Here is a 50239-nt window from a genome sequence, read left to right on the forward strand (position 1 = left end):
AAAGAGTTCTGCTGTCTGATACAAGAGGATAAATTGAATTGATAGAACTCACCATTAGAAATTGATTTTATGAACAGAATGAAAAAAATGGCGGGTAGGAAGGCGCTGCTGACAGTTGTGACGCTCTGCGCATTCGGTTTTACGCGGGCGCAGGAAATGCAGGTAGTGAAGGATACCCTGACCTTGACTCTGGACAAAGCCTTGGAAATTGCGTTGGATGAGAATCCTACGATAAAGGTGGCGGAAGAGGAAATTGCCTTAAAAAAAGTAGCCGGAAAAGAGGCTTGGCAGAGTTTGTTGCCGGAAGCAAGCATTACCGGATCGTTGGACCATACGATTAGGGCCGCTGAAATGAAATTGAACGACATGTCGTTCAAAATGGGGCAGGATGGAACCAATACCGCCAATGGCGGGTTGAGTATAAACTTGCCTTTGTTTGCGCCGGCCGTCTATCGGACCATGTCAATGACAAAGACAGATATCGAACTGGCAGTGGAAAAGTCGCGCGGTTCCAGACTGGACCTGGTGAATCAGGTCAGTAAAGCTTATTATCAATTGATGCTTGCGCAGGATAGTTATGAGGTACTGTTGGGGAGTTATAAGCTGGCTGAGGATAATTTCAACATAGTCAATGCCAAGTACCAGCAAGGGTCGGTGAGCGAGTATGATAAAATTAGCGCTGAGGTGCAGATGCGCAGCATTAAGCCGAATGTGATTTCAGCGGCCAATGCAGTGACGTTGGCAAAATTACAGTTGAAAGTGTTGATGGGGATTACTGCCGATGTGGAACTTAAAACAGATGACAATCTGACGAATTATGAAGCGGATTTATTCGCCGACCAATTGAAAGATGAAGGAGTCGGGTTGGAGAATAACACTACCATGAAACAGTTGGACTTGAACATGAAAATCTTGGAGAAGAACCTGAAAATAGCAAAAACAGGTTTTATTCCTACTTTATCGGTCAGTTTCTCGTATAACTACCAGTCTTTGTATAATCCCAATATCAATTTTTTCGAATATAACTGGAGTAACAGCTCCAGCCTGATGTTTAACCTGAGTATTCCTTTGTATAAAGCGAGTAATTTTACGAAAATGAAATCCGCCCGTATCCAAATGCGGCAGCTTGACTGGAACCGTGTTGATACGGAAAGGAAATTGAATATGCAGATAGTGAGCTATCGCAATAATATGGCGGCCAGTACGGAACAGGTAGTCAGTAATAAGGAAAATGTGAGACAGGCGGAGAAAGCGGTATTGATTGCCGGCAAACGTTATGATGTAGGAAAAGGAACCGTGCTTGAGTTGAATAGCTCGCAAGTATCGCTGACACAGGCACAGCTCACTTACAATCAATCTATTTATGATTACCTGGTTGCCAAGGCAGACCTCGATCAGATTTTGGGAAAAGAATAAAAGAGTAGACAACTAAAATTATAACTAAAGGAATATGAAGAAAAGTATCCGATTTATAGCCCTGCTGTTGGCTGTGCTTGTGGGGGCATGTACGGGTGGAAAAGAGAAAACCGCCGCGAAAGAAGAGACTGAAAAGCCAAGAGTGAAAGTAGCCGGTGTGTCAGCCCGCCCCGTAGAGCAGATTCAGGAATATACGGCAACGGTGGAGGCGGACGTGAAAAACAACATCGCTCCTTCTTCTCCGGTACGTATTGACCGGATTTTCGTAGAAGTGGGCGACCCCGTGTCCAAAGGCCAGAAATTGGTACAGATGGATGCGGCTAATCTGAAACAGACGAAGCTTCAACTGGACAATCAGGAAATAGAATTCAAACGTATTGATGAATTATATAAGGTAGGTGGTGCGTCCAAATCGGAATGGGATGCTTCGAAGATGCAGTTGGACGTGAAGGAAACAGCTTATAAGAATTTGTTGGAAAACACCGCCTTGTTAAGCCCGATTAATGGAGTCGTCACTGCGCGTAACTATGATAATGGGGATATGTATAGCGGCGGCAATCCGGTGCTGGTCGTAGAACAGATTACTCCGGTCAAGCTGATGATTAATGTGTCTGAAACTTATTTCACACAAGTAAAGAAAGGGGCGCCGGTAGATATCAGGTTGGATGTGTATGGAGATGAACTGTTCAAAGGAACTATCAGCCTGGTCTATCCCACGATAGATGCCACAACCCGTACATTCCCTGTAGAAATCAAGCTGGAGAACAAAGACCAGCGTGTGCGTCCGGGAATGTTTGCCCGTGCTACGCTGAACTTTGGCACGGTAGATAATGTCGTAGTGCCCGACCTTGCCATAGTGAAGCAGGCAGGTTCCGGTGACCGTTATGTATATGTCTACAAAGACGGCAAGGTAACCTATAATAAAGTGGAGCTGGGCAGGCGCATGGGAACGGAGTACGAACTCAAATCCGGCGTACCGGACAATTCGCAGGTCGTAGTCGCCGGCCAGTCACGTCTGATGGACGGTATAGAGGTAGAGTTGGAGAAACAATAATTCTCCGTTTTCCATTAATTAATATCCATTAAAGAAATGAGTTTATACGAAGGTGCGGTTAAAAAACCGATTATGACCTCCCTCTGCTTTCTTGCAGTGGTGATATTTGGTCTTTTCTCCTTGTCGAAGTTGCCTATTGATTTGTATCCGGACATTGATACGAATACAATCATGGTCATGACCGCTTATCCGGGAGCGAGTGCCTCGGATATAGAAAACAACGTAACTCGCCCGTTGGAGAACACTCTGAATGCGGTGAGCGATTTGAAACATATCACTTCCCGCTCTTCTGAGAACATGTCGTTGATTACGCTGGAGTTCGAATTTGGCAATGATATCGATGTTTTGACGAATGACGTGCGCGATAAGCTGGACATGGTAAGTTCGGAACTTCCCGATGATGTCGAGAACCCGATTATCTTCAAGTTCAGCACGGACATGATTCCCATCGTGCTGCTTTCCGTGCAGGCAAAAGAGAGCCAGTCCGCCCTTTATAAAATATTGGACGACCGTGTGGTAAATCCTTTGGCGCGTATTCCCGGTGTGGGTACGGTGTCTATCAGCGGCGCGCCGCAACGCGAGATTCAAGTATATTGCGACCCGAATAAACTGGAAGCGTACAACCTGACCATTGAGACAATCAGTTCGATTATCGGAGCCGAGAATAAGAATATCCCCGGCGGTAACTTCGATATCGGCAGTGAAACATATTCATTGCGCGTGGAAGGAGAATTCGACGATTCCCGCCAGTTGGCCGATGTGGTAGTGGGCACATACAATGGGGCCAATGTCTTTCTGCGCGATGTTGCCCGGATTGTCGATACGGTGGAAGAGCGTGCGCAGGAAACCTATAATAATGGTGTCCAGGGCGCTATGATTGTCGTTCAGAAACAGACGGGAGCCAATTCCGTCGAGATTTCCCGCAAAGTGGCGGAAGCCCTTCCGCGTTTGCAGAAGAATTTGCCGAGTGATGTGAAGCTGGGGGTGATTGTCGATACTTCAGACAATATCCTGAACACGATTGACAGCTTGGCGGAAACCGTCCTGTATGCCTTGCTGTTCGTTGTTATCGTCGTGTTCCTTTTCTTAGGACGCTGGCGTGCGACGTTGATTATCTGCATCACCATCCCTCTTTCGCTAATCGCTTCCTTTATCTATCTTGCGATTTCGGGGAATACGATTAACATCATTTCGCTTTCGTCCCTTTCCATTGCAATCGGTATGGTGGTCGATGATGCGATTGTGGTGCTTGAGAATGTGACAACACATATCGAACGCGGTTCCGACCCGAAACAGGCGGCAGTGCACGGTACGAATGAAGTGGCAATTTCCGTAATTGCCTCTACGCTGACTATGATTGCCGTGTTCTTCCCGTTGACGATGGTAAGCGGCATGTCCGGCGTGCTTTTCAAACAATTGGGTTGGATGATGTGCGCCATCATGTTTATTTCCACTGTCGCCGCTTTGTCATTGACCCCGATGCTCTGTTCGCAACTGCTTCGCTTGCAGAAGAAACCGTCGAAAATGTTCAAGCTCTTCTTTACTCCGATAGAAAAGGTGTTGGACGGGCTGGACATCTGGTATGCGAAAATGTTGAATTGGGCGGTACGCCATCGTCCGGTCGTTATTGTGGGATGTATCGCTTTCTTTATAATCAGTCTGCTCTGTGCGAAAGGCATCGGTACGGAATTCTTTCCGGCACAGGATAATGCCCGTATTGCAGTACAACTGGAGTTGCCGATAGGTACACGTAAAGAGATAGCGCAGGAACTTTCGGAAAAGTTGACCAATCAGTGGCTGACTAAGTATAAAGACATCATGAAAGTATGCAACTATACGGTCGGTCAGGCTGATTCGGACAATACATGGGCTTCCATGCAGGACAATGGTTCCCATATAATCTCTTTCAATATTAGCCTGGTAGACCCGGGCGACCGCGATATCACTTTGGAGAAAGTTTGTGACGAGATGCGTGAAGATTTGAAAGCCTATCCTGAATTCAGCAAGGCGCAGGTAATCCTCGGAGGTAGCAATACCGGCATGTCTGCCCAGGCAAGCGCCGACTTCGAAGTTTACGGATATGACATGGCAACCACCGACAGCGTGGCAGCCCGTCTGAAACGCGACTTGTTGAAAGTAAAAGGAGTGTCCGAAGTCAATATCAGCCGTAGCGATTACCAACCGGAATATCAGGTTGACTTCGACCGTGAGAAACTTGCCATGCATGGGCTGAATCTGGCTACGGCGGGCAATTACTTGCGTAACCGCATCAATGGTGCGGTCGCTTCCAAATACCGTGAAGATGGAGATGAGTATGATATAAAAGTACGCTATGCTCCTGAGTTCCGCACGAGCCTGGAAAGTATAGAGAACATTCTTATTTATAATAGTAAGGGTGAGTCGGTCCGGGTGAAAGACTTGGGAAAAGTTGTGGAGCGTTTCGCACCTCCCACGATTGAGCGTAAAGACCGGGAACGTATCGTGACCGTTTCCGCCGTGATTTCCGGTGCTCCTTTGGGAGACGTGGTAGCTGCCGGCAATAATATCATTGATAAGATGGAACTTCCGGGTGAAGTGACGATTCAAATTTCCGGTTCGTATGAAGACCAGCAGGATTCGTTCCGTGATTTGGGAACGCTCGGCATTCTGATTGTCATTCTTGTGTTTATCGTAATGGCGGCACAGTTCGAATCACTCACCTATCCGTTTATCATCATGTTCTCTCTGCCGTTCGCCTTCAGCGGTGTTTTGATGGCCTTGTTCTTTACCGGCAGCACGTTGAGCGTGATGAGTCTGCTTGGAGGTATCATGTTGATTGGTATCGTGGTGAAAAACGGTATTGTGCTCATCGATTATATTACTCTTTGCCGGGAGCGTGGACTTGCGGTAATCAATTCCGTGGTCACTTCCGGCAAGAGCCGTCTTCGTCCCGTATTGATGACTACCGCTACTACTGTTCTCGGTATGATTCCGATGGCTATCGGCGGCGGTCAGGGTTCTGAAATGTGGAGTCCGATGGCGATTGCCGTAATCGGTGGTCTGACAGTATCTACCGTGTTGACATTGATTTTGATTCCTACTTTATATTGCGTATTTGCAGGAACAGGTATCAAGAACCAGCGTCGCAAACTTCGCCGTAAACGCGATTTGGATGTTTACTTCCAGGAGAATAAAGGCAGCATTATTAAGAAATAACAAAAGAAATATGAAATCAGTATTGATAACATTCGACCAGGCTTATTACGAACGAATCATGGCATTGCTCGACCGTTTGGGTTGTCGTGGTTTTACTTACTTGGAAAAAGTACAGGGACGCGGTTCGAAGACAGGCGATCCGCATTTCGGAAGCCATGCCTGGCCAAGTATGTGTTCAGCTATCCTGACAGTAGTAGACGACAGCAAAGTCGATCCGTTGCTGGACACCTTGCATAAGATGGACTTACAGACGGAGCAATTAGGCTTACGCGCATTTGTGTGGAACATTGAACGGACCATTTAATATTATTTTGAAATAGAATTCAGGTAATTGTGTGATGCCGGAAGTAGCTTAAGTAGTTTTCTTCCGGCATTCATTTTATCTAGGATGTATAGGTGGTAAATCTTCTATTGTATAAATTCTGTCTCCATACTTTATATAGTTCACCCCTTTAGGAACGTATAATAGACGAGTTGCTGTTTGTTCACTTTTGCAAAGAGCAAAGTACATGATTTTATGATAGACTGTCAATTCTAGTGTATCATCGTTTTGTGTCGTAATCACACTTGTCAAGTAAGAAATAGAATTACCAGCAGTAATATCTAATATCCTTAATTCATCATTGTAACGTAGTGATATAAGCGTATAATTCCTTATCGAAAAGATAAAAGGGGTACAAATTAGAACTATGATAATGATAACTATGATTATATTTTTCTTTTTCATAATTATAAGTTAGTGATTTCTAATATAATTTGCAAGTGACTTTGGTGTTATCCAATCATAAATACTAATGTGTTTATTTGCATCAACAATATTCCATACTCCAACAGAATATCCAGCACAATTATAATCGGCAGACCAGTCGATATTGCTGCTGTCTTCATTGTAATCCAATATGTTTTGAAAGCCATAATAATGTATACTTTTAGACATACTTTCGTCAGCATGATAGTCTAGTTCTTCATTAACCCAATACTCTTGACTTCCTTTATTTCCAAAGAGAGAGAAAGTAACTCTTTCTTCACTTGTTTCAATCTCAATCCAGGCGTGCCCTATAAAATAAGATGAACTAGAGTCGAAATCTTTAGTAGTTTTAATAAAGATTTCGCCAAAATCATAAAAATCATGGTAGTCGCTACTATTTTCTAAGGCATAGTAAAGATTTTCGGCACTTCCGTCTGGCACTTCTTTTTTTAATAGGGCTGTCATTTCTCCTTCAGTGCTTCGAGATCGAGGTATTCCGTTGTTATATAAATTAATATCATAAACTTTCATTTTCTTTGAAATATTACTCCTAGTAGATAGATCATTTTTTGATATTTCTGTTACATAGGGCTTTATTTTATATTTGTTTACAACTCCGACGATCACCCGTTTTTTTTCTTTTGAACAGACTAGAGGTACTGTAATCATTTTATTGCCATCTTTTTCTACCCATTTCAAATTGTTCCATGCTGGAAAACCAAAATTATATAAGAAACTATTCCTAAGAAGTCCCGAACGATTAAACTCTTTTTTTACTTCTTCTTTGAACATCTGTTCATACTGTTCTTGAGTATATGTTCGTGCTATAGAAGATGTTTCGTCTTCATTTACACAGCTAAACATGAATACACAACAACTAATAATAATACTTAATGTAATAATCCAATTAGTTTTCATACACTACTTTTTTAGTTAAATAAATAATTTAATTATAATAATGAAATATTCTGCTTGCTTAAAAATGCACGTATTTCAGCTTGTATAAAGTTGATTTTGTTTGATGGAATTTTTACTGGTTTATTTATTATTATTTTTGCAATATTCTTTGCATTTTCTATTTTTCCGATTGTTTTATATAACTGAAATAACTCATATAATGGAATAAAACGAACAGGACACATATACGAGGCTTGTTTCCAATATTTTTCCGATGCCTCAAAGTCACCTATTCTCATGTAGCTGTCTGCGAGTAAGATTACCAAATCATAATCAATCCAATACTTTTTACAGAGATTTGCGATTTTGATGCTTTCCCAATAGTGCTTTGCATAATATAGTTCGGCTGCATAATTATAAAGAAATCGGGCATCCTCTTTTAAAGAAGTTGATTCTAACAATTGCTGATATTGTGCAAGCATTAATTCAGGTGATTCTGTTAAAGCTTTTTTAGAGATTTTATTCCATTTAATTTGTTGATACATGTTATTCCCTGTGACAATACAAATTATTAGGGAAAGAATTAATAGAACTTTATGAGTATAATACTTAAATATTAGTGAAAAATTCTTTAGATAATCTGCGTTACTGAATAGTATATATAAACTCAATATTCCTAATAACCAAACGAAAAAGTATGATATAGGATAAGAAAAACAAGCAAAAATTGCAATATTAGCCAAACATAATAGGGCGGTTTGTGATTCTCTACATTGATTCTTCCTATATGCTTTCATTATGGTAATGAAGAATCCCCCCAATATGAGTATCCCTATAATACCATAATTAACTACACATAACAAGTATTCATTAAATGGGTGAGTTATATTATCTGCTAGCATAAGATAATGGCTATCAGGGTGATGCCGGAAGTAATCTGCTTGATAATACATATAATTAGCACGAAAGCCACCTGTCCCAAATCCTAAAATAGGTTTGTCTTTTATCATTTCCCAAGTACATTTCCAAATCAAAAGTCTTCCATCCGCTGAATCTTTCTTGATAAAATATGACAAGATTAATGCCATGATGATCCCTAACATAAATAGAAATATCGTTCTCTTAGAATATCGAATGCGTATGGATAAATTCATGCAAGCTATAACTAAAATGCAAATATATGCAGTTCTTGATTTAGAAATGAGGATACAAATAACAATAAAAAAAAGGATTATAGTTGATATGCTTTTAATTGCAGGAGAATAATTATAATTCTCTTTAAGGTACAAAATAAAGGGTATACAACAACATAATGCAAGTGTGAATCCTGCCGGATTATCGAAACTGCCTGTCATTTGGAAAATTTTTGGACATGAAATCCATTCATGGTACTGCAATCCACCATGTATCAATAGTATTCCACTAACTCCCAATAAACAGAAACTTGTTCTTTTAAAAAATAAATTCGTGTTCCAAATACAATAATATCTTAATATGCGCCAAATGCAATAAAGCCCAATGAGAATACTAATCACAAATAAGAAACTATTAAATTTAGAAAATGTTTCTATCCGAAAAAACTGTGATAAGTCTATAAGCATAGATAAAATACAATAGCTTATAAATATGGCTGTGGCACCATACTCTTTTGTAGATTTCTCAACACTGTATTTCATTATAATTGCACCTTAAAATTTTATAATTTGTTTGTCTTTACTTTTCCGTTTCTCAATATCCAATTGTTTCAATAGTTGTGGTTTCCCATTGATAATATCCGATTTGATAAACTGATTCTTTCTTGATTTGTCTATGCTGATCCACTGATTGGCAACAGCTAGTCGAGTCTCATAATCTGTCAGTTCTTTTATCACTTTAGAACTGTCGGTAGAATTCACTAAGTCATAATCAAGTAAAATATCCCAGTCCTTCTCTACTTGCTTCTTTACATTATCATAGATTATGATTCTAAAATATTTTTCTAATAGAGAAGAAGGGATAATTCGGCATATACTCTTGTTTTCCTGCTCTTTGCGATTGTATTTCTCGTTCGAATGGGGCACTTTATACTTGTGCTTATACTCTTCTTGCAAGAGCTGGGAATAAGATGTTAACAATGATTCTGTTATATTTTCAGTCAGTCCTAATTTCCCTCGCTTGCATATAATGTCAAGCATCTTATTACTAGAAGATGGCTGGCTCGTTTCCAACCGAATGATGGATAAAGGTCGGTATGCCCATAAACGTGCTTCATCCTGCTTGATGCTATCACTTGTTGCTCCCGTATAACGCAAATATTCCCAATTCGCCTTTTGTTCCAGTTTATAAGCATAAACTTGTTGGTATATGTTTGCACTGTCAGTAGCAACGGTATAAAGACCATTTTTTTTCATCTGTTTGAGTAGTTCTTTGGTTTCTCTTTCGGCAATAGATTTGTTTTTTTGTATATAGTATTCTTTGATTTGCTTTGAATTGAGCGAGGTAGTAAGAACTTTTTTCTCCAATTCTTCCACTTTGGTATCTTTATTTTTGGCAAGGCATTCAATGCTGTCACATCGAGTAAGCAAAGACTCGATCTGTTTTGAAGTAAGGGCGAGCTTTTCCCGATAGAGTACATATTGTCTTAATTTTGATGTGAAAGGTCGGTAATCCTGTATGCCGCTTTTTCCTTTATTAGCTAAAATAAAATCGTTTCGTTCTAAAGGGGGAAACATGGATGCCAAGCTATCTACAGTGGGATAATACCATTTGCTTATCTCCTCCAAGGATTTTCCTTGCGTCAAGGCGAGCTGTGCCAGACTGTCGTTCCTTTTAAAGAAACTCACCAATTTTGTCATGCTCTCTTCGGAAAGATCTATATCAATTTCGTTGAGACGCATAGCGATAGTTACCGGGCTATTGTAGAGCACTGCATCTTTCTTTTTTGATTGGCAGGATATCGCCAATACTGTGATTATTATGAATATGCAAATTTTTGTAATCCGTTTCATGTTATTTATAGTTATATTTGTTTACCACCAGTACCGTGTCCCGTCTTCCATGATAATGAATGGTCGTTCTTTTCCTTCTGAATATTCGGGAATGAGACGTAGCAAAGCATTCATCGGGACATTCTTAAATACTAATTCCTCGGTATCTATCCCTGTAACTTGTTTGCCTGCCGATACCCAGTCTTTGTCCCAATAAAAAAGTTCGTATTCTTTTTTCGGACGAAAGCGTAAGTAGCGGTCTTGCTCTTTAATCACTATTCGGCGCAAATTCTTGAAGTCGGGAACCAAATGAATTTGGTGATTATAGGCATTGAGCATAGGATAACCAGCCGGAACGAATTCATCGTTTTTATAAATCATAGGCAGTATAACTGTTCCTTTTGCCATGTTTTCAAAAGTCACGGAATCATCACGAACCTTTCCCCACCAACCTGCATGCCAACGGCCGTAGTTGAACATTCCTGCATAAAGGATAGAGTCAGACTTGTCTATCGATGGAAATAGAGGAATCTTAACGTTTGCTACTTCCCAATAGTCTTTAGTAACATCTATGTAATTAACTCTTCGCATAAATCCAGGGGGGATGTTTTCTTCTTTTTCATGTATGGCGAGTGTCTCTAGTTGTTTTGAATAAGTATGCCGTATCACTTTTGCAGGTTCTCTATCCAAGTCATATTCTCTACCACTTCCCATGGAAACATCCAGTCTTCTCATTTTCATATCTGGATAAAAAACGGCATTGATAAAGTGCGCTCCGGTCGAAGTTGCCCAAAATGGGATAGTGACATAAGCTACGGGTATGGATTGCGAGCGGAGGACAAACGTTTCCAAAGATGCAACATCTTCGCAAGGACCTTTCTTACGAAATAATAGCTGCTTGGCACTTAATCGGGCAAGAGGTTCGTTTCGTTGAGGCTCCTTGCCGGTTGTAAATTTGAACCAATCTTTATAGTCGATGGCTGCGTAATCCATTACATATTCCAAAGGCTTATGTCGGAGGCTGTCTCCTAACCATCTATATCTTTCGTGGTATTCTTCCCACCAGTCAGTCACAGGTTCCACCGTTACTCGGTGGGGGAGGATATATTCGCAAAAGTCGTTCAATGGAATATCTTTATAGGGTGATTTCTTCCAGTTATCAACCGTACGATTAACATGATTGATGAGATAATTCCCGGTCAAGATGTTCATATCATAAATAATAGTGTCTTGATAGAATAAGCCTCCATATATATCACGTAGAGAATCAATGGCCGCAACGGCCGCCTTTAAGTTGGGGTAATCAAATTCCGAAAAATCTATTTTTTCCCCTGTCACAGTCTTCCAATAATAAGTTTCACTATAGTGAATATCCATATGAGCAATCAGGAATTCAATAGCTTTTATTTTAAGAGAATCATCTCTTTTGTAGAAGTAATTGAGGGCTTTTTCCAGTTCTTTACGGTTGTCTTTGGCTTTTACCAGTACATTCTCTATTTCTAGTGGATAGTTGTGTTTTTGGGGAGATAGGCATCCGCCGGTTATGATTGTAGAAATCAATATTATGATATAATAAATAATTTTGCTCATATTCGATTGATTGAGATTTCAAAAGCAAAGGTGTAATGTTATTTTGTGATATAGGTACAATAATCCTTCAAACAGGTCTGATTATTAGCCAGGAGAAGCTATTGGTCTAAATGTGAACATGGTTGACTGATTTTTATACTGATTTGTTGACAAACGCTTGTTTGGTGATAACAAGGTTTTAAAGAATTTGCACCTGCCTGCAATTATTAAGACTTTGAGTAACATCAGATTCTCTCTTTTGTCTATCTTTGCACCCGTTTCTATAACTCATCAAGATGGAAATAATAAAGAATTATCTAAAATATTCATTATGGTTTGTACTGGTTGTGTGCGTGGCTTTGTTGGGACTTCACTGGCTTCCGGCATTGACTGTTGACGGGCACACGATGAGGCGGGTAGACCTTTTGAGCGACCTTCGCTATCCGGAACCGGAGACTGCTGCCGTTGATTCGGACAGCATTCCCCTGCCTCCTGTGGTGAAACCTGCTTTTGTGGATACCTGCCGTACGGGTATGACCTGTATTGAAGATTACAGCGATTCCACCCTCCGGGGGATGACTCCTTTCTACGAAGCGCTAGACCGTCTTTCTTCCGGTGATTCCGACGACGGACAAGTACGTATTGCCGTGTTCGGCGACTCTTTTATCGAAGCCGATATATTTACGGCCGATTTGCGCGAAATGTTTCAAAAACAGTTCGGAGGTTGTGGAGTAGGTTTCGTAACCATTACCTCCATAACAAGCGGTTTCCGTCCTACGGTGCGCCACACATTTGACGGATGGTCCAGCCATGCAGTAACGGATAGTGTCTATTTCGACAAAAAGAAACAAGGAATCTCCGGACATTATTTTGTACCCCGGAATGGGGCTTATGTCGAACTGCGGGGGCAGAGCAAATATGCGTCATTGCTCGATACCTGCCAACGCGCCTCCATCTTCTTTTATAATAAAGATTCCGTTCTCCTCTCTGCCCGTGTGAATAGAGGGGAAAGTAAACAATATGCGTTCGGTCCTTCCGATAGATTGCAGCAGGTGCAGGTGGACGGACGCATCGGTTCCGTACGTTGGTCGGTGGACCGTGCCGATTCTGCCCTCTTTTACGGATTGGCAATGGATGGGAAGAAAGGAATCATCCTTGATAATTTCTCATTACGCGGCAGCTCCGGCTTGTCTTTACGCAGTATTCCGCAATCCATGTTGAAACAGTTCAACCGGTTGCGTCCTTATGACTTGGTTATTCTTGAATATGGTCTGAATGTAGCTACCGAACGCGGGCGGAATTATGACAACTATCAAAAAGGATTACTGACAGCTATCGCTCATTTGAAAGAATGTTTCCCCCAGGCGGGCATTTTACTGTTGAGTGTCGGTGACCGCGATTACAAGACGGAAAATGGAGAGTTGCGCACAATGCCGGGGGTCAAAAACCTGGTTCGTTATCAACAGAATATTGCTGCGGAAAGCGCTATCGCCTTTTGGAATATGTTTGAAGCTATGGGAGGAGATGGAAGTATGGCGGATTTGGTACATGCCAAGCCCTCGATGGCGAATTACGATTATACACATATCAATTTCCGGGGAGGCAGGTATCTGGCTGGGTTATTGTATGAAACATTAATGTATGGCAAAGAACAATACGACAGGAGGCGCGCCTATGCGGAAGAGTAAACGTTTGTCCGTTTTTATTCTCATCTTTATAGGACTGCTGGGGATACATGTTCCGTTTGGGGAAGCAATGGCGCAAGACCGGATTCCGGATTGTCCTCCGCTTGCAAAAAAACTGAAAGCCGTCAAGCCCTTGCGTGAGATAGGTTGGGTCAATGATACGGTTCCGATACAGATTTCTTTTCCTCCGGCTTTCCGTGAAGTAGGGGAGAATGAGATTGTCGACAGTATCGACCTGTTGTCTCCTGTATTTGAGCGGCTCCGTCAGATACGTGCGGGGTTTTCGGAAGATACGGTACGTATTGTCCATATCGGCGATAGCCATATCCGCGGGCATATCTTTCCGCAAACCGCAGGCATGCGTTTGACAGAAACGTTTGGGGCGGTTGTCTATACGGATATGGGGGTAAATGGAGCTACCTGTCTTACATTTACCCATCCGAAACGTATCGCCGCTATCGCCGCTTTGAAACCGGATTTATTGATTCTTTCGTTTGGAACGAATGAAAGCCATAACCGGCGTTATAATGTCAATACACATTATAGCCAGATTGACGAACTCATAAAGTTATTAAAGGGTAGCCTTCCCGATGTACCTGTTTTATTGACTACCCCCCCCGGCTCTTATGAAAGTTTCCGGTATCGGCGCCGGCGTCGCACTTATGCCGTCAACCCCCGTACGGTAACGGCCTCCGAAACTATCCGGCGTTATGCTCGAGAGCACCGTTTGTTGGTGTGGGATATGTATGATGCCGTTGGAGGGCGGCGTCGTGCATGTACCAACTGGACGGAGGCCAAGCTGATGCGTCCCGACCATGTACATTATCTGCCGGAAGGGTATATCCTGCAAGGAAATTTATTGTACCAAGCCTTAGTTAAAGCTTATAATGATTATGTTTCCCGTTGATATTGATTTTAGCCGTCTTAAAGAGGTGCTTACCTATGACCCGCAGGCACCGATGATATTTAGTAGTGGCATTTTCCTTTGGTTGTTTGCCGCATTTCTGGTCGTATATGTATGGTTGCAACATAAACATACAGCCCGTATCCTGTTTGTTACTCTCTTTTCTTATTATTTTTATTACAAGAGTAGCGGAACCTATTTCTTCCTGTTGGCTCTTGTGACTGTTTGTGATTTTTTCCTGGCGCAACTGATGGCGCGTTCCGAAAAGCGCTGGAAGCGTAAAGGACTGGTGGTGCTGAGCTTAGGAGTGAATCTCGGTTTGCTTGTTTATTTTAAATATACGAATTTCTTAGGCGGAGTGATTGCTTCTCTGATGGGAGGGGAGTTTACGGCATTGGATATATTCTTGCCGGTGGGTATTTCATTTTTTACTTTCCAGTCGTTAAGCTATACCATCGATGTCTACCGGAAAGAGATAAAACCGCTGGACAGCCTGCTCGATTATGCTTTTTACGTTTCTTTCTTTCCTCAACTGGTTGCGGGGCCCATCGTCCGTGCACGTGATTTTATTCCACAGATACGCAAGCCTCTTTTTGTATCTCAGGAAATGTTCGGTAGGGGAATTTTTCTGATATTCTCCGGCTTGTTTAAGAAAGCGGTGATTTCCGATTATATCAGCATTAATTTTGTAGAACGCATTTTTGATAATCCTACTCTTTATTCGGGCGTTGAGAACCTGATGGGAATATATGGATATGCCTTGCAAATCTATTGTGACTTTTCAGGTTACAGCGACATGGCTATCGGCATTGCTTTATTGTTGGGTTTCCATTTCAATCTGAACTTTAATTCTCCCTATAAGTCGGCTTCCATTACCGAATTCTGGCGTCGTTGGCATATCTCCCTTTCCAGTTGGTTGAGGGACTATTTATATATTTCTTTAGGAGGGAACCGGAAAGGAAAAATCCGTCAATATCTGAATCTGATAATTACTATGTTCTTAGGTGGACTATGGCATGGAGCTTCCTGGAACTTTATCCTTTGGGGAACATTCCACGGCGTTGCTTTAGCGTTGCATAAAATATGGATGTCTGTCACCGGGCGTAAGAAAGGAGAGCAGAGTCACGGTTGGCGGCGTGTGTTTGGAGTGATTATTACTTTCCATTTTGTCTGTTTCTGCTGGATTTTTTTCCGTAATGCCGATTTTCAAAATTCGATGGATATGTTAGGACAGATATTCACAACTTTCCGTCCGCAACTGTTCCCGCAATTAATTGAGGGCTACTGGAAAGTTTTTGTATTGATGCTGCTCGGCTTTCTGCTTCATTTTGCTCCCGATAGTTGGGAAAATGCAATGTGCCGGGGTGTTATCCGTTTGCCGTTTGTCGGGAAAGCATTGATGATGGTCGTTTTGATTTATGTTGTCATCCAGATGAAAAGCTCGGAGATTCAACCGTTTATTTATTTCCAGTTCTAACCGGTTCCTCCGGTGTGAGGATGTGCTCCGGAAGTAATGAGTTATGTTACGGAGTATTGAATGTAATGAGACTTTAATTTTGCAACCTTGTTGCACGAATCATTCGTTACCTTTGTAACAGATTAAAAACGAATGAATATGGGACATTGTTGTTGCGGTGCGCATTCATGCACGACGGAAAATAGTAGGAATGAGAAAACTTCGGCATTTCACGAATATTGGAAAGCAGGGCTTTCATTTATACTCCTGGCAGGAGGCATTATAATGAATGCGTTGGATTCGGCTCTTTTTCATGAAAGGTATGTTGCGCTAGTGTGGTATATCCTGGCCTATCTTCCGGTTGGGATACCTGTCATGCGGGAGGCTTGGGAGAGCATGCGGGAAAAAGATTTCTTCAGTGAGTTTACGTTGATGATTGTCGCTACGCTCGGAGCCTTTTATATCGGCGAGTATCCGGAAGGGGTCGCCGTGATGCTGTTTTATACGATAGGAGAACTATTCCAGGATAAGGCGGTGGACCGGGCGAAGCGCAATATCGGCTCTTTGCTGGATGTAAGGCCGGAAAGGGCATCGGTGTTGCGGGAGGGTAAGCTCGTTTCGGAAACTCCCCAGAATGTCAGGGTTGGAGAAGTGATTGAAATAAAAGCCGGCGGACGGGTCCCTCTCGATGGGGTGATGTTGAATGAGTCGGCAGCTTTCAATACGGCTGCGCTGACTGGTGAGAGCGTTCCCCGCAACATTGCAAAAGGGGAAGAAGTGCTGGCCGGCATGATTGTAACGGATAAAGTGGTCCGTATAAAAGTGGAAAGGCCGTTTGACAAGAGCGCGCTTGCCCGGATATTGGAACTGGTCCAGAACGCTTCGGAACGGAAAGCGCCGGCAGAGTTGTTTATTCGTAAGTTCGCCCGTATCTATACGCCTGCCGTCATAGCTTTGGCGGTATTGATAGTGCTGATTCCGTTGGGTTATTCGTTCGTTACTCCCCAATTTACGTTCGTGTTTGACGACTGGCTTTACAGAGCTTTGGTTTTTCTGGTGATTTCATGCCCGTGCGCTTTGGTGGTGAGCATTCCATTAGGGTATTTTGGAGGTATCGGAGCAGCTTCGCGGTTGGGAATCCTGTTTAAAGGCGGCAACTATCTGGATGCCATTACCAAAATCAATACGGTTGTGTTTGATAAAACGGGGACGCTTACCCAAGGAACCTTTAAGGTACGGGATTGTAAATGTGCAGCCGGTATCCGGAAAGAAGAGCTGGTGAAAATGATTGCTTCGGTGGAGAATAACAGTACACACCCGATAGCTAAAGCCATTGCAGATTATGCGGAACAACAGAATATAAAACAGGTTCCTGCCACTGATACTAAAGAATTGGCAGGTTTGGGATTGCAGGCTGTGGTGGAGGAGACACCGGTGTTGGCAGGTAATTGCCGGTTGCTTTCTAAATCGGGTATAGCGTATCCGGCAGAATTGTCGGAGATTGCCGATACGGTGGTGGTTTGCGCAATCGGTAACAGCTATGCGGGTTATCTGCTGTTGGCGGATGCATTGAAGGAAGATGCGAAAACGGCTGTTGACCGCTTAAAGGCATTAAATATTGAAAACATTCAGATATTATCCGGCGATAAACAGAGTATTGTTACTAACTTTGCGGAAAAGCTGGGTATCCCGGAGGCTTATGGAGATTTGCTGCCGGACGGGAAGGTAAAACATCTGGAGGAGTTGAGGCAGAACGGGAAGAACCGGATAGCCTTTGTCGGTGACGGGATGAATGATGCGCCTGTGCTTGCGTTGAGCCATGTCGGTATCGCTATGGGAGGATTGGGCAGTGATGCCGCAATCGAGACGGCTGATGTGGTGATACAGACAGACCAGCCTTCAAAGGTGGCTGATGCCGTGAAAGTAGGAAAGCTGACGCGCCGGATTATCTGGCAGAATGTTTCATTGGCGTTCGGAGTGAAGTTGCTCGTGCTTGTTTTAGGAGCCGGCGGCATAGCTACGCTTTGGGAAGCGGTCTTTGCCGATGTGGGTGTGGCGTTGCTTGCCATCATGAACGCCATCAGAATACAGAAGATGATAAAATAAAAGATATGGAAGAGAATGTTTATTTGGACAAGTTGGCGAGAAGGGATATCAAGCCGACGGCAATAAGACTTCTCATATTAAAAAATATGATGGAAGCCGGGCGGGCTGTGTCATTGCTGGATTTGGAAATCTTGCTGGATACGGTTGATAAATCGACCATATCCAGAACAATCGCCCTTTTTTTATCCCATCACCTTATACATAGCATAGACGACGGCAGCGGTTCGTTGAAATATGCGGTGTGCGATAACTCCTGCAACTGCGTGATACAAGACTTGCATTCGCATTTTTATTGTGAGGAGTGCCATAAGACTTTTTGCCTGGAGGGTACGCACATACCGGTTATCGACCTGCCCGAAGGATTTACCCTGCATAGCATCAATTATGTCCTTAAAGGAGTCTGTCCGGAATGTGCGCATTCAAAAGGCAGATGTAAAGGATGTGTAAAATAAAAAAGCCCGGAACCTGGGAATGATAAAGAAATCATCAGGTTCCGGGCTTTTGCCGGTATGCTTGCTTAATGGATGTTCGGGTTCAATGCATGCCAGTCTTTGATGGCAGGGATAATTCCCATTTCAATAACCTCGTCGCGGAGCTTGCATAAATGTTCGTAGCTCTTCTCAAGTTCGGCTTGTTCTGCCGGCGTTCCTGCCACTTCTTTGTAAGCGATTCCGTTTTTAGTAATTGAAGTTTCCATTGCCATCATGATGTGGTTGAACTTGCCGTTGGAAACATACGTCCCGGCAGGCCAGCGGAAAGCCTGTCCGCCCATAGCGGCGGCAATCATCTCGATGGAGAGGTAAGCCGGGCTTTGGAAAGAAGAACGGCCGCGCAGGTCGATGATGTGTTTACCGCCCTGGATGACACGTACTTTCAGCTCTTCCCATTCATTTAGCGGAAGACGTGTGGTGCCGATGAAGTCTGTCAGAGGTTCTCCTTTTATTTTAGTCGTGGAAGCGAATACCGCCATTTGTTCGCCGTGGCCGCCGTAAGTACGGCAGTTTTGGATTTCGGAAGCGGGGATGTGGAAAAATTTCACCAGTTCGTTTTGCAAACGGGTACTGTCTAATGCCGCCAATGTGGAAACCTGGGACGGTTTCAGGCCGGAATACAATAATGTAACCAGGCCGGTAATATCGGCAGGGTTGAAAATAACAACGATATGTTTTACGTCCGGGCAATATTGACGGACGTCTTTGCCGAACTGGGCGGCGATTTCGGCATTTCCTTTCAGCAGGTCTTCGCGGGTCATGCCGGCTTTACGGGCCGCACCGCCGGAAGAAACGATATAGGACGCTCCCGTCAACGCTTCTTTTATATCGGAAGTATAAGTCAGGTTGACACCCTCGAAGGCGCAGTGGTACAGCTCTTCCGCCACTCCTTCCAGAGCGGGGGCGAACGGGTCGTACAGGCAAATATTCGGAGTGAGTTTCATCATCATGGCAGTTTGTGCCATATTGGAGCCAATCATTCCGGCGGCTCCCACAATTGTAAGTTTCTCGTTTGTTAAGAATTCCATAAAGCTATATGTTTAAAGGTGAATAATCATTTTCTTTTGTCGCTACAAAGATAACACCTTAATCGTTAGTTTGTTCATTGAAAAAAGTTTTGTTCGATAACGAAAAGTTATACCGGCTTGATAGAAGGTTCTGTTTAAAATCGATTATCTTTGTCCCTTATAAGCAATAAATAAAGTGTAAACAGAATATGAGCATCGAATTAGGAAAGTTCAATCAGCTTGAGGTGGTGAAAGAGGTGGATTTCGGTATGTATCTTGACGGAGGGGAAGAAGGTGAAATCCTATTGCCTGCCCGGTATGTGCCGGAAAATTGCAGGGTAGGGGATATTTTGAATGTGTTTCTTTATCTGGATATGGATGAGAGACTGATTGCCACCACGCTCACCCCGTTGGTGCAGGTCGGACAGTTCGCTTGCCTGGAAGTTGCGTGGGTAAATCAGTTCGGCGCCTTTCTGAACTGGGGGTTGATGAAAGACTTGTTTGTTCCTTTCAGGGAGCAGAAGATGAAGATGCAGGTCGGACGGAAGTATGTGATTCATGCGCATTTGGATGAGGAAAGTTACCGCATTGTAGCTTCGGCAAAAGTGGAGCGTTACCTGTCGAAAGAAAAACCGGAGTATGTTCCGGGGGATGAAGTGGATATCCTCGTCTGGCAGAAGACGGATTTGGGATTTAAGGCGATTATAGACAATACATACAGCGGTTTGCTTTATGAGAACGAAATCTTCTGTACCTTGGAGGCAGGAATGGAGAAGAAGGCTTTTGTCAAACAAGTGCGTGAAGACGGCAAGGTAGACCTGATTCTTCAGAAACCGGGTTTTGAGAAGATTGATGATTTCTCAGGAAAACTGCTTGACTATATCAAGGAACATGGCGGGCGAATCGGACTGAATGATAAAAGCCCTGCGGAAGAAATTTATAATACGTTTGGCGTCAGCAAGAAGACTTTCAAGAAAGGAGTGGGCGACTTATACAAGAAACGTCTGGTTACTTTGCATACGGACGGCATCTCTTTGGCGGATTCCTGAATGAAATAGGGATTTCCCTATATATGAATAGAGAGAATCATTGGGGCGGGGAGTTTCCTTGCCCTATTTTTGTGCTGTCGGATGAAAGATATAAACCGTAAAAAATGGATAAGTTATGCGTAGGATTATAATAAGCTTCTGTATATTGTTCAGCGTTCTTTCTTTGAAAGCGCAGTCCGTCAACGGAATCCGTATTGACGGCGGGAATGTCCCGATTCTCGTTTATTTGGGAGGAACCCGGGTCTGTTTACCCGCTACAGCCTGTTTCATTGCCAACCTGAATCCCGGATATTATACCGTTGAAGTGTTTGCCACCCGTTTTACCTCTCCGGGAGAGCGCGTCTGGAAAGGCGGAAAGTTGTATAGCGAACGTATTTATTTTAACGGGAACGGAGTAAAGGATATTGTTGTCGGCGGGAGCGACGATGGCGTACGTCCGGGCAAACCCGGCGGACAGGGAGCGCACCGTCCCGACTATAACCGTCGCGGTAAAGTGATGAACGAACAGCTTTTCAAGGCGTTTTATGATAATATGAAGAAAGAACCCTTTAAAGATGAGCGTATGGCGTTGCTGAACGCGGCATTGGCAGGTTCTGACTTTACGTCCGACCAATGTCTGAGATTGACGAAACTCTATACTTTCGACGACGACCGGATGGAGATTATGAAGATGATGTATCCCCGGATTGTTGATAAAGAAGCCTTTTTTACAGTGGTTTCCACGTTGACGTTCTCTTCCAATAAGGACGAAATGTATAAGTTCGTGCGGAATTATAGCAGGCGCTGACAATGTTTGCCAGGCTCGGAACAGGTGTCTGCCGGGAAATGCCGCCGGGTAAACAAATCCGCCGGGTGAATAAATAATCGGAGGACTGGATTATGAAACGAATATTATTTTTTCTCTTTGCTATCGGATGGGCTGCCGGCACGACGGCAATGGCCGGAATAAGCGGCGGCAAGATACGCAGGGATGCCCGTTTTCTTACCGATAAGATGGCGTATGAGTTGGGATTGAGTACTCGGCAATACAATGATGCGTATGAAATTAATTACGATTTTATTTATTCTGTCCGTAATGTGGCGGATTATGTGGCGCGTGGGTACGAGTGGGCGTTGGACGATTATTATGAAGCGCTGGACATTCGGAATGACGAGCTTCGCTGGGTGCTGAGCGATGCGCAGTACCGTCGTTTTCTGAATACGGATTATTTCTGCCGTCCGGTTTATGTGACCGGAGGAAAATGGAGTTTCCGGGTTTACGTGCATTATCCGAATCGCAACTTATTCTATTTCGGAGTACCTTATCATTATCGGACCTATTGCGGCGCACATTATCGCCCGCATATCCGCCATGTCAGTTTCTATCGGGACAGATATGATTTCAGGCATTATCCTGCGCCGTATCGGGTAAGGGAACAACGGGCGTTTCATTCTTATCGCCGTTCGGATTTCGGTTCAGTCCGTTTCCGTCCGAACTCTTCGGCGCGGCCGCATGGCGTTCCGAGGCGTCCGGGGGAAGTAAGGCGTCCGGACCCGTCCCGGCGTCCGGGCAACGGTCCGGTTGACAGAAACAATACGCCTGTTCGGAATACGGTCTCCGGTAGGCAGAAAGAACGGCATCCGTCTTCCGAGAGGGCAAGAAGCAACAGTAGACGGAGCCCTTCTTCCCATTCTTCGGAAAGGGCGGGTAGCGCAAGAAGATAACCTATTCCTTTATTATTTATATCATTGCTCCTTAATTGCAGGAGAACTAGACTCCGGTTTTCACCGACTAGACTGTTCGGGTGTTCACCCGTAATTTCGATGAAGGCTGCCCCATGAAAAATGGGGCAGCCTTGTTTCTGTATTGCAAGTTGAAACGTATATGCCGTTTGAAAAAAGTTACTTGACAAGCGGAAGATAGTCGCCGTATCCTTGTTCCTGCATTTCCTCTTTCGGAATGAAGCGGAGTGAGGCGCTGTTGATGCAATACCTCAATCCGCCTTTGTCTTTAGGGCCATCTGTAAAGACATGTCCCAGATGGGCGTCTCCGGTTTTGCTGCGTACTTCCGTACGTTCCATTCCGTAAGAGGTGTCTTTCTTTTCTGTAAGTAAGTCTTTCCGGAGCGGTTTGGAGAAACTGGGCCATCCGCAGCCGGAATCGAATTTATCCGTGGAGACAAACAGAGGTTCTCCGGTTGTGATATCTACATAGATGCCTGGACGGTACTCGTTCCAGTATTCATTGTGGAAAGCAGGTTCGGTCGCATTCTTTTGAGTTACGGCATACTGCTCCGCCGATAATTTCTTGCGCAAATCCGCGTCGTCCGGTTTCTGATATTTATTTCCCTTTGCATCATTGGCTTTGCGTGCCATTGCGAATAAAGACGGGTCGATGTGGCAATACCCGTTGGGATTTTTGTCGAGATAATCCTGATGATAAGCTTCTGCCGGATAGAAATTTGCCAGAGGTTTCACTTCTATCGCGATAGGGTGGTGATATTGGGTCGCCAATGTCCGGACAGCCTGTTTGATAACGGGAAGGTCTTTCTCGTCCGTATAGTAGATACCTGTCCTGTACTGTGTCCCCCGGTCGTTTCCCTGACGGTTGAGACTGGTCGGGTCGATTGTCCGGAAGTATAGGGAGAGTAATAAATCCAGGCTTAACGTCTTGGGGTCATAAGTGACTTTTACCGTTTCCGCCGCATCGGTTTTGCCCGAACACACCTGTGCGTAACTTGGGTTGGCGATGTTGCTGTTCGCATATCCCGCCTGTGTGCTTTCCACTCCTCTGATTTGTTTCAGGAAGTGCTCTGTTCCCCAGAAACACCCCCCTGCAAGATAGATTTCCGCTGCAATAATTAAATGTTTCATATTCCTGTTTTTTTATAATAACGGATGAGGCGGCGGATATGTTTTAAGATTCAGTAAAGTATCACTTCCGGTTGTATCGCAGACAAGTCTTGGGGACACCATCCCACCGGAGCGTAACCGCTGCATGTCGGTTCGCAGTAGGTGTATTTTTTACGGTTGATTATCAGTGTTTGCCCTCCGGCTTTTTCACGGAAACAAACCGCTGTCGCCAAATGCCCGGGGTAATACAACAGTACGGTATCCAAATGCAATAAGTCCCGGACGAGCGTTGAGAATAAAATAGCCCTGTCTTCACAATCACTGTACGGATAATAAAGAGTTTCGTCTGCAAAGAAAGGGCGGTCGCCTCCCCAGATTTCGTCATCATAACCGTAAGTCAGCGCCGTTTGTACGAAACAGATGAGGATATTGGCGGCTTCCTGTTCGCTTTTTCCGTTTATGGCGGTTTGTAGAACAGGATACAGCTTTTCTTTGATTGGACGGGAAATCGGTGTCCGGGCATAAAAACGCCATTTGGTAGTACCGTTATTGTTGACGTAAGACTGCGGATAAGTATTGTAGAAATCTATCAGGTTTTTATTGAACTCCAACGTGGCCGTTAAAGGATACTCCCCTTGGGATTGTAAGGTACGTGGCGGCAGAGGGGCTTCATCGAACAGTTGTTCCCTGCCTACTTCCAAAGATAACTGTTGCTCTCCGGGGTAAGGGTTGGCGTAAATATAAAGCCCGTCTTCCCGGTAACGGAGCGCATAAAAATGTTTTCCGCCTATATCGAAGAAACTCATGTTGTAAATGATGTGCCGGCTTGCCACCAATGCATAGAGCTTGCCGCTTTTCGAGCGTCCCAATCTTGTCTGGTAACCGGACTGGTGAAACAGGAAAGCTTGTAATAAAACAGCTTCCGGAGTATTGTCGCCCAGAAAGTCGTTAGCCAACTGTTCCAATACGGACAGGTAAGCCCAGTCACATAATTGGTGACGTTTGCGTATGGTCAGGCAGTCTATGAGCAGGTTGTTGTAAGTATTGCCGGACAATGTTTCCCAGGCGTCCGCCACATCTGCCTCTTGAGTGCTTCGCAGGGTAAAACGTTGGCTTCCGTCAAGGCGTACTTGCATGTCGGTCCCGTAACAGCGGAAATGAAACAGTCCGCCGGATAAAGGAGTTTCGGGAATCGGAGCGACAGGAACAGGCTGCTCAATCGGTTGCGGGATGTTGGCAATGCTTCTGTAAGGAGTGATTTTTTCTTTTAGAGGCTGCCCTTTTTCCAATACGGGAGGAACGGGGGCGGGCATCGGCGGGTCCGGTTGTATAGGCATCGGCAATCCCTTTTTCGCCTGATACCATGTCCACGCCTTCCGCATGAATGCTGCATAATCCCGGTTGGCTTTTTGACGGAAGTCGGCATATTCGGTCTGTTTCTGTTTCTGAAAAGCCTCGTATTGTTCCCTGAATGTATCGTTCTGTTGAGCGATGCTGCAAGTCCCGAAAAAAAGAACGGGCAGTAAAGAAAGCAGATGCTTCATGAAAATATATCGGTTATTGTTTTATTTCAATATCTATTTTTTTTACTCCCATTCTCTCGTCACGCTTCCTGCATTTGGAGAGCCATTCGGCAAACTTTTCGTAGCTCAGTTCCCTGGGGAGCGACGAATCCTGCCGGCTGTCTATGGCTTTCGTAAAAGGATTGGGAGAAAAAATAACATAAACCTGATTGTATTCAACCGCATCTTTGCAGGTGAGGGTGTATTCATCAACGAGAGAGGCGGATTCCCTGGCAGACCGGGGAGAGAAGAACACATACTTTTCCCCCTGTTTTACAGGCTGTTGCCCGTCATTGTCCTGTTGGTACGGGAGCAGGCAATAGGCTGTGGACGACTGGTCTATCAGGTAAACGGCTATGTAGCCGTCTGCAGGCGCCTGAAAAGCGAGGAACATATCGTCTCCGTTGCGGAAGCTGGTATCTGCAAACTTCTCTTCCACACCGTTGCGGAGTATCAATGCCGTGAAATCTGCGGCTTTGTTGGTGACGGACCGGGCTTTTCCGCACACCGTACATTTGACAACCAGCATGTTTTGTTCATAGCTGATTTGATATTCCGGTTCCTCCAGGTTTTCTATCCATTCGCCTTTTACCTCACTGCTGCTGAGCGAGAAGAAATGGCTGTCTGTTTTTCCGTTTTCATTTTTCATCATGCTGGCGTTGCTCTGTGAGACGATAGTTCCGAATTCGTCAGCCAGCGCCTGGAGTTTGGCACGTTCCAATGCGATAAGCTTGGCCTGTTCCAATGTCTTGTCCGCCGGAGCATAGTAAATATATTCCCCACAAACCTTTTCCGTCTTTTGAGCGGAAAGGGTAAGTGGGAGAAGAATTAAAAATAACAAAGAAGCGTATATCCTCATCTGTCACAAATTTGATTACCACTTCAGGAGGTTGTCCAGTTGTCCTTGCATTTTATCCCCCTGTTTCTCCAGGTCTTTCCGGATGGCTGTCTTAGCGGCTTCTTTTGCCATGCCGCTGTTGTAGGCTATGCGTACCAATACTTCCTTGTTCTTGTTGGACAGGGTACGGTACACTTCCATAACGGTAATGACCCGGCCGATGCTTTGCGAGATAAGGTTCTTGCTTGCCATGACGCTTTTACTTACGGTGGCGGCTTCCTCCGCGGAAAGCTGCTGGTTGGCTACTTGGTTTTCCACCAGTGCCGTTATCTCCGTTTGTATTTGTCCCGCCAGATTTTGTTTGGCAAGTTCGAGCGCCTGCATTTTGGCTCCGTCATAGTTTTGGCCGATACTCATCGCTTCCCCCATCAGGTATTTCGGATAGCCCGATTCGTCGTATTCATACTGCATGGTATATGACTTGTCAAGCTGTTTATCCATGGGAAGAGCTCCTGGAGCAGTTCCCCAACCTTCTTTCTTTAACTTTTTAGCCTCTTTCCGGGCGGCTTTTGACGCTTTCTCATTGAGCTCCGAACGTGAAAGCTTGGCGTTCTCTTTCCTTTCTTTCGCCAGGTCTTTGGCAGACTGGGCGTAAAGGTTTCCTGCCGTCAAGGCCAGGAAAGCAATGCATAACGTGATTATTTTCTTCATGGTCGTTTCTTTTTAGTGAATATCCGTATTAAGTTTATGTGTGCGACTGTTTCCTGCTGATAGTCACAGGATAGGTATATTGTTGCCCTTTCTCCCATACGGTGGCCGGCAATGTGATTATATAGATTCCGTCGTCAACGGTCAATGCCAGCTCCACCGTGTTGTCGCTGATTTGTGCCGGAATAACCAGGAAGTCTATTTTTTCCTCTTTGTTACTGTTCAGCTCGTAGTCGCCGGTCAGGGTGATAGCGGCGTCTTCATTCGTTTTGGGAGTGATTTCACCGGTCCGGATATCCATGGTTCCCGATGTGGCGATGACAGTGTTGTTGGAAGTGTTGCGGAGGATTATTTTACTTAAAATACCCTTTCCGGCATCAGTTTCCTCTTTTTTTATAAGGAAAGTCACGCGGGCCAATGCATGGTTGAAGGTGATGTTTGCCTCCGGATATGCGGCATCAGCCTCTCCCTGTCCGTAAAGGTAGTCTATCTGTCCTTTGATGGTTTTGTGATAATTCGGCATGATGTTCACATTGACGGTAGCGGGAGCCTGATTGGAAGATGAATAAGGATAATAAGCATAAATGGCCGCTTTTTGTTCTGTCAGGAATAATTCCGGGTCAATGTTCCATTGGTTGTCTCCCACGTACATTCCCGTCATGTTCATGCTTTCTTTGCTGTATGCCGTTCCTTCTTCGTTCAGGGCGAAAATACCTATCTCGTCTTCGTAAGAAAAATTTTCGGTTTCTATAACCGCACGGGTGGATGATATGGCGGTTTTTATTTTTAATGAACTGCTTCCCGGAATAATTTCTTCATTGTTCCCGCTGCAGGAAGAAGCGGTTATCGCACTTGCGCAAAGCAGTAAAGACATTATTTTAGTATTCATGAGTTTCATCTTTATACGTTTTTTATCATTAAAATGTACTGGCGGCCCTGACGGGAAATTGATTCTGCTTTTCGGAACTGTGTTCAGGTTCAGAATTGTACCATATTGCCGCTTCTTTCGAATTTATTTCCGTTGAAGACCAGTAATTCGTTCCCATAGCGGTGAACCAGTCATTGTCCACATTGTAGATAATCTTCTCGTTGCAAAGCAATTCCAACAGCTTCAGTTCTCCGGCTGCGGGCAGATACCAGCTTCCGGCCGCCCTGCCTTCCGTTTCGTAAGTGTAGCATGCGTAAGCGGCAGGATAACTCTCTTTGCAGATAGCCAGCGTATTCTTCTGTCCGTTGAAATCTTGCCATGCTTCTTTTTCCGGAACATACCATTGGGTAATCATACCCATACTGTTGATGGTCGTGGTATGCATATCGTCCGAGACCTGATAATTCTGGATAGCGGTTATGTCGCCGTCTTCTTTGGCCCAGATATAACTGATGTCACTCACATCTTTCAAGGCAATAATCCTTCCGTGTTTGGAATGCCTCAATGTCCGGTTGATGTTGCCGTCTTTTTCGTCGGTCAGGGCGAACACGTAGCCGATGGGAGTCTTTTCCGGATAATATTTGGATGAATAAGTACCGTCGCTGTAATAGATGTCGCCGATGGAAGCGCCGGCGTAGTTCTCGTCCCCGATATCCAATCCTCCTTGGTCCGTATTCACCCAAGGAGTAATTAATGCCTGGCTGATAATCAGTTTGGCATTCTGGATGGTGACGGTATAAGTGTATTGTCGTCCTGACAGCCATTGGGTAGTCGGTAACGGGGCGGAAATGGAACTGCCGTCCGCAAGCCGGACAGTAAGCCGGGTTTCTTCGCCCGTTTCCATCGGAATAGCCAGATATTCGACGGTTGTTCCGGAGGATACGATTGAAGAATTATCCGGTTTTGCCGTAATGATGGCGGTCCCTTTCGGAGAAATGATAGGCTGTTCTTCCGGATTAACCTTTAAAACCAGGTGGGCTTTTTCGTAAACTCCGGACAATTCCGCGTAATCAACCGCGTATTCTTTGGTGTTGTCTTCCGCTTTCTTGATGATGAAAGTAATGCGGGAAAGAGCATGTTTGAATAAAAGGCTGGCTTTGGGATTGTCTATGTTTGCGTATGTCAGGTGATTTTCCGAATCGGCGCTGTAACCATAGAGGTAATCAGTCTGGGACTCGACATCCACCGGTATTTCTCCTTTCAGGTAATTGATGTCTTTATATGCCGGATTGTACGGATAATAGGCATAAACAGGTACATCTATACTTGGCGGCAAGTATATTTTATTCGTCAGCGTATAACTGCTTCCGTCATAAGTTACTTGATTATTCATACCGTTTTCAAGCGCCTCGTCATTGTTCCCTTTCAAGGCGAAAATGCCGAATGTGGCTCCTTTGGGTAAAGTAGTGCCTGTAATGATAGAGCGTGTTTTTGTCACATTTACGTCTACCTCCAGCGGAACCCGGCCGTTGCGGACGGTTGGAAGCGTTTCGTTTTCGTTGTTGCACGATACGGCGAATGCCATGCAACCCGCCATCGCAGCAATCCGTATCATTTGATAACTTTTCATTGCGTTCTTTTTTTAGTTATTAACTGTAATATCTCCTGCATGGTGGTTGGTCCAGTCTTCCACCCTTACGCTGCCGACGGTAAGCTCATTTTCGTTGACAGTGACCGGATAAGTATATTGTTTTCCGGCGTCCCATTGGGCTGCATCCATATTTACGGAAAAATAGTGCCCGCTGATGTTCAGAGACAGCGTGACGTTGCCTGTACCGAAATGTACGGGGATGGTGTATATTTCGATATTCTGCGTGTTGCCGACAGCAATGTCGCTTTTCCTGTCTATGCCTTCTCCCGAATCGTAGTCGGTGATTTTCCCGTTTAGGATGTCGAACCAGCCTTGGTATGGCAATACTTCCCCGTTGAGGCTGACAACAGTAATCGGAGCCGTGCTTCCGTTAGTAATGGTAAGTATGACCTTGGCTAATATATGCTTCATGGCAATGCCGACGTTGGGATTGGCAGCAGTGATTTCGTTACTGTATCCGTACAGGTAGTCGGTGTTTTCATTCTTGACATCTATGAGGATTTCCAGATTTTCGGCGTATTCATCATTGTATGGAGCGTACGCATACAGCCGCAGAGGATTTGATTCGTTCGCTTCTATCTCGTAAGGCAGTTGCCATGCGCCTCCGTTGTTCTGAACTTTCTTGTTGTGGTATTTGTAGTTTCCGTATGGAATATCGCCCTGCATCAGGAATGTTCCGATTTCGGAAGGAAGTTCTCCGCTTGTTCCGGAACCGTCCCAGGAAGTTAATGTCACTCCGTTTATTCCGATAGTACCGCTGGTGGTGAATGTTTGTATCTCTCCCCGCGTCTCGCTTCTTCCGTCTGAGATGCACAGTGTGTAATAGTAGGTCGTGCTGCGTTCCAGTTCGGTGAAGGTGGCGGAATAAGCTCCTCCATTGTTATAGCTGGCATCTACTTTCAGAGCATTGCTCAAATCGGGTGAGGTGGAAAGCAGAAAGTAGCAGGAATAATAAGAGGAGCCCGGATTGCTTCCCAAGTGAACTGATACCGTTGCCGAATGTGCAGTGATGTGGGAGATGTCGCTGTCGCCCGTAATTGAAGGAGCAGGGTTGTAATAAGGATCTGTCAGTTCCTCACATCCGAATAGCACCAGACATGCGCTTAACGCCATTCCTATTATATATCGTATTTTTTTCATTATCGTCTAATTTTTATTTTCAGTTAAAAATAAAGTCCTACACCTACGTTGCCTGCTATGATTCCATGTTCCAAGGCCGGGAGTATGCCTGCATTGACAAACATCTTCTTTACCTGTACCATCAGGCCCGCATCGAATATGAGGTTGCCGAAATAGTCCGGGTCGAAATCCGCATAGTTGCCGTTGTGAAGTTCCCAATAGTTGTTTCTTTCTGCAAATCCCGCACCTGCATACAAGTGAATCGGGCATCCCAGGCGAACCATGAAACCGGCGGTTGCCGACCAGAAACCGGCTTTTGCCTTGCCGGTAGTCCAGTATTTGTCGTGGTAGTCGTCAATATATCCTTCCCTGTGTTTGGGTCTGCCATAGATTCCTTTTACATACCAGCCGACATATTTCACCCGGCCTACCATCAGTCCGAATGAAGGGTTGGACGCATTATTCTTGGGAAATGCCGCCTGCAAACCGATCATCCAACTGTATTTGTCGGGTTTCCGGGTCCACCAGTTCTCTTTGAATAGTTTTATTTGCAGGGGAGCTACGGAGATGACCCTCGGACGCATACCGCCGTAATACACTTTTATTTTGTCAATAGGTTTGTCGCTTTCCAGCTTAAACGTACCGTCCATTTCGGAAAGTGTACTTTCCACTCCTCCCTTTACTTCTACTTTCGCTCCCGGAAGGGGAGTACCTTTTTTGTCCGTTACCGTACCTGTGACAGTATTTTGAGCGGACAAATGCAGACTTCCTATGTAAAGGAAAAGACTTAATACTAATAGATTTCTCATTTGTTCTATGTTTTATTATGATAAAATTCTTTCTACTTTTTCTTGTTCATTCACGGTCTTAGCCTTAATTCCCGCCAACTGTCTGTCAGGGATACGGAAGAAGATACGGTGGGAGTCTGGGCCTTCCGGTTGACTACGACCGATTGCCGTTTGACATGCTCCGTAATGTAATTGCCTAACTCTTCCAATGTCACGTCCCCTTTGCTTTCCTGCAGCTTCTTTAGCAGAAAATAAGTGAATAAGCCGTGTCCCTTTTCCTTGTAGGGAAAGGCAGTCTCGTCGCCCGAAGCAGCGCTGAAAATAACCATATTCCCCTTCGGGTCTTCTTTTTTCGCCTTCAAAGCTACCCCGCGGGCGGAAGCAAGCATGCCTCCGTCTCGTTGTGCCCCGCTGAAACACGCATCCAGAAAGACGATGACAGACCGGGCGTTCAGCGCTCCCAGTTCCGCGTAAAGCCTGCTGAGCGGATAACAGCCTTCCGTTTGCGTTCCGTCTGCATCGACCGGAAGCAGGTAAGCGTCTTTGGTCGCTTCGTTGGGGATACCGTGTCCTGCATAATAAAACACGACTTGAATATCGCCCGAATAAGCGGTTGCGATGTCTTTGATGTCCCGCACGGCACGAAGCATGGTTCCGTATGAAGCGTCCGGGTAAAAACGGATGTTGTCTTCGGGCATTCCCAGTGTTTTTTCGCAATACTGACTGAATGTCTTTCCGTCGTTGAGCGCCATCGGCACTTTGGACACCATGCTGTAGTTTTCATTGGAAATGATGACGGCAAAGGTTTTGGCATTCTCCGTTCTGACTTCGGGAATGTTCATATCCACATCGGAATTGCCGACCTTGATTTCATTTTTCCGTATCTTTGAAGGAGACGGGGAAGCCGTGCCGGCCTGAGCCAGCGCGCTGTAATCAATGGCATCGAAATGGACGTCTACGGATGTTTCCGTATAATTCAATGCAGCCTTGTCATTGTAACTGTAAGTATTTCCCATCGGGGTGACGAATGTCAGCGCCGATAATGCCAGCCGGTCATTGCTGATATAAAATTTGGGGGCTTTAAGCTGGATTCCGTTCCAGTTGCTGGCAAATATCTTGGCTTCATTATTCTCCCGCGGGACAGGCAGGATAATCTCCCCGAATCTGGACTGGATAAGGAAAACCTGATTGTCGGCGTCATAAGGCTTCAATTGCATGTCGCTCAACCGTATCTGTTGCGAATAACTGTTGATATAGTTGGCTTCGGCTTCTTTCATCAGGACTTTGACTTTCTCTTCCCGCGTTGTCTCGGTGACCCGTTCTTTGTATTCGTCTATCGTTTCATACGGGTCTTTTGCCTGCCACGCGCTAATTTTCTTTTCTATGTAATTCTTGGCGAATTGCGAGTAGCTCGGAATGTCGGCGGAGGCGGAAAGAGACGGGTTGCCGGCAGTACCTGGCTGTCCTCCGGAGGCGAAAGACGTTTTCTGTGCGGTATCCGCATGGCTTCCTGTAACGGGATTGTCGGAAAAACTCACTATTGCCGGAGCGGCGGAAGCTGAAACGGCGTTTCCTCCCAATGAGGCGAGTTTGTTGTTGAGAGCCGTCAGTTCTCCCGTATTCCCCAGACAACTATACACTGTGGCTAATGCCTGCATGTACTTTATGGAAGTAGGGTCTGCCGCCAACACCTGCTTGAAAATATTCTTGGCGGCGGTGAAGTATTCTTTCGCCTGCCTGTCCATTTCCTTGCCGCCGGAAGAGTTGCCTTCCATGATTCCCTTATTATAGCAGATTACTCCGAGATTATAATAGTTCAAACCCAGATGGCGTGCTACTTCCAGGCTTCGCGGATTGGACTCGCGTAATCTGGTATAGATATCCAGTGCCTGCCGGTAGTCATGCGCCTCTTCATACAACTTGCCTTGTATATTGAGCAGGGTCGGGTCGTTGGGCTTGATAGCCAATGCCTTGCTGACAAATTTTTGCAGTCCTTCGTTGTCTTTGTTGTCTATGCAGCAATTGATGGCGGTAGAAAGCATATTGAAATCCGAAGGATAATTGGCTATTGCTTCTTCAAGCACGTTTCTTGCCTGTGCATAATCTTTGACGTGTCCGCATGCCTTAGCCATAAAAACGAATACGCTTTGGCGTTTTTGAGTATCGTGCGTATTCAAGTATTCCCGGAAATAAGGAATGGCTTTGGCGTAATTCCCGGAATTATAGGTTCCCGATGCGGCAAAATACACCATCGTCGGATAATAGCTGTCTTTAGGGAGCTGTTCTCCTTTAAAGGCATCCATCAGAGGGATGTCCACATGTGCCTGTGCAAATAATAATGCATTCCGTTGCGCTCCTCTTTGCGAGTTGTAGACAGCGCCTTTCTGCAAGTACGGAAACATGTCCCGAAGAGCGCTTTTAGCCTGAGTGTAGGCGGTGCTGTTCGGTGCCGACGCTTTCAGAATAGCCGCATATTCCTTATAACTTTGATACAGCATGGCATACATATTGGCTTTGTCGCCGTTCTCGTTGTTCAGGCGGACAAAAGCCTTGTATGCATTGCCGGCGCTTTCTATCGACTGGGCGCCGGCAGGCAGGGAGGAAAGCCCGGCGTATGCTATTAAACCGACTAATAATAATCGTTTTCTCATCAGTCTATATCAATTAGAGGGCGTCTATAAACAAAACTTCCACACTGATTCTTCTATATTCGCTTCCCGCTTTCTCACTGACGTCGATATGGAATTCATAATCGGTACTCATCTTGGAAAGTTCGGGAATATTCTTCTCTATGTAACTTTTTACTCCGGCCGCACGGAGGAAAGCAAGCTGCTCATTGGCGGTGATTCCGCTTTTTTGGGTAACAGTGATGTTGGAAAGGTTCCCGTCTTTGTAGACCGGCTCATTGGTAAACTCACCGTAATGTCCGTCATAAGCTATTTTCCCGCGGATAGGGCTGGCGTCGGCCACACCGCTGATTTTTATTTCCAGCTTTTTCCCTTCTTTAATATACTGTGAGAACCGTTCCTTGAATGCCTGTTGCATAATGCTTGCCATTGACAGGGCGGCGGGAGATTCTTCAGTGATGTATTTTCCCGGTTTGAAATCTTCTTTAGCGGAAAACTCCTCGTCGACAGTATAGGAATAATCTATCTTGTAATTCATGATTTTATTCCCGTTGGCGTCTACTCCCGCTACTATTCCCGCATCAACGGATATATTGGTGTGGTCGGAAATAGAGTTGTTCTCTTTGGCGGTCTTGACGATGTCGTCTTTGATTTCCTGCAGCTTAATCTCATCCATATTGGATTGTTGGACCATTTCCAGCGGCACGAAATCTTCTTCGGATTTCATGTAGTCAAGGGATTTCCGTTCCAGGTTGTCGAAAGTATATGTCTTTCCGGATGCTTTATTATATACGTCCGCATAGATTAGTTCGAATTCGTCGTTTGAGTTGACACCGTACACGGCATTCCTGAATTCAAGATTACCGGGGTCCATGAAATCGGAAACTTCTTCGGTCGGGATGGGCAGGTAAATCGGCGGCATGGCATCGAAGTCGATAGCCAGCATCTGGGAAGTCGGGTTATACTGGCCGAAGCTGACTTCCGACTTGTCAACCAGGTTTTCAGCCATCCGGGTCGCTATCTCCTGTTCGAACAGCATTTGTTGTTCCGCGCGTGTCCGGTCGTTCACACGGAGGTTATACTGTTCCATTGTTTCTCCCTCTTTCATCTTCATCCATTCATTCATCCGGTCGTTCACTTCGTCGGCGATAAGTGAACTGTAACATGGAGCCAGATTGTCTACGGCTTCATAAACAATACTGTTCCGGGTGTTGTAAACGAGGTATGTCTCTTTCTTCCCGTCTTTGACGAAACGCACGTCGGTGATGCCTCCGTTGGGGTTGTCGATATAGTGGCGGTCTGCATCATCGAACAAGTTGATGATGGAAATACGGTTGTCGCCCGTCACTGCCGCGATGTATTTCCTTTCCGGATGGAAGTAACAGGACCGGGCTTTTCCCATTCCTTCATAACTCTGCCGGGCCGTGTAGGTGCGGGTATCGAAAACCGTCAGCCTGCCGTCGGCCGTGGTGACAGCCAGTTGACTGCCGTCATTGGAAAACTCGAAACTGTTGATTGCGGCTCCGAAAGGAAGAGTGGTCCTCTCCGTCTCCGACTCCAGATTCCAGATAACCAGGTTGTTGCCGTTGGAAGCCGCCAGGAAATAATTATTGCTGCTGATAGCTATCCTTTCCGCCGTTGTCGGCAATGTGATTTCTTTCTTCAGTTCGTATTCCCCGGTATCGTAAAGAAGCACCTTGTTGTCCGGACAGGCGATAGCGAATGTCTTCGCGTCGGGAGCGTAACAAATGGCCTGCGCTGAAATGCCTTTAGAAAATCTGTGTATAACTTTCTGTGAAAGCCATAAGTCGTAGACAATCACCTTCCTTTTGTCTTTTTTCCCGTAAATGACGGCATAGGAAGAACCTGACGGATTCACTTTTAAAGAATAGACAGTGCCGGGAACCTTGCGTATCCGGTTGAGCAGGTTGTGACTTTCTTTCCCACTATGGAAATAAGCGGTGAATAAATAATTGTCTATTCCTGTGGGGGTAGTCTTCTGCGGATAAACAAGCCTCTGCTCTTTCCCTTCGGGAGTTGCTACTTGTGCAGAAAGATGAGGGAAAAACAGACAACAAGATAGAAATAATGTCGATGTTTTCATATCGTTTTGTTCTGTTTCTACTAAGTTCCAAAGTAGAAAATTATAGTTATGGGCGTGGAACTTTTTCTTGTGGAACGCCTGTGCTACAGTTGTATTTTCCACAAAATTACAAATGAAAACAGAGCGTGGAAAGTCCCTTTTCGGTAAGGAATGCTTAGGTGTGGAGGAATTATGATTAGTCGGTCGGAAACGATGCCTTCCCGGTCATATTTTTTCAGGCCGGAATGGCGGGAGAAGGGGGGGGAGAGTGAAAGCTCACCCTCCTCATTGATTGAAATATACGTTTACAGCATTTCCAGCATCTCTTTGATTTTGGAGAAATGCCTGCGGGAAGCCGTTAACTCCAGATGCTCGAAAGGAGAATAGAGTACGCAGCGGAGCGTGTTATTTTCAATGGAAGAGAGGTATTCGATATTAAGTATGCAGTTGGAATTGATACGCACGAAAGACTGGCTGAGGTTCAGTATCTCCTTAGCTTTGATAGTCATTCGCAGGCGGTGTTGTTCCATGTTGGTCAGTGTTACCTGCCAGCAGCGTGTATCGTCCAGATAACGGAAGAGCAGGATTTCCGTACAACGGAGCAGCAGCAGGCTAGTCATGGTCTGCAATGCGAACTTGCAGCCGTCACTCAGCAGGCGGCGCATGGATTGTTCGAAATTCTGCACATTGGTATCTCTTTTTTGCCGTACGCGGTCGATGATTTGTTTCAGCTCTTCCGGCTGGTAAGGCTTGAGCAGATAATCGAAGGCGGAAGCGCGCAGGGCGTTAATCATGTATTTGTCAAATGCGCTGTAGAAAACCACATACATGCTGGAATGGATGTAAGGGCGTATTTCCTGTAGAAGGTCGATGCCGTTAAGTTTGGGCATTTCCACGTCGAGGAACAACAAATCCGGTTGTAGTTTTACAATGCTCTTTTTCCCTTTCAAGGCAGAGGTTGTCGCTTCTAATATATCGATGTCCGGATAAGCGCTTAAATCTTCAGATAAAGTTTGAATAGCATTAATTTCGTCGTCAACAATAATAGCAGTAATAGCTCTCGTATTCATATATTAAAATTTAAATTGATAGCTGAATGGTATGAAAATCCTGACTGCGGTCCCTTGTTCTCCGTGAACGCCGGGCGTTATGTTCCGGATGTTGAATGATGCCTTTTGCTGATTTTTGCTGTTTAGTAGTTCGATGGTGCGGAAAAGGACTTTCAGTCCGGTACCTGTCCCCCTTTTGCTCTCTTTGTGTTCTCCCGGATGATAACCGTTTCCGTTGTCCTTAATCAGAATGAGCAACCCTTCTTCCGTCGAGGAAATAGAGATGGAAATCCGGTTGTCCCTGTCGTCGGCGGAATCGAAAGCATATTTCAGCGAGTTCTCTACCGGAATCTGGATAATCATGGAAGGGATAAGCGTGTACATGGATACTTTCCCGTCTATGTCCCAGGTGACGTCCGGGGTGTTCGGGTTAGTCTCTTTGCGGAGAGCGATGTATTTCTTTACCAGTTCCACCTCTTTGCCCAGCTCCACCGCGATTTGGTCCGACACGAGCAGGTTGCCGCGCAAAACCTCAATCAACAGTTGCAGCGGATGGGTCAGTTCGGAGTATTGTCTGAAAGTAGGCATAATGGCGTTGAGCACATTGAATACGTAGTGCGGGGAAATCCGGTTCCGGATGTTTTCCATACGCAGTTCGGCCACCATTGCCATCTGCCGGTTGTATTTTCGTTCGTTTTTCCGCCGTATGTGGAGGATGAGGGTAAACGCCAACAGCACGGAGATAATCAATAACGCGACGGCGAGGATGATAATTTCCTTTTGTTGCGAGAGCTGGGTCTTGTTGTTGGCTATAATGATGTCCCGTTTCAATAAAGTGGTATCCTGTTTGTAACGGTAATCTATCTCGACAATGTTGCTGACGTTGCGGGCGTTTCGCAGGGAATCGTCATATTGGTCCACTATCTCTTTGTAACGGTAGGCCTTTTTGAAATCCTTTTTCTGGACATAATAATCCAGCAGGCGCTTGTTGTGCAGATAAATGGAGGTAGGCCTGTTCGTGTTGCATGGCAGCGAGAGGTAGTGATTGGCGGCGGCCAGGTTGTTCTCTTTCAATGCCAGACCGACATACAGGCTGTTCAGGTAGAATAGCTGGTCCTGGTTGGCGTTCGGTGTCTTGGATAAAGCCTGGTGCGCTTTGTCCAGGTAGTAATGCGCGGAATCCGTCCGGTTCAGCAAGGTGTACAATTCGCCCAGGTTAATCTCTATATTGACCCTGAAATAATCATATTCGAATGTTTCGGATATGTCGTATGCTTTTTTGAAACAGGCGAGTGCTTCCGGATATCTTTTCCGTTCGTAGAGGCTGTTTCCCTTGAAGTTGTAGAAAAGCACCTTCTCCTGTGCCAGTGCGTTGTCGAAGGAATTCTCCGCTAACTGGAAGTAATGGTCGGCTAAAGTGAAATTGTACAGGTTGGAATAAGTTTGCGCCAGACCGATGTAGACCGCGAAATTCTCCCGGTAAGTATGAAGGGAGTCGGCGATGAACAGTGCCTTCCGGTAATAAGCAGCGGCTTCCGGCAATTGGCCGGTGATGCTGTACATGTCGGCTATGTTGATGCATACGCTTGTCAGTTCCCGGTGGTCGTCGGAATGATATAAGGCGTCATAGGCATGATGTAAGGAGGTAAGTGCGGAATCCTGGCGGCCTTCGAGCTGGAGGATTGTGGCGTGATGATTCCAGTAAGCGGCCTCCAGAGCCTTGCTGCCCGGAGTCCGCTGGCAGAAATCCAGTATTTTTTGATGGATGGCCCGCGTACTGTCTTGATGGCCGTCCACATAAAAGCTGAAACCTGTGAATAGTTCGAGTTTATAGTAAGCGATGCTGTCTGTCAGATGCTTTTGCGCTTTTCTGAACACCTCCCTCATTTTGAGAGGATAAGTATATATGGAATCTATGCGTGAGACTAAAAGGCTGTCTACGATGAGCCTGTCTTCGGAAACGTTTTTTTTCTGTTTGTCAGCGCAAGATAAAAGTGAGAGTAGCAATATTCCTAATATTATGCCTCCTGTAAGTTTACTGGTTCTCATAATGTAATGTCCCTTATTTTTCCTACAAAAGTAAACTATTATTTTGTCTTTTTCTTCGGACTTTATCTGTGAAAATGCATTGTATGTGTTTATTTGGTTTAAATAACAGCCCAAGTGGTTAATATTGATGTTTGATAAACGCCTCTTTTACTAAATATATATCAAAAGGAGTGGTTATGAGTACGTTTGTTATCCGATAGTCCGAATGTTATCCGTTTGATTATTAATAAGTAATGACTGGAAAATGAATCCAATCATGCGGTTCCGGTATTCGGCGGTCTTGGTTTTGCTCAGTTTTTTGACAAGCACGTTGTTCGGGCGGTAATCTCCGGTATCGTAGTTGTCAAGGATGCCCGGAATGTTGGGCAGGGGCGATTCCCCGGACCCGGACGCTCCCATGATGGAAACGAATTCGCCGTGTCTGATAGGGAGACTTACGCCTTTGAGTACATGGAGAGGAGTCCCGTTGTTGTAGGTCTTGTTGATGTTTGTAAGTCCTATCACGAGTCTCTTTGTTTAGTTTTTGTTTCCGGTAAATTTCTACTGTTGGACGCGCATAAGATACGAAAAGTTGCAAAGAGGTTGCACTTTTTTCAAAAAACATTTTGTAGACTCAATCTTCTTTACGTAATTTGTGTGCAGTAAACTTAATGATTAACTAACCCTTTTAAATAAAAGTATCATGAATTCAAACATGGAAAAACCCTACGTAGTAGGTATTGACATAGGCGGAACGAATACCGTCTTTGGAATTGTAGACGCACGCGGAACTATTATTGCCAGCAGTTCAATCAAAACATCTGGTTACCCTACAGTAGAAGAATACGCTGATGAAGTGTGTAAAAGTCTGCTTCCATTGATTATTGCTAATGGTGGTGTTGATAAAATCAGAGGTATTGGTATCGGTGCTCCGAATGGCAACTACTACACGGGAACGATTGAATTTGCTCCGAACCTGCCTTGGAAGGGAATTCTTCCGTTGGCTGCCATGTTTGAAGAAAGACTGGGTATCCCCACTGCTTTGACAAACGACGCAAACGCTGCTGCTATCGGTGAAATGACTTACGGTGCTGCCCGTGGTATGAAAGACTTTATCATGATTACACTGGGTACTGGTGTGGGTAGCGGTATCGTTATCAACGGTCAGATGGTGTATGGTCATGACGGTTTTGCAGGTGAATTGGGACACGTTATCGCCCGTCGCGATGGTCGTCTTTGCGGTTGTGGCCGTAAGGGATGTCTGGAAACTTACTGTTCGGCTACCGGTGTAGCTCGCACAGCCCGTGAATTCCTTGCTGCCCGTACGGATGCTAGCTTGCTTCGTAACATTCCTGCAGAAAACATCACTTCAAAAGATGTGTATGATGCAGCTGTACAAGGTGATAAACTGGCACAGGAAATCTTTAACTTTACAGGTAACATCTTGGGTGAAGCACTGGCAGATGCTATTGCATTCTCCAGCCCTGAAGCAATTGTATTGTTTGGTGGTTTGGCTAAGTCCGGTGACTATATCATGAAACCAATTCAGAAATCAATTGATGATAATATCCTGAATATCTATAAAGGCAAGACTAAACTGCTCGTTTCCGAATTGAAGGATTCTGATGCTGCTGTACTGGGCGCCAGTGCATTGGCTTGGGAACTGAAAGATTTGAAAGAATAACATTTCATTATTATAATAAAGGTAATGAAGCCTCGGGAGTTTATGACTTTCGGGGCTTTGTTTTATTTAGTCCTTTCTGACGTGTACGGCTTATTCAGACAAAGGGTTATTCTCACCGGAGTGAGAAAATATTCTCATACCTTTGAGGAATTATTCTCATTGCAATGAGAATTTTTTCTCATAGGCATGAGAATGTTTGAGAAAATATACAATAAAAAAGGGAACCTCATAATGAAGTTCCCTTTTTTATTTCGAATCGAAAAGTTCGGCTTATTAGTTAGCTCTTTTTTCTTTGATTCTAGCTTTCTTACCAGTAAGAGCGCGCAGGTAGTACAATTTAGCGCGACGAACTTTACCTACCTTGTTCACTTCGATGCTATCGATAGCCGGTGATTCGATTGGGAAAATTCTTTCTACGCCTATAGTTCCTGACATTTTACGTACAGTAAAACGTTTCTTGTCTCCGTGACCGGCGATTTTGATAACAACACCACGGTACAACTGTACACGTTCTTTGTTACCCTCGATAATACGATATGCTACTGTTACAGTGTCTCCTGCTTTGAAGCTCGGGTGCTGTTTTCCGGTAGCAAATGCTTCTTCTGCAATTTTAATTAAATCCATTGTTGTTATTATTAAATTGTTTCATCGTTACAACGCAACATACCAAGTATCTCTTCTCTTGACAGCGATTGCGCGAAAGCGGTGCAAAGTAACGAATTATTTGCCAGATAGCCAAATGTTTTTGTATATTTGTAGCATAGAAGAACGGAACGGAAGATGTTTTATCCGGACAAAGAATGCGCATAAATTGATAAAAAACAAAAATGACGAACATGAAACAGACCTATGTAAAGTACCTGATAACGGCGGCATTGGCAGGAAATTTCCTGTTTACCTCCTGCCGTTCGGTGCAGGAGACCGCAGCTCACTATGAACTGACAGAAGTGAAGGGCGGCATGATTGCGATAGACTCGGTTTGGGACGCCCGTCCTGACGAGGCGGCCGCTGCGGTGTTGAAACCCTATAAGGAAAAAGTGGACGCGATGATGTACGAGGTCATCGGGACCAGTGAAATGAAGATGGACAAAGGTGCACCCGAAAGTCTCCTTTCCAACTTGGTTGCGAGTGTGCTCCAGCAGGCGGCCGTCCGGGTTTTAGGCAAGCCCGCGGATATGGGGCTGGTGAATATGGGCGGCCTGCGCAACATCCTGCCCAAGGGAGACATTACGGTAGGCGCCGTTTACGAAATCCTTCCTTTCGAGAATTCCCTTTGCATATTGACGATGAAAGGTGCGGAAATGAAACGGTTGTTCAAGGCGATAGCCTCTTTGCATGGGGAAGGAGTCAGCGGCATCCGTCTTGAAATCACGAGAGAAGGAGAGTTGCTGAATGCCGCTATCGGCGGGAAACCGGTGGAAGATGACCGGCTTTATACGGTCGCCACCATCGATTATCTGGCAGACGGAAACGGGAGTATGGACGCTTTCCTGCAGGCGGAAAAAAGGGAGTGCCCGGAAGGAGCTACCTTGCGCGGGTTGTTTTTGGATTATGTCCGGGAGCAAACTGCGGCGGGAAAGGCGGTCACGTCAAGGCTGGACGGACGTATAACTGTAAAACAAGAATCTAAAAAGTAACAGGATATGAAAAGATTTCAGATATCATTATTGGTATGCCTCGCGTTCAGTTTCGTCATTTCGGCCTATGCGCAGGACACTAAAAAACTGGTAATATTGCAGACTAGCGATGTGCATAGCCGTATTGAGCCGATAAATCAGAAAGGAGACCGGAATTATAACGAAGGCGGTTTTGTGCGTCGGGCGGCTTTCCTGAAACAGTTCCGTAAAGAACATGAACATGTATTGCTGTTCGATTGCGGCGATATTTCCCAGGGCACACCTTATTATAATATGTTCCGCGGCGAAGTGGAAGTTAAATTGATGAATGAGATGGGATACGATGCCATGACTATCGGCAATCATGAGTTCGATTTTGATTTGGACAATATGGCGTCGCTGTTCAAGATGGCGAAATTCCCGGTGGTTTGCGCAAACTATGATTTGAGCGCTACTGTGCTGAAAGACCTGGTTAAACCCTATGTAATCCTGGAGCGGTTCGGATTGAAAATCGGGGTATTCGGCCTGGGAGCCGAACCGGCGGGGTTGGTACAGGCGAATAAATGCGTGGGAGTCGTCTATGAAGAGCCGGTCAAAGTGGCGAATGAAACAGCGGCTTTGTTGAAAGAGGAAGGGTGCGACCTGGTTGTGTGCCTCTCTCATCTGGGCATTCAGATGGATGAACGACTGGTGGCGAACACACGCAATATCGACGTCATCCTGGGCGGGCATTCGCATACATTTATGAAAGGGCCGAAAAAGTATTTGAATATGGATGGAAAAGAGGTTCCTCTTATGCATACGGGTAAAAACGGTGTTCGTGTGGGGTATCTCGACTTGACTTTGAAACGCAAATGAAAATTCTCCCTTCTGTTTTAGGATTTGTATTTTTGATTCTGGCTGCGCCCTTTGGCGGGGCGGCCCAGCCTGCCGCCTCCGTCGAACCTTTGTTCGCGTACAAGGCTCGGCAGGATAAGAATTGCCGGCATTGGGTCGATTCGGTAATGGGCAAGCTGTCTTTGAAGGAAAAGGTAGGCCAGTTGTTTGTCTATACCATTGCCCCGATAAATACGAAACAAAATTTGGAACTGTTGCGTGAGGCGGTCGCCACTTATAAGGTCGGAGGGCTGCTTTTTTCCGGAGGAAAGATGCAGAGCCAGGCCGAATTGACAAACCGGGCGCAGCGGCAGGCGAAAGTTCCTGTGATGATAACCTTTGACGGAGAGTGGGGGTTAGCCATGCGTTTGCGTGGAACCCCCGTCTTTCCGAGAAATATGGTATTGGGATGTGTGCAGGACAACCGGCTGATTTTTGAATATGGGCGTGAAGTGGCGCGCCAATGCCGGGAAATCGGCGTGCAGGTCAATTTCGCTCCGGTGGCGGATGTGAATATAAACCCGGAGAATCCGGTCATCAATACCCGCTCTTTCGGAGAAGACCCGGCAGAAGTCGCCGATAAGGTCGTCGCTTACGCTTCCGGGCTGGAAGCGGGGGGAGTGTTGGCCGTATGCAAGCATTTTCCCGGTCACGGCGATACCGATGTCGATTCGCACAAAGCCCTTCCTGTCATTCCTTTCGCGCGTGAACGCCTGGACAGTGTGGAGCTATATCCTTTTAAGAAAGCGATTCGCGCCGGAGTAAGCGGCATGATGGTGGGGCATCTGCAGGTTCCGGCGATAGAGCCGGTCAGCGGCTTGCCGTCCTCCCTGTCCCGCAAAGTCGTATATGATTTATTGACGGAGGAATTGGCTTTCAAAGGATTGATTTTTACCGATGCACTGGCGATGAAAGGCGTGTCCGGCAACAGCAATGTCAGTTTGCAGGCATTGAAGGCGGGAAACGACATGGTGTTGGCGCCCCGTAATTTGAAAACGGAGATTCAAGCTGTGCTGAAAGCCGTTGAAAAAGGAGAGATGAGCCGGGAAGATATAGAAAGGAAGTGTCGTAAAGTACTGACTTATAAATATGCGTTGGGGCTTGACCGGAAGCCGTATGTGCAATTGTCCGGCCTGGAACAGCGGGTGAATAGCCCGAAGACGCGCGACCTGGTTCGCCGGTTGGATATGGCGGCGATAACCGTTTTGAGCAATCAGGACGGCGTGCTTCCCCTGTATGCGGATAAGAAACGGAAGATTGCCTTGCTCGAAGTGGGGGATATGGGAAAAACGGACGTGCTGGCAGAGCGGATATCGCATTATGCGGCGTTGTCCCGTTTCCGTCTTCGACCGGACCGGCCGGAAGGGGAAAACCGGAAATTATATGATTCATTAGCTTCCTATGACCGGATTGTCGTAGCGGTCAGCGGACAGCGGTTGGCTTCCTACCGGTCTTTTTTCGCGAAATTTGCTCCCGGCGTTCCTGTGGTTTACCTCTTCTTTACTCCCGGCAAGACCATGTTGCAGATTCAGGATGCGGTGAGCCGTGCTTCATCGGTGGTATTGGCCCACAACCCTACCGCGGACGTACAGAGCCGGGTAGCGGATGTCTTGTTTGGCAAAGCGGTGGCAGACGGGAGATTGTCGGCAAGCCTCGGAGGGTTGTTCCCTACCGGAACAGGCGTCACGCTAACCCCGGAGACCCCTTTGCATTTTGTTCCGGAAGAATACGGGTTTTCGTCCTCTCTGTTGAAACGGATTGATTCCATTGCTTTAGACGGAATCCGGCAGGGAGCTTATCCCGGCTGTCAGGTCGTGGTCCTGAAAAACGGGCGTGTCATGGTAGACAAAGCTTTCGGCACGCATGCGGGGAAAGGGAGCGCTCCTGTCAAACCCTCGGATGTCTATGACTTGGCTTCTCTGACAAAGACAACGGCTACCTTGCTTGCCGTCATGAAGCTTTATGACAAGGGACGTTTCAATTTGACGGATAAGATTTCGGATTATTTGCCTTTCTTGCGGCATACCGACAAGCAGAACATTACAATCGGGGAAATCCTTTACCACCAGTCCGGCTTGCCTTCCTGGCTTCCTTTTTATCAGGAGGTGATTGACAAGGAAAGTTATAAAGGGCGGTTGTTCAGCGGGCGCAGGGATGTGCTGCATCCGGTACGGATTGGAACGAATACATGGGCTAACCCGCGTTTCAAGTTCAGGAAAGAATATGTTTCCCCGTCCGAAGACGGAGATTATGCCGTTCAGTTATGTGACGGTTTGTGGTTGAACCGTTCTTTCCGCAAGGTGGTGGAGACAAAGATAGCGGAAGCCCCGTTGGGACGCAAACGTTATGTGTATAGCGATGTCGGGTTCATTCTGCTCGGCATGTTGGTAGAGCAGTTGGCAGGTAGGCCGATGGACGCCTTTCTGCAATGCGAGTTTTACGGACCGATGGGGTTGCGGCGTACAAGTTATCTGCCTTTGCGCCACCTCTCCCAGTCGGAAATAGTGCCTTCCAATAAAGACCTTTTCTTGCGGAAAGGAGTCTTGCAGGGATTTGTGCATGATGAGGCTTCCGCTTTCTTGGGCGGGACGGCGGGAAATGCCGGGCTTTTTTCTACTGCCCGTGAGGTTGCCAGAGTGTATCAGATGTTGCTCAACGGCGGCGAGATAGACGGCAGGCGTTATTTGAGTAAAGAGACTTGCCAGTTGTTCACTACTTCGGTATCGAAAATCAGCCGGCGCGGTTTGGGGTTCGACAGGCCGGATACGGAAAATCCGCAGAAGGGAAGTTGTGCGGCAGGTGTTCCGGGAGAAGTCTACGGGCATACCGGATTTACCGGTACATGTGCATGGGCAGACCCGGTCAATGAGCTGGTTTATGTTTTTTTGAGCAACCGCATTTATCCGGATGTCACTAACCGGAACTTGAACAGGCTGCATATCCGTGAACGGATACAGGAAACGATTTACGACGCGATGGAGAAGAAATAATCCTTCCGTTTTGAAAATCCGGTGAAGCCGTGCCAACCGCTGATTATCATCCTGTCATGACGACAGCAGATTCCAGCTTTGGCACGGCTTCATTTTTACATCGCGGGGTATGGAAACCCTGCTTAGAATGACAGACCTAGACGGAAACCGAAATTGTTCAGCCCGTCCACGCTATAATGCAGTACATCAGCTTTATTGGTACCGTAGCTGTAGTACAAAGCGAAATGCAGGCCCGGACCGTAAACCCACGGGAATATATTGATACCGATTTCCGGAGATACATAGAATCCCCAGCTATTGTCTCTTGCTTCAAGCATGTTGAAATTGGAACGAATCTTGGCGTATTCGGCGCCCAGCTTGGCACTGGCGTAAGGCTGTATGGCCCCGCCCCGGTTCCATTGATAACGTGCGGCAGCTCCGAAAGGCAACTGGAAGATGGTATGCTGCTGGTCGGTGGTGACATCTCCTCCAGCCAGTTTGAATGTCTCGCGACCCACGTATTCGTGGTTGCTGTGATAGTTCAGGAAGAGTCCCAGGCCGATATTCGGGGTAACGAAATAACCGCCTTCGAAATTCATTCCCCATCCGCTGGCTTTGTCGGCGAAATGGTTACTTAACGGGACGTTGAACTGCCAGTCTATGTTGGCATACCCGTTGTCTGACAGTTGTGCCTTGGCCGGCATGGCAAAGGCGATGGCAATGGCTGCCAGCGCCACTACCTTGAAGTATATGTTTTTGATTGTTTTCATAACAGTTGGATTTGTTTATTTGTTAGTAAGATAGGGTGACTGTGTGAACGACTGGTTGACAGCCTCTATGGCAAGCGTACGGTTGATTAGTTTGGAACCGGTCTCAAATCCGGTCAGGTAGCTGGTCCATACGACGGGAAGTTTCTTGCCGGAACCTTCTTCAGCCTGCAAATTCACCATTTCTGTCAAGAATGAGTTGGTGCTGTAACTGTAAGTTATGGCGTAAGGATAATACCATCCGCCCCAGTTGCCCCAGTAAGAAGGTCCCCAATATCCGGGATATCCCCACCACCATTCGGGCTGCGTGTAGCTTGTAAAGTAATAGGTACTGGCAATGTAGCTTACTTGAATGCCGAGGTCGGCGCTTTCTTTGTCAACGGCAGCCTCATAACCTCTGGCTTCCATATTGTCCGTATATGCCGCCAGGATTTGTTCTGCTCCTTCTCCTTCGAGATATTCCGGCTCTTTGCTGTCGTTAATCACCAGGATTTGGGGAGCGAGGTAGAATGTGGGAACTTTGAAGTCCGCTTTCGCGTCGTAGTTGGTGTACACCAGATAATTGTTATCCAGTTTACCCATGTCCGGGTCTTTTTCGCAAGAAGCGAGTGCAAAGACCGCCAATAAAATAGGAATTAATTTCTTCATATCTTTTATAATGTTTAGGTTATATAAAATCATTGCCCTGGTACCTTGGGGCTTTTGTAACAAACAACAAGAAAAATGTGAAAAGGTTCACCTGAAAAAATCTTTTACCGGAAGAATTAACATCTTCCCCTGGAGGAGTGAATAAAAGATGGTAAGTGTCCGATTACGCCGGTGCAGGCGGTTTATCCGTTATTCCGTTTTTTCCTTGCGGATATTCGGTCCGGGAAGTTTTCTAAACGAACAGGGGTTTTATCAATTCCGGTATTTCTACTTTGCCGATTTCCATCTCGTGTATCCGTTGCCTGCCTTCCGATGAGAGGTGGAAATACATCTGTCTGCGGTCTTCACTGCCGAGTGTTCTGATAATCAATCCTTTTTCTTCCAGTATCCGGAGCATTTTCGAGGTGTGCGAAGGGCTCAGGTCTGTCTGCTTGGACAGGCTTGTGGCTGTCATACTCTTTACGGAATCTTTAAGCGTACATAATATTATCGCCTCATTCAGCGACATTTGGTAGACTTTTTCAAATGCGGTTTCAAAGTTTGACATAGCTCTGAATACATCGCGCATAGCACATATTGTTTTCATATATCTGAGTGTTTTTATTAGTCATTTTTGTTAAATAAATGGATTTACATTCGTGTATTCTGCTCTTTTCACCTGTATGGTTGTTTTGCTTACCGTTATTTGCCGGGCCACTGCTAAGCGTGACGAACGTTTTCCTTTATCTCCTCATAAGAAGTAACAATATTGCACGGTTTTGGTTCTCCTTTTTTCCGCGATTACTTCAATTCTTTCTGGATGATTCATTGAAAAACCTTATATTTGTGCACCCTGTTTTTTATTCTTCTATTTTTAATATAGGTAAGTTATGAGTAAGATTCTTATTATTGATGACGAAGTGCAGATTCGCAACCTTCTGGCACGTATGTTGGAACTGGAAGGTTACGAGGTGTGTCAGGCCGGCGATTGCAAAACGGCTCTGAAACAGTTGGAACTCCAGTCACCGGATGTAGCGTTGTGTGATGTTTTTCTTCCTGACGGAAACGGGGTGGATTTGGTGTTGAATATCAAAAAGGCGGCTCCTAATGTGGAAGTGATTCTTCTCACTGCCCACGGCAACATACCTGACGGGGTGCAGGCAATCAAGAACGGAGCTTTCGACTATATAACGAAAGGGGATGATAATAATAAGATTATCCCTTTAATCAGCCGTGCCGTAGAGAAGGCTAAAATGAATGTAAGGCTTGAGAGACTGGAAAAGAAGGTCGGGCAGATGTATTCGTTCGATTCCATTCTGGGAGAGTCGAAAGTTTTGAAAGAGGCTGTCTCATTGGCTCAAAAGGTGTCTGTAACGGACGTTCCGGTGTTGTTGACCGGCGAAACCGGAACGGGGAAGGAGGTTTTTGCACAGGCCATTCACTATAACAGCAAGCGGAATAAACAAAATTTCGTAGCGGTCAATTGTTCTTCTTTCAGCAAAGATTTGTTGGAGAGTGAGATGTTCGGGCATAAGGCCGGTTCGTTTACCGGCGCGTTGAAAGATAAGAAGGGGCTTTTTGAAGAAGCCAATAACGGTACTATTTTTCTGGATGAAATAGGAGAAATGGCTTTTGAGCTGCAAGCCAAGCTGTTGCGTATTCTTGAAACGGGTGAATATATAAAGATTGGAGATACGAAGCCGACCAGGGTGAATGTGCGTATTATTGCAGCTACCAACCGTAACCTGCAGGAAGAAATCAAAGCCGGGCATTTTCGTGAAGATTTGTTCTATCGCCTTTCAGTGTTTCAGGTACATCTTCCTCCGCTCCGTGAGCGCACGGGAGATATTAAAATTCTGGCTACCGCTTTTGCCAAAAACTTCTCGGAAAAGCTGTCTTATGTGGTTAATGAAATGACTCCCGCCTTTCTGGAGGCATTGGAACAACAGCCTTGGAAAGGAAATATTCGGGAATTGAGAAACGTAATCGAACGTAGCCTGATTGTTTGCGAGGGCGGACGGCTGGATGTTTGTGATCTCCCTCTGGAAATTCAAAATAATCATTATGAATGTTCGGACGATACTATCGGGAATTTTGAATTGGCTGCTATGGAAAGGAGACATATCGCCCGTGTATTGGAATATACGAAGGGAAACAAAACAGAAACTGCACGCCTGTTGAAGATAGGGCTTACTACGTTGTACCGGAAAATAGAAGAGTACAAAATCTGAGCGGTGCGATATGTTTGAGGTTACAGTGTGTTTATGATGCGATGACTGCCGGATTATTTTTGGGGGTTGCATGTTTCTTTTGATTGCCCGGCGGAGTATGTCGTTTTTTGGGCCTCCTTTCATGCAGTATCAAGAAATCAGGGTATATTTTTGTAATCCTGTGAGCCATAATTGTGAGGAAAACCGGCCTGCAGATGTCCGCGGTATGTTTGGCAGACCGGTTTTCCTGTAGTGGCATCATTTTTTCCGTTAATCCTTCAACTTCCGCCTTTCACATGCGTGCGTGTTTTTTCCCCTGCATCCTTCTTCTTTCTGTAATATGTTGATATATAGCCATTTCTTTTATTTCCTTAGTGAACATCCTGTTCCGTCCTTTTGAAACAGTAGTTTCGTCGGCTTGAAACTCTGGTTTCCATTGCTTGAAACTGTAGTTTCTACCGCTTGAAACTTTAGTTTCGTTTAAAAGGAAACTAAAGTTTCTTGCTTATGAAACTATAGTTTCTAACTGTTGAAACTCCAGTTTCTCGGCGTTGAAACTTCCGTTCCCCTTATTTGATGATGGATAAAGCCCTGTAATGTGTACTGTACAGGATTTAGTTGGCAACTTCGCTTGTCATACCTAAGCTGGTTTACCCGATATTTTTTTTAACCTGAACAAGTTCACCTGTCCCTTGGTAATTCCTGTATGGGTTGTCATTTTAGAGCACTGGCGGTTCTTCCTTCCGTCCGCTTCTTCCCGTGCATACCCGTTTTTCCCCGTACTTTTCCGCCTG

General features: G+C 45.5%; 37 protein-coding genes and 2 pseudogenes. 17 read left to right on the forward strand and 22 right to left on the reverse strand.

The window, feature by feature from the left end; all coding sequences use genetic code 11:
- Nucleotides 1–69 precede the first annotated feature (69 nt).
- From Q5076_RS11755 to Q5076_RS11770, 4 genes are read left to right on the forward strand one after another with little or no spacing between them, the layout of a single operon-like run.
- On the forward strand, nt 70–1416 hold the full coding sequence (locus Q5076_RS11755; protein WP_303013497.1) for a TolC family protein: 1347 nt from the start codon (nt 70–72) through the stop codon (nt 1414–1416).
- 34 nt (nt 1417–1450) lie between these two features.
- Complete coding sequence (locus Q5076_RS11760) at nt 1451–2470, forward strand: efflux RND transporter periplasmic adaptor subunit (RefSeq protein ID WP_303013500.1); 1020 nt, start codon at nt 1451–1453, stop codon at nt 2468–2470.
- 36 nt (nt 2471–2506) lie between these two features.
- Nucleotides 2507–5665 carry an efflux RND transporter permease subunit gene (locus tag Q5076_RS11765; RefSeq protein ID WP_303013502.1) on the forward strand — a complete coding sequence of 1053 codons (3159 nt, stop codon included), beginning with the start codon at nt 2507–2509 and terminating at the stop codon, nt 5663–5665.
- A gap of 10 nt (nt 5666–5675) precedes the next feature.
- Complete coding sequence (locus Q5076_RS11770; protein WP_005675458.1) at nt 5676–5969, forward strand: PG0541 family transporter-associated protein; 294 nt, start codon at nt 5676–5678, stop codon at nt 5967–5969.
- 432 nt (nt 5970–6401) lie between these two features.
- Here Q5076_RS11770 and Q5076_RS11775 read toward each other — a convergent pair whose 3' ends face one another.
- The 4 genes from Q5076_RS11775 to Q5076_RS11790 are packed head-to-tail and all read right to left on the reverse strand — an operon-like array spanning nt 6402 to nt 11866.
- Nucleotides 6402–7331 (reverse strand): hypothetical protein, encoded by a 930-nt coding sequence (locus Q5076_RS11775; protein ID WP_303013505.1) that lies wholly within the window; start codon nt 7329–7331, stop codon nt 6402–6404.
- 32 nt (nt 7332–7363) lie between these two features.
- Nucleotides 7364–8986, reverse strand: a complete 1623-nt coding sequence (locus Q5076_RS11780) for an O-antigen ligase family protein (RefSeq protein WP_303013508.1) — start codon at nt 8984–8986, stop codon at nt 7364–7366.
- 12 nt (nt 8987–8998) lie between these two features.
- Nucleotides 8999–10297 carry a hypothetical protein gene (locus Q5076_RS11785; RefSeq protein ID WP_303013511.1) on the reverse strand — a complete coding sequence of 433 codons (1299 nt, stop codon included), beginning with the start codon at nt 10295–10297 and terminating at the stop codon, nt 8999–9001.
- Nucleotides 10298–10318: 21 nt separating this feature from the next.
- Nucleotides 10319–11866, reverse strand: a complete 1548-nt coding sequence (locus tag Q5076_RS11790; protein ID WP_303013513.1) for a transglutaminase domain-containing protein — start codon at nt 11864–11866, stop codon at nt 10319–10321.
- Nucleotides 11867–12141: 275 nt separating this feature from the next.
- Between Q5076_RS11790 and Q5076_RS11795 the strand changes: the two genes are divergently transcribed.
- The 5 genes from Q5076_RS11795 to Q5076_RS11815 all read left to right on the forward strand — a co-directional run bounded on the left by Q5076_RS11795 (nt 12142) and on the right by Q5076_RS11815 (nt 18448).
- A complete protein-coding gene (locus Q5076_RS11795) occupies nt 12142–13533 on the forward strand; it encodes an SGNH/GDSL hydrolase family protein (protein WP_303013516.1) in 1392 nt (463 codons plus the stop codon).
- Nucleotides 13520–14437, forward strand: a complete 918-nt coding sequence (locus tag Q5076_RS11800; RefSeq protein WP_303013576.1) for an SGNH/GDSL hydrolase family protein — start codon at nt 13520–13522, stop codon at nt 14435–14437. Before Q5076_RS11795 ends, Q5076_RS11800 begins: the two co-directional genes overlap by 14 nt.
- The gene (locus tag Q5076_RS11805) at nt 14424–15911 is read left to right on the forward strand and encodes an MBOAT family protein (RefSeq protein WP_303013518.1); all 1488 of its coding nucleotides are present in this window, start codon (nt 14424–14426) and stop codon (nt 15909–15911) included. The genes Q5076_RS11800 and Q5076_RS11805 overlap by 14 nt, the downstream gene beginning before the upstream one ends.
- Nucleotides 15912–16049: 138 nt before the next feature.
- Nucleotides 16050–17996, forward strand: coding sequence for a heavy metal translocating P-type ATPase (locus Q5076_RS11810; protein WP_303013520.1), 1947 nt, complete (start codon nt 16050–16052; stop codon nt 17994–17996).
- 5 nt (nt 17997–18001) lie between these two features.
- The gene (locus Q5076_RS11815) at nt 18002–18448 is read left to right on the forward strand and encodes a Fur family transcriptional regulator (RefSeq protein ID WP_303013522.1); all 447 of its coding nucleotides are present in this window, start codon (nt 18002–18004) and stop codon (nt 18446–18448) included.
- A gap of 65 nt (nt 18449–18513) precedes the next feature.
- On the opposite strand, the gene Q5076_RS11820 is transcribed toward Q5076_RS11815, so the two are convergent.
- Nucleotides 18514–19515 (reverse strand): malate dehydrogenase, encoded by a 1002-nt coding sequence (locus tag Q5076_RS11820; RefSeq protein WP_303013524.1) that lies wholly within the window; start codon nt 19513–19515, stop codon nt 18514–18516.
- Between the two features lie 188 nt (nt 19516–19703).
- On the opposite strand from Q5076_RS11820, the gene Q5076_RS11825 reads away from it, so the two are divergent.
- The 3 genes and pseudogenes from Q5076_RS11825 to Q5076_RS11835 form a co-directional block, all read left to right on the forward strand.
- Nucleotides 19704–20543 (forward strand): S1 RNA-binding domain-containing protein, encoded by an 840-nt coding sequence (locus Q5076_RS11825; RefSeq protein WP_303013527.1) that lies wholly within the window; start codon nt 19704–19706, stop codon nt 20541–20543.
- A gap of 115 nt (nt 20544–20658) precedes the next feature.
- On the forward strand, nt 20659–21330 hold the full coding sequence (locus Q5076_RS11830; RefSeq protein WP_303013529.1) for a DUF4476 domain-containing protein: 672 nt from the start codon (nt 20659–20661) through the stop codon (nt 21328–21330).
- Nucleotides 21331–21422: 92 nt separating this feature from the next.
- Nucleotides 21423–22097, forward strand: a pseudogene (locus tag Q5076_RS11835) (hypothetical protein); the annotation flags it as partial.
- A 327-nt stretch (nt 22098–22424) separates the two neighbouring features.
- On the opposite strand, the gene msrB reads toward Q5076_RS11835, so the two are convergent.
- The 13 genes and pseudogenes from msrB to Q5076_RS11900 all read right to left on the reverse strand — a co-directional run.
- Complete coding sequence (gene msrB / locus Q5076_RS11840; protein WP_303013531.1) at nt 22425–23396, reverse strand: peptide-methionine (R)-S-oxide reductase MsrB; 972 nt, start codon at nt 23394–23396, stop codon at nt 22425–22427.
- Nucleotides 23397–23446: 50 nt separating this feature from the next.
- Entirely contained in the window at nt 23447–24919 is a 1473-nt protein-coding gene (locus tag Q5076_RS11845) for a hypothetical protein (protein ID WP_303013534.1), read from the reverse strand.
- Nucleotides 24920–24932: 13 nt separating this feature from the next.
- The gene (locus Q5076_RS11850; RefSeq protein WP_303013536.1) at nt 24933–25796 is read right to left on the reverse strand and encodes a DUF4384 domain-containing protein; all 864 of its coding nucleotides are present in this window, start codon (nt 25794–25796) and stop codon (nt 24933–24935) included.
- 15 nt (nt 25797–25811) lie between these two features.
- Entirely contained in the window at nt 25812–26486 is a 675-nt protein-coding gene (locus tag Q5076_RS11855) for a hypothetical protein (protein ID WP_303013538.1), read from the reverse strand.
- Nucleotides 26487–26520: 34 nt separating this feature from the next.
- Nucleotides 26521–27372 carry a fimbrillin family protein gene (locus tag Q5076_RS11860; RefSeq protein WP_303013541.1) on the reverse strand — a complete coding sequence of 284 codons (852 nt, stop codon included), beginning with the start codon at nt 27370–27372 and terminating at the stop codon, nt 26521–26523.
- A 28-nt stretch (nt 27373–27400) separates the two neighbouring features.
- The gene (locus Q5076_RS11865) at nt 27401–28981 is read right to left on the reverse strand and encodes a fimbrillin family protein (RefSeq protein WP_303013544.1); all 1581 of its coding nucleotides are present in this window, start codon (nt 28979–28981) and stop codon (nt 27401–27403) included.
- A gap of 12 nt (nt 28982–28993) precedes the next feature.
- Nucleotides 28994–30142 (reverse strand): fimbrillin family protein, encoded by a 1149-nt coding sequence (locus Q5076_RS11870; RefSeq protein WP_303013546.1) that lies wholly within the window; start codon nt 30140–30142, stop codon nt 28994–28996.
- 23 nt (nt 30143–30165) lie between these two features.
- Nucleotides 30166–30930, reverse strand: coding sequence for a carboxypeptidase regulatory-like domain-containing protein (locus tag Q5076_RS11875; RefSeq protein ID WP_303013548.1), 765 nt, complete (start codon nt 30928–30930; stop codon nt 30166–30168).
- Between the two features lie 50 nt (nt 30931–30980).
- Nucleotides 30981–33560 (reverse strand): caspase family protein, encoded by a 2580-nt coding sequence (locus Q5076_RS11880; RefSeq protein WP_303013551.1) that lies wholly within the window; start codon nt 33558–33560, stop codon nt 30981–30983.
- 13 nt (nt 33561–33573) lie between these two features.
- Nucleotides 33574–35640: a WD40 repeat domain-containing protein gene (locus Q5076_RS11885; protein ID WP_303013553.1), complete on the reverse strand. Its 2067-nt coding sequence runs from the start codon at nt 35638–35640 to the stop codon at nt 33574–33576.
- Between the two features lie 284 nt (nt 35641–35924).
- A complete protein-coding gene (locus tag Q5076_RS11890; RefSeq protein WP_303013555.1) occupies nt 35925–36689 on the reverse strand; it encodes a LytTR family DNA-binding domain-containing protein in 765 nt (254 codons plus the stop codon).
- A gap of 3 nt (nt 36690–36692) precedes the next feature.
- On the reverse strand, nt 36693–38717 hold the full coding sequence (locus Q5076_RS11895; protein WP_303013558.1) for a tetratricopeptide repeat protein: 2025 nt from the start codon (nt 38715–38717) through the stop codon (nt 36693–36695).
- A 234-nt stretch (nt 38718–38951) separates the two neighbouring features.
- Nucleotides 38952–39221 (reverse strand): annotated as a pseudogene (locus Q5076_RS11900) (ABC transporter ATP-binding protein); the annotation flags it as partial.
- Between the two features lie 178 nt (nt 39222–39399).
- On the opposite strand from Q5076_RS11900, the gene Q5076_RS11905 reads away from it, so the two are divergent.
- Entirely contained in the window at nt 39400–40380 is a 981-nt protein-coding gene (locus Q5076_RS11905; protein WP_004307000.1) for an ROK family protein, read from the forward strand.
- A gap of 273 nt (nt 40381–40653) precedes the next feature.
- Here the strand turns inward: Q5076_RS11905 and rplS are convergent, their stop codons facing one another.
- Entirely contained in the window at nt 40654–41004 is a 351-nt protein-coding gene (gene rplS, locus Q5076_RS11910) for a 50S ribosomal protein L19 (protein ID WP_004296199.1), read from the reverse strand.
- 212 nt (nt 41005–41216) lie between these two features.
- Here rplS and Q5076_RS11915 point away from each other — a divergent pair, with 212 nt between their 5' ends.
- From Q5076_RS11915 to Q5076_RS11925, 3 genes are read left to right on the forward strand one after another with little or no spacing between them, the layout of a single operon-like run.
- A complete protein-coding gene (locus tag Q5076_RS11915) occupies nt 41217–42017 on the forward strand; it encodes a 5'-nucleotidase C-terminal domain-containing protein (protein WP_303013578.1) in 801 nt (266 codons plus the stop codon).
- A gap of 6 nt (nt 42018–42023) precedes the next feature.
- Nucleotides 42024–42854 carry a bifunctional UDP-sugar hydrolase/5'-nucleotidase gene (locus tag Q5076_RS11920; RefSeq protein ID WP_303013561.1) on the forward strand — a complete coding sequence of 277 codons (831 nt, stop codon included), beginning with the start codon at nt 42024–42026 and terminating at the stop codon, nt 42852–42854.
- Nucleotides 42851–45862: a glycoside hydrolase family 3 N-terminal domain-containing protein gene (locus Q5076_RS11925; protein ID WP_303013563.1), complete on the forward strand. Its 3012-nt coding sequence runs from the start codon at nt 42851–42853 to the stop codon at nt 45860–45862. The genes Q5076_RS11920 and Q5076_RS11925 overlap by 4 nt, the downstream gene beginning before the upstream one ends.
- Nucleotides 45863–45984: 122 nt before the next feature.
- On the opposite strand, the gene Q5076_RS11930 is transcribed toward Q5076_RS11925, so the two are convergent.
- From Q5076_RS11930 to Q5076_RS11940, 3 genes are all read right to left on the reverse strand, one after another.
- The gene (locus tag Q5076_RS11930; protein WP_303013565.1) at nt 45985–46611 is read right to left on the reverse strand and encodes a porin family protein; all 627 of its coding nucleotides are present in this window, start codon (nt 46609–46611) and stop codon (nt 45985–45987) included.
- A 15-nt stretch (nt 46612–46626) separates the two neighbouring features.
- Nucleotides 46627–47256 (reverse strand): DUF4136 domain-containing protein, encoded by a 630-nt coding sequence (locus tag Q5076_RS11935; protein ID WP_303013567.1) that lies wholly within the window; start codon nt 47254–47256, stop codon nt 46627–46629.
- A gap of 232 nt (nt 47257–47488) precedes the next feature.
- On the reverse strand, nt 47489–47842 hold the full coding sequence (locus Q5076_RS11940) for a MarR family winged helix-turn-helix transcriptional regulator (protein ID WP_303013570.1): 354 nt from the start codon (nt 47840–47842) through the stop codon (nt 47489–47491).
- Between the two features lie 283 nt (nt 47843–48125).
- On the opposite strand from Q5076_RS11940, the gene Q5076_RS11945 reads away from it, so the two are divergent.
- Nucleotides 48126–49466, forward strand: a complete 1341-nt coding sequence (locus Q5076_RS11945) for a sigma-54 dependent transcriptional regulator (RefSeq protein WP_303013573.1) — start codon at nt 48126–48128, stop codon at nt 49464–49466.
- The last annotated feature ends 773 nt before the right edge of the window (nt 49467–50239 follow it).

Source organism: uncultured Bacteroides sp., from assembly GCF_958445495.1.
Lineage (GTDB): Bacteria > Bacteroidota > Bacteroidia > Bacteroidales > Bacteroidaceae > Bacteroides.

Excerpts from the sequence above, each read along its gene's own strand:
- Q5076_RS11930 (WP_303013565.1), bottom strand. The coding sequence starts at position 46,611 with ATGAAAACAATCAAAAACATATACTTCAAGGTAGTGGCGCTGGCAGCC.
- Q5076_RS11760 (WP_303013500.1), top strand. The coding sequence starts at position 1,451 with ATGAAGAAAAGTATCCGATTTATAGCCCTGCTGTTGGCTGTGCTTGTG.
- Q5076_RS11940 (WP_303013570.1), bottom strand. The coding sequence starts at position 47,842 with ATGAAAACAATATGTGCTATGCGCGATGTATTCAGAGCTATGTCAAAC.
- Q5076_RS11865 (WP_303013544.1), bottom strand. The coding sequence starts at position 28,981 with ATGAAAAGTTATCAAATGATACGGATTGCTGCGATGGCGGGTTGCATG.
- Q5076_RS11845 (WP_303013534.1), bottom strand. The coding sequence starts at position 24,919 with ATGAAGCATCTGCTTTCTTTACTGCCCGTTCTTTTTTTCGGGACTTGC.
- Q5076_RS11830 (WP_303013529.1), top strand. The coding sequence starts at position 20,659 with ATGCGTAGGATTATAATAAGCTTCTGTATATTGTTCAGCGTTCTTTCT.
- Q5076_RS11935 (WP_303013567.1), bottom strand. The coding sequence starts at position 47,256 with ATGAAGAAATTAATTCCTATTTTATTGGCGGTCTTTGCACTCGCTTCT.
- Q5076_RS11945 (WP_303013573.1), top strand. The coding sequence starts at position 48,126 with ATGAGTAAGATTCTTATTATTGATGACGAAGTGCAGATTCGCAACCTT.
- Q5076_RS11755 (WP_303013497.1), top strand. The coding sequence starts at position 70 with ATGAACAGAATGAAAAAAATGGCGGGTAGGAAGGCGCTGCTGACAGTT.
- Q5076_RS11815 (WP_303013522.1), top strand. The coding sequence starts at position 18,002 with ATGGAAGAGAATGTTTATTTGGACAAGTTGGCGAGAAGGGATATCAAG.
- Q5076_RS11920 (WP_303013561.1), top strand. The coding sequence starts at position 42,024 with ATGAAAAGATTTCAGATATCATTATTGGTATGCCTCGCGTTCAGTTTC.
- Q5076_RS11850 (WP_303013536.1), bottom strand. The coding sequence starts at position 25,796 with ATGAGGATATACGCTTCTTTGTTATTTTTAATTCTTCTCCCACTTACC.
- Q5076_RS11790 (WP_303013513.1), bottom strand. The coding sequence starts at position 11,866 with ATGAGCAAAATTATTTATTATATCATAATATTGATTTCTACAATCATA.
- Q5076_RS11770 (WP_005675458.1), top strand. The coding sequence starts at position 5,676 with ATGAAATCAGTATTGATAACATTCGACCAGGCTTATTACGAACGAATC.
- Q5076_RS11785 (WP_303013511.1), bottom strand. The coding sequence starts at position 10,297 with ATGAAACGGATTACAAAAATTTGCATATTCATAATAATCACAGTATTG.
- Q5076_RS11925 (WP_303013563.1), top strand. The coding sequence starts at position 42,851 with ATGAAAATTCTCCCTTCTGTTTTAGGATTTGTATTTTTGATTCTGGCT.
- Q5076_RS11775 (WP_303013505.1), bottom strand. The coding sequence starts at position 7,331 with ATGAAAACTAATTGGATTATTACATTAAGTATTATTATTAGTTGTTGT.
- Q5076_RS11805 (WP_303013518.1), top strand. The coding sequence starts at position 14,424 with ATGTTTCCCGTTGATATTGATTTTAGCCGTCTTAAAGAGGTGCTTACC.
- Q5076_RS11885 (WP_303013553.1), bottom strand. The coding sequence starts at position 35,640 with ATGAAAACATCGACATTATTTCTATCTTGTTGTCTGTTTTTCCCTCAT.
- Q5076_RS11915 (WP_303013578.1), top strand. The coding sequence starts at position 41,217 with ATGAAACAGACCTATGTAAAGTACCTGATAACGGCGGCATTGGCAGGA.
- Q5076_RS11895 (WP_303013558.1), bottom strand. The coding sequence starts at position 38,717 with ATGAGAACCAGTAAACTTACAGGAGGCATAATATTAGGAATATTGCTA.
- Q5076_RS11825 (WP_303013527.1), top strand. The coding sequence starts at position 19,704 with ATGAGCATCGAATTAGGAAAGTTCAATCAGCTTGAGGTGGTGAAAGAG.
- Q5076_RS11810 (WP_303013520.1), top strand. The coding sequence starts at position 16,050 with ATGGGACATTGTTGTTGCGGTGCGCATTCATGCACGACGGAAAATAGT.
- msrB (WP_303013531.1), bottom strand. The coding sequence starts at position 23,396 with ATGAAACATTTAATTATTGCAGCGGAAATCTATCTTGCAGGGGGGTGT.
- Q5076_RS11780 (WP_303013508.1), bottom strand. The coding sequence starts at position 8,986 with ATGAAATACAGTGTTGAGAAATCTACAAAAGAGTATGGTGCCACAGCC.
- Q5076_RS11870 (WP_303013546.1), bottom strand. The coding sequence starts at position 30,142 with ATGAAAAAAATACGATATATAATAGGAATGGCGTTAAGCGCATGTCTG.
- rplS (WP_004296199.1), bottom strand. The coding sequence starts at position 41,004 with ATGGATTTAATTAAAATTGCAGAAGAAGCATTTGCTACCGGAAAACAG.
- Q5076_RS11860 (WP_303013541.1), bottom strand. The coding sequence starts at position 27,372 with ATGAATACTAAAATAATGTCTTTACTGCTTTGCGCAAGTGCGATAACC.
- Q5076_RS11880 (WP_303013551.1), bottom strand. The coding sequence starts at position 33,560 with ATGAGAAAACGATTATTATTAGTCGGTTTAATAGCATACGCCGGGCTT.
- Q5076_RS11875 (WP_303013548.1), bottom strand. The coding sequence starts at position 30,930 with ATGAGAAATCTATTAGTATTAAGTCTTTTCCTTTACATAGGAAGTCTG.
- Q5076_RS11890 (WP_303013555.1), bottom strand. The coding sequence starts at position 36,689 with ATGAATACGAGAGCTATTACTGCTATTATTGTTGACGACGAAATTAAT.
- Q5076_RS11855 (WP_303013538.1), bottom strand. The coding sequence starts at position 26,486 with ATGAAGAAAATAATCACGTTATGCATTGCTTTCCTGGCCTTGACGGCA.
- Q5076_RS11765 (WP_303013502.1), top strand. The coding sequence starts at position 2,507 with ATGAGTTTATACGAAGGTGCGGTTAAAAAACCGATTATGACCTCCCTC.
- Q5076_RS11795 (WP_303013516.1), top strand. The coding sequence starts at position 12,142 with ATGGAAATAATAAAGAATTATCTAAAATATTCATTATGGTTTGTACTG.
- Q5076_RS11905 (WP_004307000.1), top strand. The coding sequence starts at position 39,400 with ATGAATTCAAACATGGAAAAACCCTACGTAGTAGGTATTGACATAGGC.
- Q5076_RS11800 (WP_303013576.1), top strand. The coding sequence starts at position 13,520 with ATGCGGAAGAGTAAACGTTTGTCCGTTTTTATTCTCATCTTTATAGGA.
- Q5076_RS11820 (WP_303013524.1), bottom strand. The coding sequence starts at position 19,515 with ATGGAATTCTTAACAAACGAGAAACTTACAATTGTGGGAGCCGCCGGA.